48 protein-coding genes and 1 pseudogene (2 of these 49 running past the window's edge) are annotated in these 57671 nt (G+C 41.9%); 12 read left to right on the top strand and 37 right to left on the bottom strand.

All coding sequences use genetic code 11. From position 1 onward, the window contains the following. On the bottom strand, positions 1-1457 hold the 5' portion of the coding sequence (ggpS, locus tag B2107_RS01745) for a glucosylglycerol-phosphate synthase (protein ID WP_293952583.1). The gene continues 790 nt to the left of window position 1, outside the view; the window shows 1457 of its 2247 coding nt (coding positions 1-1457); it begins with the start codon at positions 1455-1457; its stop codon lies off the left edge, out of view. 1 nt (position 1458) lies between these two features. Beyond that, positions 1459-2493, bottom strand: a complete 1035-nt coding sequence (locus B2107_RS01740; protein ID WP_293952581.1) for an NAD(P)H-dependent glycerol-3-phosphate dehydrogenase — start codon at positions 2491-2493, stop codon at positions 1459-1461. A gap of 124 nt (positions 2494-2617) precedes the next feature. Here B2107_RS01740 and B2107_RS01735 point away from each other — a divergent pair, with 124 nt between their 5' ends. Then, complete coding sequence (locus B2107_RS01735; RefSeq protein WP_293952579.1) at positions 2618-3937, top strand: mechanosensitive ion channel family protein; 1320 nt, start codon at positions 2618-2620, stop codon at positions 3935-3937. Positions 3938-4000: 63 nt separating this feature from the next. On the opposite strand, the gene B2107_RS01730 is transcribed toward B2107_RS01735, so the two are convergent. From B2107_RS01730 to B2107_RS01715, 4 genes are all read right to left on the bottom strand, one after another. Next, positions 4001-6124 (bottom strand): cation:proton antiporter, encoded by a 2124-nt coding sequence (locus tag B2107_RS01730; protein ID WP_293952577.1) that lies wholly within the window; start codon positions 6122-6124, stop codon positions 4001-4003. Beyond that, positions 6121-6675 carry a hypothetical protein gene (locus B2107_RS01725; RefSeq protein WP_293952575.1) on the bottom strand — a complete coding sequence of 185 codons (555 nt, stop codon included), beginning with the start codon at positions 6673-6675 and terminating at the stop codon, positions 6121-6123. The genes B2107_RS01730 and B2107_RS01725 overlap by 4 nt, the downstream gene beginning before the upstream one ends. A gap of 132 nt (positions 6676-6807) precedes the next feature. Beyond that, complete coding sequence (locus B2107_RS01720; protein WP_293952573.1) at positions 6808-8811, bottom strand: BCCT family transporter; 2004 nt, start codon at positions 8809-8811, stop codon at positions 6808-6810. Between the two features lie 68 nt (positions 8812-8879). After that, the gene (locus B2107_RS01715; RefSeq protein ID WP_293952572.1) at positions 8880-9728 is read right to left on the bottom strand and encodes a mechanosensitive ion channel family protein; all 849 of its coding nucleotides are present in this window, start codon (positions 9726-9728) and stop codon (positions 8880-8882) included. A gap of 515 nt (positions 9729-10243) precedes the next feature. Here B2107_RS01715 and B2107_RS01710 point away from each other — a divergent pair. From B2107_RS01710 to B2107_RS01690, 6 genes and pseudogenes are all read left to right on the top strand, one after another. Further along, positions 10244-11701, top strand: coding sequence for an alanine/glycine:cation symporter family protein (locus tag B2107_RS01710; RefSeq protein ID WP_293952570.1), 1458 nt, complete (start codon positions 10244-10246; stop codon positions 11699-11701). Then, positions 11685-12857 carry a Na+/H+ antiporter NhaA gene (nhaA, locus tag B2107_RS01705; RefSeq protein ID WP_293952568.1) on the top strand — a complete coding sequence of 391 codons (1173 nt, stop codon included), beginning with the start codon at positions 11685-11687 and terminating at the stop codon, positions 12855-12857. The genes B2107_RS01710 and nhaA overlap by 17 nt, the downstream gene beginning before the upstream one ends. A 168-nt stretch (positions 12858-13025) precedes the next feature. Next, positions 13026-13688 (top strand): annotated as a pseudogene (msrA, locus tag B2107_RS21830) (peptide-methionine (S)-S-oxide reductase MsrA); the annotation flags it as partial. Between the two features lie 24 nt (positions 13689-13712). Further along, entirely contained in the window at positions 13713-14216 is a 504-nt protein-coding gene (gene msrB / locus B2107_RS21825; protein ID WP_349682260.1) for a peptide-methionine (R)-S-oxide reductase MsrB, read from the top strand. Positions 14217-14376: 160 nt separating this feature from the next. Beyond that, the gene (locus tag B2107_RS01695) at positions 14377-15102 is read left to right on the top strand and encodes a ferritin-like domain-containing protein (RefSeq protein ID WP_293952564.1); all 726 of its coding nucleotides are present in this window, start codon (positions 14377-14379) and stop codon (positions 15100-15102) included. Positions 15103-15123: 21 nt separating this feature from the next. Continuing rightward, the gene (locus tag B2107_RS01690) at positions 15124-15957 is read left to right on the top strand and encodes a ferritin-like domain-containing protein (protein ID WP_293952562.1); all 834 of its coding nucleotides are present in this window, start codon (positions 15124-15126) and stop codon (positions 15955-15957) included. 84 nt (positions 15958-16041) lie between these two features. Here the strand turns inward: B2107_RS01690 and B2107_RS01685 are convergent, their stop codons facing one another. Both B2107_RS01685 and B2107_RS01680 read right to left on the bottom strand, forming a co-directional pair. Next, positions 16042-17235 carry a DUF1501 domain-containing protein gene (locus B2107_RS01685; protein ID WP_293952560.1) on the bottom strand — a complete coding sequence of 398 codons (1194 nt, stop codon included), beginning with the start codon at positions 17233-17235 and terminating at the stop codon, positions 16042-16044. Between the two features lie 17 nt (positions 17236-17252). Continuing rightward, positions 17253-18629, bottom strand: a complete 1377-nt coding sequence (locus B2107_RS01680; protein WP_293952558.1) for a DUF1800 domain-containing protein — start codon at positions 18627-18629, stop codon at positions 17253-17255. Positions 18630-18853: 224 nt separating this feature from the next. Between B2107_RS01680 and B2107_RS01675 the strand changes: the two genes are divergently transcribed. Continuing rightward, the gene (locus tag B2107_RS01675) at positions 18854-19321 is read left to right on the top strand and encodes a DUF6265 family protein (protein ID WP_293952556.1); all 468 of its coding nucleotides are present in this window, start codon (positions 18854-18856) and stop codon (positions 19319-19321) included. A gap of 54 nt (positions 19322-19375) precedes the next feature. Here the strand turns inward: B2107_RS01675 and B2107_RS01670 are convergent, their stop codons facing one another. The 6 genes from B2107_RS01670 to B2107_RS01645 form a co-directional block, all read right to left on the bottom strand. Continuing rightward, on the bottom strand, positions 19376-20056 hold the full coding sequence (locus B2107_RS01670; RefSeq protein ID WP_293952554.1) for a CPBP family intramembrane glutamic endopeptidase: 681 nt from the start codon (positions 20054-20056) through the stop codon (positions 19376-19378). A gap of 68 nt (positions 20057-20124) precedes the next feature. Next, complete coding sequence (locus tag B2107_RS01665; RefSeq protein WP_293952552.1) at positions 20125-20706, bottom strand: Crp/Fnr family transcriptional regulator; 582 nt, start codon at positions 20704-20706, stop codon at positions 20125-20127. Further along, on the bottom strand, positions 20703-21332 hold the full coding sequence (locus tag B2107_RS01660; protein ID WP_293952550.1) for a histidine phosphatase family protein: 630 nt from the start codon (positions 21330-21332) through the stop codon (positions 20703-20705). Before B2107_RS01660 ends, B2107_RS01665 begins: the two co-directional genes overlap by 4 nt. A 108-nt stretch (positions 21333-21440) precedes the next feature. Next, a complete protein-coding gene (locus tag B2107_RS01655; protein WP_293952548.1) occupies positions 21441-22562 on the bottom strand; it encodes a glycoside hydrolase family 88/105 protein in 1122 nt (373 codons plus the stop codon). A 106-nt stretch (positions 22563-22668) separates the two neighbouring features. After that, positions 22669-24687, bottom strand: coding sequence for a RagB/SusD family nutrient uptake outer membrane protein (locus B2107_RS01650; RefSeq protein WP_293952546.1), 2019 nt, complete (start codon positions 24685-24687; stop codon positions 22669-22671). A 20-nt stretch (positions 24688-24707) separates the two neighbouring features. Further along, the gene (locus tag B2107_RS01645) at positions 24708-28043 is read right to left on the bottom strand and encodes a SusC/RagA family TonB-linked outer membrane protein (protein WP_293952544.1); all 3336 of its coding nucleotides are present in this window, start codon (positions 28041-28043) and stop codon (positions 24708-24710) included. Positions 28044-28466: 423 nt separating this feature from the next. Between B2107_RS01645 and B2107_RS01640 the strand changes: the two genes are divergently transcribed. The 3 genes from B2107_RS01640 to B2107_RS01630 are packed head-to-tail and all read left to right on the top strand — an operon-like array spanning position 28467 to position 32129. Then, entirely contained in the window at positions 28467-29438 is a 972-nt protein-coding gene (locus tag B2107_RS01640; protein ID WP_293952542.1) for a TolB family protein, read from the top strand. Between the two features lie 56 nt (positions 29439-29494). Beyond that, entirely contained in the window at positions 29495-31513 is a 2019-nt protein-coding gene (locus tag B2107_RS01635; protein ID WP_293952540.1) for a sensor histidine kinase, read from the top strand. Next, positions 31506-32129, top strand: a complete 624-nt coding sequence (locus B2107_RS01630) for a response regulator transcription factor (protein WP_293952538.1) — start codon at positions 31506-31508, stop codon at positions 32127-32129. Before B2107_RS01635 ends, B2107_RS01630 begins: the two co-directional genes overlap by 8 nt. Positions 32130-32161: 32 nt before the next feature. Here the strand turns inward: B2107_RS01630 and B2107_RS01625 are convergent, their stop codons facing one another. From B2107_RS01625 to B2107_RS01605, 5 genes are all read right to left on the bottom strand, one after another. Continuing rightward, positions 32162-32809 carry a hypothetical protein gene (locus B2107_RS01625; RefSeq protein ID WP_293952536.1) on the bottom strand — a complete coding sequence of 216 codons (648 nt, stop codon included), beginning with the start codon at positions 32807-32809 and terminating at the stop codon, positions 32162-32164. 190 nt (positions 32810-32999) lie between these two features. Next, positions 33000-33455: a DinB family protein gene (locus B2107_RS01620; protein WP_293952534.1), complete on the bottom strand. Its 456-nt coding sequence runs from the start codon at positions 33453-33455 to the stop codon at positions 33000-33002. Positions 33456-33501: 46 nt separating this feature from the next. After that, entirely contained in the window at positions 33502-34074 is a 573-nt protein-coding gene (locus B2107_RS01615; RefSeq protein ID WP_293952532.1) for an NAD(P)H-dependent oxidoreductase, read from the bottom strand. A 58-nt stretch (positions 34075-34132) separates the two neighbouring features. Then, positions 34133-35278 (bottom strand): hypothetical protein, encoded by a 1146-nt coding sequence (locus B2107_RS01610; RefSeq protein WP_293952530.1) that lies wholly within the window; start codon positions 35276-35278, stop codon positions 34133-34135. Positions 35279-35288: 10 nt separating this feature from the next. After that, positions 35289-36125, bottom strand: a complete 837-nt coding sequence (locus B2107_RS01605) for a TssN family type VI secretion system protein (protein WP_293952528.1) — start codon at positions 36123-36125, stop codon at positions 35289-35291. A 374-nt stretch (positions 36126-36499) separates the two neighbouring features. On the opposite strand from B2107_RS01605, the gene B2107_RS01600 reads away from it, so the two are divergent. Beyond that, positions 36500-37237: a hypothetical protein gene (locus B2107_RS01600; RefSeq protein WP_293952526.1), complete on the top strand. Its 738-nt coding sequence runs from the start codon at positions 36500-36502 to the stop codon at positions 37235-37237. Positions 37238-37304: 67 nt separating this feature from the next. Here the strand turns inward: B2107_RS01600 and B2107_RS01595 are convergent, their stop codons facing one another. The 18 genes from B2107_RS01595 to B2107_RS01510 all read right to left on the bottom strand — a co-directional run. After that, on the bottom strand, positions 37305-39164 hold the full coding sequence (locus tag B2107_RS01595) for a hypothetical protein (protein ID WP_293952524.1): 1860 nt from the start codon (positions 39162-39164) through the stop codon (positions 37305-37307). Between the two features lie 14 nt (positions 39165-39178). Further along, entirely contained in the window at positions 39179-39610 is a 432-nt protein-coding gene (locus B2107_RS01590) for a GPW/gp25 family protein (protein ID WP_293952523.1), read from the bottom strand. A 10-nt stretch (positions 39611-39620) separates the two neighbouring features. Then, positions 39621-41006 carry a DUF5458 family protein gene (locus B2107_RS01585; RefSeq protein WP_293880438.1) on the bottom strand — a complete coding sequence of 462 codons (1386 nt, stop codon included), beginning with the start codon at positions 41004-41006 and terminating at the stop codon, positions 39621-39623. A gap of 5 nt (positions 41007-41011) precedes the next feature. Beyond that, the gene (locus B2107_RS01580; RefSeq protein WP_293936189.1) at positions 41012-41458 is read right to left on the bottom strand and encodes a hypothetical protein; all 447 of its coding nucleotides are present in this window, start codon (positions 41456-41458) and stop codon (positions 41012-41014) included. Between the two features lie 121 nt (positions 41459-41579). Continuing rightward, the gene (locus B2107_RS01575) at positions 41580-44087 is read right to left on the bottom strand and encodes an ATP-dependent Clp protease ATP-binding subunit (protein WP_293952521.1); all 2508 of its coding nucleotides are present in this window, start codon (positions 44085-44087) and stop codon (positions 41580-41582) included. Next, complete coding sequence (gene tssR, locus B2107_RS01570; protein WP_293952519.1) at positions 44087-46480, bottom strand: type VI secretion system protein TssR domain-containing protein; 2394 nt, start codon at positions 46478-46480, stop codon at positions 44087-44089. The genes B2107_RS01575 and tssR overlap by 1 nt, the downstream gene beginning before the upstream one ends. Before the next feature lie 13 nt (positions 46481-46493). Then, positions 46494-47450, bottom strand: a complete 957-nt coding sequence (locus tag B2107_RS01565; RefSeq protein ID WP_293952517.1) for a PKD domain-containing protein — start codon at positions 47448-47450, stop codon at positions 46494-46496. A gap of 45 nt (positions 47451-47495) precedes the next feature. Next, a complete protein-coding gene (tssO, locus tag B2107_RS01560; protein WP_209579778.1) occupies positions 47496-47990 on the bottom strand; it encodes a type VI secretion system TssO in 495 nt (164 codons plus the stop codon). A gap of 3 nt (positions 47991-47993) precedes the next feature. Then, positions 47994-48521, bottom strand: coding sequence for a hypothetical protein (locus B2107_RS01555; protein ID WP_293880450.1), 528 nt, complete (start codon positions 48519-48521; stop codon positions 47994-47996). 479 nt (positions 48522-49000) lie between these two features. After that, the gene (locus tag B2107_RS01550; protein WP_293952515.1) at positions 49001-50029 is read right to left on the bottom strand and encodes a hypothetical protein; all 1029 of its coding nucleotides are present in this window, start codon (positions 50027-50029) and stop codon (positions 49001-49003) included. Between the two features lie 237 nt (positions 50030-50266). Beyond that, the gene (locus B2107_RS01545) at positions 50267-50530 is read right to left on the bottom strand and encodes a hypothetical protein (RefSeq protein WP_293952513.1); all 264 of its coding nucleotides are present in this window, start codon (positions 50528-50530) and stop codon (positions 50267-50269) included. A gap of 5 nt (positions 50531-50535) precedes the next feature. After that, positions 50536-51135, bottom strand: coding sequence for a hypothetical protein (locus B2107_RS01540; protein WP_293952511.1), 600 nt, complete (start codon positions 51133-51135; stop codon positions 50536-50538). Positions 51136-51186: 51 nt separating this feature from the next. Beyond that, entirely contained in the window at positions 51187-52218 is a 1032-nt protein-coding gene (locus B2107_RS01535) for a hypothetical protein (RefSeq protein WP_293952509.1), read from the bottom strand. 85 nt (positions 52219-52303) lie between these two features. Then, entirely contained in the window at positions 52304-52870 is a 567-nt protein-coding gene (locus B2107_RS01530) for a hypothetical protein (RefSeq protein WP_293952507.1), read from the bottom strand. 295 nt (positions 52871-53165) lie between these two features. Further along, positions 53166-54194: a hypothetical protein gene (locus B2107_RS01525; protein WP_293952505.1), complete on the bottom strand. Its 1029-nt coding sequence runs from the start codon at positions 54192-54194 to the stop codon at positions 53166-53168. Positions 54195-54220: 26 nt separating this feature from the next. Beyond that, on the bottom strand, positions 54221-54985 hold the full coding sequence (locus B2107_RS01520) for a hypothetical protein (RefSeq protein WP_293952503.1): 765 nt from the start codon (positions 54983-54985) through the stop codon (positions 54221-54223). 5 nt (positions 54986-54990) lie between these two features. Then, entirely contained in the window at positions 54991-55590 is a 600-nt protein-coding gene (locus B2107_RS01515; RefSeq protein ID WP_293952501.1) for a hypothetical protein, read from the bottom strand. Positions 55591-55596: 6 nt separating this feature from the next. Continuing rightward, on the bottom strand, positions 55597-57671 hold the 3' portion of the coding sequence (locus B2107_RS01510; RefSeq protein ID WP_293952499.1) for an OmpA family protein. Its footprint extends 712 nt past the window's final position; the window shows 2075 of its 2787 coding nt (coding positions 713-2787); its start codon lies off the right edge, out of view; the stop codon is at positions 55597-55599.

Below are 57671 nucleotides of genomic sequence, written 5' to 3'. Positions count from 1 at the left end.
TAAGTCAGAAACTGATTGGCAACATTGACCTTTTTGATCACCTTAAAAGGTGTATGGCTACGGATTACATCCACAAAATTCTCTACGTAACGCGGAATATGAAAACTAATAAAATCGCAAAGCAGCAGACTTCCGATAATTTCTTTGCGCCACGGAATAATATTAAAAATGTCAGCCGCCGGAAAAGCGGTATGATGAAAGAAACCAATTTTTAGATCGGGTCGCATGGCCTTTAAAAACGACGGTACCATCCATAGGTTATATTCATGAATCCATACGAGGGCCCCATCGTCGGCTTCTTTTGCTATACGTTCGGCAAAGTACTTGTTAATCATCAAGTAGTGGTCCCAATCTTCGTGGTTAAACTTTGCACGGTCCACAAAAGAAAAGATAGTTGGCCAAAAGGCCTCTTTTGAGAACACGCGGTAGAATTTATCAATGTCTTCTTTTGACAACGATATGGTGGATGCTACCAGGTTGGGATACCTGCTTTCATCTACCAACTGATTAGGAACCGGCTGACCATCCGGCTGCAAAACTTCCTCGCCGATCCAAAGACCAGAACGCCCCTTTTCAAATAAGCCCAATAATGAAGGAATAATTCCGTTTGGACTTTTCGGAGACACCCGTACGGTCTTGCCATTGATCGATTCCTTTTCAAAAGGCAGTCGATGATACACCATCACGAGCTGATCCGATTTTTTAGCTCTGCCTTTTTGAGGCACTATTTTCTGTTCAGTACGGATGAGTTGCTGGAAAGGGCGATACTTGCTCATATACTCTAATATCCCACCCGCTCCGGCGGCCTCGGCAGCGTAAGCTGTGTCCATTTGACCAACAGCTTCAAGCAAGCTGCCCTCCGACTTTCCTACGGCAACACCGCGAAAACCGATCTCAAACAAGGCGAGATCATTAAGGGTATCTCCAGCTACCATTACATCGTCCGCCTCGACATCCAAAAATTCAATCAGCTTTTTAAGCGTTGTACCTTTGTTCACACCCTTCGGAAGCAAGTCCAGATACTGATCAGCCGAAGTAATCATATCACACTCATACCTGTCGGCCACCTGCTTTACTAGATTGAGGTCAACCTCAGGTTCATAAAAAAAAGAGCTGCGCCGCTGTTGTGGTACATGTTGGTAACGCAATTGCGGAATCTCATCCAGCGCTGAACGGATCGCATAAGTCTGCGGCCATTTTTCCTCAATTTCGCTCTGTAAAGGCTCAATTGCTTCCAGGCTGTGGCCATTCACCACTGTAGCTCCCACATCAGCTATTATAAAATCTGGCACCGGAATAAGTGGATCGCTCAGCAAAGGCAATACAGACTCCAAGCCTCTCCCTGTCACAAAAACCAGCTGCATATCCGCACTCGCCTTTATCAATCGATATAACCTGAGGCGGTCTTCCATTTTACCTCCCAAAAAAGTTCCATCTAAATCTGTTGCTAATATCATATTATCTTATATTCCTTTCTAAAAGTTTAAATTCATCTTTTGCTGCCATATGGTTGTAAAGCACCCGGTAGGCAGTCTGTAATAGGGGCATATTGAGTTCGAGACTTGATACGGTATTCATTAGCCCCTTTGTCGCATAGTAACCTTCGGCAACCATACCCATCATCCCACGAGCCTCAAAAGCCGAAAATCCCTGGCCGAGATATTGACCAAACTTCCTGTTGCGGCTATGCCTGGAGTATCCCGTCACCAATAAGTCGCCCAAATAGGTCGAGTTACCAAGCCGAGCATTGGGTACGCCAACAGCTTGCAGCAACAATCCCAGTTCGTCGATTGCATTCGCAACCAGCACAGCCATAAAGTTGTCGCCATAGTGCAATCCTTCAGCCATACCGCAGACAATACCGACCACATTTTTATAAATGGCCGCGTACTCCACCCCGATCATATCAGCGCTATAGTGCACCTCCATATAGGGTGATGCAAAACCGTTCGAAATCGTTTGAATAACGCTTTCATTCGACCCACATAAGGTTATATAAGTTTTTTTGTTTCTTGCAATTTCTTCTGCGTGGCAAGGGCCCGCGATAATCGCCTGCTGTAAGTCGGTCAGTTCAAAATGCCGGGCAATGAATGCACTGGGAAGCAAATTCTCCGGCCCTACGGTTCCTTTTATTGCGGTAATCACAAATTTGCCGCTCATATCCTTTTGGGGGATTGCTTCGCAAACTTGATCCAGTTGCGCACTTGGAACAACAAACAGGATCACTTTCGAGCGCGCCACGATCATATCCAGCTGATCAGAAGCATAAATTTTTGTATTATCAAGTTTTAAAAAAGGTAGGTAGTCGGGATTGATAGCATCGTCATTGATTGAGCGTACCTGTTCGGAACGCCGCATATACCAGTTCACATGTATGCTATTTTCTGTTAGAATTTTAACCAGGGCCGTGGCCCAACTCCCACCACCAATCACACTAATCTCATTCAAATTATTGGGGGTTTTAAAGAGGCAAAAACAGCGATTTTTTGCCATCGGGTTATCTATTAATTGACAAAAGTAATGAAAAATTAATCAATAAGCAAAAAATACCAATTAAAAGCGTATTTTAACGTACAAAAACACGTGTTAATATTTTTTCTTAAATTTGTCTGTTCATATGAAAAATTCAACTATGCTAAATCTCAGTGAACAATCATCAACTTCAATCTATCAGTACATTTTCGATCTCTTTTCCAAATTGGGCTTACCCGCACAGCAGTCCCATATAGCAACCGCTGCAGGGCTCCTTTTGACCGCAGCATTACTCCTCTATGTGCTCGACTATATCATGCGCGGTGTATTTTTTACAGCGCTAAATAAAATTGCACTTCGAACTTCAACCAAATGGGATGATTACCTTTTGAGCAATAAGGTACATATTCGAGTGAGTCGTGCCATTCTCGTTTTGCTGGCGCGACAGTTGTTACCGATTGTTTTTCTGGGCTTTCCAGTGTTAACGGCTGCTTTGGTAAAATTTTTGGATTTAGTGGTGTTGCTGACTATCTATCATCTTATGAATAGCCTATTGAAAACCTGCCGTGATATCTTCCGCACTTCAAATGGTTTTAAAGATAAGCCCATTGACAGTTACCTGCAGGTGGTACAGATTTTTTTAATTTTTGTGATCGGAACACTCGCTGTCTCACTTCTAACAGGAAACTCACCATGGTCCTTTCTCGTGTCACTGGGCGCAGCTTCCGCAATTCTGATGTTGGTATTTAAAGATACAATTTTGGGATTTGTTGCCAGTATTCAAGTGTCGGCCAATGACTCCGTGCGTGTTGGTGACTGGATTGAAATGCCCAAATATGGTGTAGATGGTGACGTGTTACAGATTAATCTTAACAATGTCAAAATACAGAATTGGGACAAAACCATTGTCACTATACCGACCTATACGCTTCTCAGCGATTCATTCAAAAATTATCGCGGAATGCAAGAGACTGGTGGTCGTCGTATTAAGCGCGCACTGAATATTAAAATGTCATCAGTACGGTATCTTAGCGAGGAGGAAATAACAGCATTGAAAAATATCCGAATACTATCGCCTTACATTGATCAGCGCGAACGCGAGATTGCCGCATATAATAAGACATGGAATACAGACAATTCTTCGCCAGTTAACGGCCGAAGAATGACGAACATTGGTCTATTTCGGGCTTATGTCCTCGCATACGCAAAAAACAACCCTAATATCCACCAAGAATTGACGTTATTGGTACGTCAGCTGGCTCCGACTGAATATGGCATACCCTTGGAATTATATATGTTTACCAAGGGAACACAATGGGTATATTTTGAAGATACGATGGCCGATATTTTTGACCATCTGCTCGCAGCAATCAAACACTTTCACTTGCAAATCTTTGAACTGCCGGCGGCAGACGATTTGCGTTTACTAGTATCGAGAGAAGAACATGCTGAATCTAGCTTGTAACAACTAACAAATAGTGCCCAATTGTCTTCCTATAAAAACTATTGGGCACTTTTCAGTAAACCGTTATCGGAATACCCGCTGGATCAGTTTACCGATCTCAGCAAAGTCTTGGTGATTACTAATCGCGCGCTTTTCTGACACGTCATTGTTATTATCAGTAAAGGGATAAATCAGTAGATAATTGTTATCAATCTGATTTTCGTTAAGGTATTGGGTAATGGTATGAATTGGCGACTTATACGAAAAGCGGTTACGGTCGGCCATTAGCACGATTAACCCCTGATCAGCTGTTAGTCCGCCAATAACCTGATCGACTTCTTTCCAGTCGGATATGGTTACAAATGACGCTTCGACAGCCGACTTTTTGATGATCCGATGAAGAATTTCGATGATATCTGCTGTACTGTAAAATATAAGTGGGGCACTCGAATTGCGCGCAATATTCCATATTTTTGATAGCGCTTCAAAAAAGCCGGATTCCCGGTATGCCAATGGGGGGATAAGCACAACATACTCTTTTACAGTTGAAATTGGTTGAATAGCACGGTATAACATTAAATTGACATGCTCATTTTTTAAATAGCCATTATACAGATTATACATAAAAGACGTTGAAAAGCCCTTATCTTTATCCAAGCCAATAATCAGATCCGAAATGGATTTTTCTTTAATCACATTATTTATTCCGTCAACTACTCCGTTGTCATGTCGGGTAATAGCCTGTACCTGCACATCAGCCGATGCTCCCAGTTTCACTGCGGATTCAAGAATCCTTTCTGCATTTTTTACCGAAGATTCATTCTTATCCTCACTAATGATATTTAAAGCAAAGAGCTGATCTTCTTTTGATTTTGTACGGATCAGCAGTCCCAAATTGACCATTTTTTCTGTCATCTGTTCGGTATTGATCGGCAATAGAATATGAGCATCGGGCAGCTTATCCCCTGCTATGGTATCTTCGCGATCTGCCTCAGCAATGCGCTGCGCATTGGACATTGACACAAAAGATGAGATCGTACACGAAATCAGAATCAGTAAAATACTCCCGTTCAGAACATGTTCATTGAGTAAACGAATGGGTTCACCTTCTGTTGTTTGGCCGAGAATAATATTATAACCCACCATAACAGTGGCTAATGTTGCGGCAGCAGAAGCCGAGCTCATCCCAAATATAAGCATACCCTCTTCTTTATTAAGACGGAAGGTCTTTTGCGTTAGCATGGCGGCTATATATTTACCACCAATAGAGGCGACCAACATGGTAGCTGCTACCCCAAGGGTTTCCCAGCTCTTAAAAAATGCCGAAAAATCAATGAGCATACCCACGCTAATGAGGAAGAATGGAATGAAAATAGCATTTCCAACAAATTCAATCCGGTTCATCAATGACGACGTATGTGGAATCAGGCGATTTAACGCGAGACCAGCAAAAAAGGCACCAATTATGGATTCAATACCGGCCAGTTCCGCCAAAATCGAAGCCAGATAGATCATCACGACGACAAAGATATATTGGGATATTTTGTCCGGCACGTTTTTAAAAAACCAGCGGGCTATAATCGGGAATACCAACAAGACAACCAAGGCAAAAGCAATCATTGAAACACCTAATCGAATCCAAAAGACTGTACCCACTTCCCCCTGAGACACGCCTACAATCACAGCCAACACCAAAAGAGTCAGCACATCTGTAATCATAGTCCCGCCAACGGTAATGTTGACGGAAAGATTTTTTGCTATGCCCAAACTACTGATCATAGGATAAACAATCAACGTATGTGACGAAAATAATGCGGCAAATAAAATTGAAGTCGCTAACGAAAAATGCAATACATAATATCCTCCGATAAATCCGAGGATAAACGGCGCCAAAAAAGTATAGATTGAGAACGTGATACTTTTCCATTTATTCTTCTTAAAGTCACCCATATCTATCTCCAATCCAGCTAGAAACATAATGTAAAGCAGCCCTGTCGTTCCTGTTACCACAACACTGCTGTCTCGCGAGAGCATATTGAAGCCATAGGGACCAACAATCGCACCTGCTACCAGTAAACCTAGCAGATGTGGAACTTTTATTTTATTGAGTAGCAGCGGCACCAGCAGTATAATGAGCAACTCGATAAAAAACTTAAGTAAAGGGTCTTCAACCGGAAAAGTAATGTGGTGAATACTGGCTAGGATCATCTTTCAGTGGGTGTAAGTTCAATAGAAAAGTTTGCTTGACAGTCGCCTTTTGTGCCGATCGTCTGTGTTCCGCGCATGATCTTAGCACCAATCAGATCAAGGTTCATCTGAACCCTCGCCCTACTTTCGTCCATACTATCTTGTACTTGAACCAAGCTAATTCGATTATCCAATAAAGAACCTTTAAAAAGTCGCGTCGTTTTATTTTTGGTATAGGTCTTTACATAAATACCTGTAGCATCAGCCATAAATTCCCATTGCTCGTTCCTCTGGTCACCAATTACATAATTGTTGCAATTCGACGAACGGCAGACCAATCTGCTACTCCATTGTCCTGCGATCGAATCTGGCCAATGCTGCACTATTGTGTCGGGCCTAAGCCGCTTGGATTCTGCTGCGCGCAGGCTATCCCGCATGGCTAATAATGCATCGTATTCAGACTCTTTCCGCGCAAAATCATGTTCTTTTTTTAAAAGTTGTTCTTCACGATCTTGCAAATCGTTCCTTCCAGTCTGACCGCAGGATACGATGAGTACTAAAAGAAATATCATGTATACTATATTCTTCACTTTAATCTAAATTATCTATAAATAAATTCTACTACAATATCACGTTTATACAAACCGTGAATCGGAGATAACGTGCAACAACCTCAGGCGAAATCATCCGCTATGACTGTTACCTCATCGTAGATTTTTGTTCGCATTACTACTAATAAACATTTCATTTTTCTCCTCCGAAATGATTTCCAAAAAACGGTCGTAGTGCTTTAATACATCGCTGATCAATTCATTTCTTGTAAAGTACTGAATATCATACCCCTCACGGGCATCTCCAAAATACGATTTAGGAAAATACGTTTTTTTATCATCAAATTCTGGAAGATTCTCTTCTTCAACCACATAATCAGAAACCACTTTGACCTGGCTTTTTACGCCATAGATAAAATTGTTAATTACGTCATGCCGGATTTCAATTTGTATCCGCTTGGGCTGCGCTAACTCTTGAATCTTTGCTTCAATACCATTATACTTAAATTCTGCCTGCAAATCCTCAAAAGCGACCATCACGGTGTTCTTCATAAACTCTTCAACAGATTCGCGACTTTTAAATGAGACAATCTGTTGCAGGCGATCTTTCCAAAGTTCCCCCGACCACGGGACCGTACTGACCGAAAAATCACGTTCATAATAACTCCGATCAATGGTCAATGCTTTGACCAAACTGACACAAAAAAGCAGCATAATCAGCGAAAAAGGTAAAGCCGTGATAAGGGTCATGGTTTGCAATGCCTGCAATCCACCCGTATTTAACAACATAAGCGCCAAGATAGCCAACAGAGCCCCCCAAAATACCATTTGCCATTTTGGTGACTTTTCGGCATTCTTAGTAGAAATGCTATTCATCACCAGGATCCCCGAATCGGCTGAAGTCACAAAAAAGATAATGATAATCAGAATGACCAGATAGCTCACTATCTCGGAGAATGGTAAATAGTCCAAAAACCTAAACATCAAGGCATCAGGATTATCAGCCAACGCGCTCAATGCACCTTTGGCAAAGTGCATATCAAACCACATCGCACTATTACCAAAAACAGACATCCAGATAAAATTAAATATGGTTGGGATAATAAGTACTGCCGCAATAAATTCGCGAATGGTGCGCCCTTTGGATATTTTAGCAATAAATAACCCAACATAAGGAGACCATGATATCCACCAGGCCCAATAAAGAATCGTCCAATTGTAGAACCAGGGCAATGTAGCTTCGTCATACACATGCGTATCAAAAGTTAAACTAAAGAAATTGTTTACATAATTACCTATTCCTTCCGTAAAACTTCCGATAAGGTAAACAGTTGGCCCTAAGAAAAGTACAAACAATAACAAGATCACTACGGTAATTATATTAATGTTACTCAATATTTTTACCCCCTTATCAACACCGGATGTAGCTGATAAAATAGCTAATAGTGATAACACGGCAACAATAACAATCTGATAGGTAAAATTATTCTCAGGCAAAATCCCTAAAGTTTGCAAGCCTGCATTGACTTGGACCACGCCAAAACCCAGCGTCGTCGTAATGCCGAAGAACGTACTGCAGAGGGCAAATACATCAACAGCATTACCCCATTTTCCATTAATCTTATTTTTTAATAGTGGATAGAAACAACTCCGAAGGGACAGCGGCAGCCGATAGCGGTAAGCAAAATAAGACAGAGCCAGTCCCACAACGCCATAGATTGCCCAAGCATGTATACCCCAATGAAAAAATGTATACAGCTGGGCATTTTGAGCTCGATTGATATCATGATGGCCAGCAAATGCGTCTGTTGAAAAATGCTGCATCGGTTCAGCAACGCTGAAATACATCAACCCGATCCCCATACCGGCGGCAAACAACATAGAAATCCATGAAAAAAAAGTATACTCGGGTTTACTGTCGTTACTTCCTAACTTGATATTACCAAATTTGCTAAACATCAGGTAAAGGAGAAAAATAACAAATAGTGTCACAGCCCATACGTAAACCCAGTTGAGGTTAACAAAGATAAATTGCTTGGCAGTATCTAAAATACGTACAGAAAGGATCGGAAAAAATACCGACAATAGGCAAACGCCTATGATAAAGATCAAACTAGGAATAACAATTCCTTTATTAAATGTCGATTTTGACAACATCACTAAAATTAAATTTGTTTACAATGGAGTGCCAAGACAGTCGTCTTGACACCAATATATACGCTACATTAGGCATTGCTACGGATATGAATATCGCGTTGCGGAAAGGGAATCTCAATACCAGCCTGATCCAAAGCTTCTTTGCAGTTAATAATCAATTGCTCCTGCATCGTCCAGAAGTTTTCATTTGAAGTGGTTGCGCGCACAGATAGCGTGATTGCGCTATCTCCCAACTCATTGACCACAACCTGCGGCGCAGGGTCTTTGAACGCATACTCATTATTTTGAACAACCTCCAATAGTATCTGTTTAGCTTGTTTTAAGTCAGCACTGTAAGATACACCGATGTCAAACCACGTTCGGCGTGTACCCAAAACGGTGTAATTAGTAATACTACTGTTCGATAGCATGCCATTAGGAACGACAAGCTGCTGATTTTGCGGTGTATTTAATTTTGTATTGAAAATATCAATTTCAATCACAGTCCCTGAAACATTTGCGCTTGAGCTTATATAATCGCCCACACGAAAGGGCTTCAGCAGCAAAATCAATATTCCGCCCGCAAAATTAGATAAAGAACCCTGCAGCGCCAAACCGATAGCCAAACCCGCAGCACCAATAATAGCAACAAATGCTGAAGTTTGAACTCCCAGTTGTGTAACGACAACAATAAATAGTAATATATTTAAAATCCATCCAATTAAATTACTAAGAAAACGCTGCAAAGAAACGTCCATCTTCCGGCGTTCGAAAGCCTTGTCGATCATACGCTTCAACAAACGAATAATCCAAGATCCAATTAAATATATCAGTAACGCTGAGATCATGGCTGTAATAATACGTGGCGCCCAGGCAATTGCAGAAGCAACAAAGTTATTCCAATGTGCCTGTACGTCGTTCAATTCTAAATCATTCATAGTGCTTGTATTTAAAAAATGTAATACTGAATTTTCAATATAATCTAATATTGATTAAATACCAAAAAAGAAAGTGGATGTTATTTTTAACAACTAAGTAGCACGATTGTTTCTAAAAAAGTACTGCAGCCGGAGTTAATTTCAAATAAAATTGAATTTGTAGCCGATATCCCACAAAACAGCACCATAAAGTCGAACAATTTGTCCAACAAGAATTAAGCAACAGATGCTATACCGTCATTCATGAGAAAATGCAGCTCCAAAGCGAACTTAAAAAGCTCGAATTAGCTTTGTGGAAGAAATTCACCAGCCAGGTGATAGTAAATTATCCAACATACATTAGCAATGTTATAAAATTAAAGCATAAAAATAGTTGATATGAATAGGATAACACATATATATAAATAACACATATATACACTCACATAAAAAATAAACAAAATCTATTCAATATTTCAGATAGTCTTGACTCGTTTTACCTACTTTTAGCCGACCTAAGAGTTCAATTTTACAAGATGGAAGATTTGATCAATACAATTTATAATATTATTTGGAGTGATGCGCTTGTCTACCTGTGTCTGCTTACAGGTATATACTTTACGGTGCGCTTTCGCTGTCCTCAACTCATGCAGGTTCGTGAAATGATCCGTTTGCTTTTTAATGGCAGTAGTTCCGATAAGGGCATCTCCTCTTTTCAGGCTTTCTCTTTGGCTATTTCTGGACGTGTGGGCACTGGAAATATCGCAGGTGTGGCGACAGCAATTGCCATGGGTGGTCCAGGGGCTATTTTTTGGATGTGGGTAATTGCATTTTTAGGCAGTGCTTCAGCTATTGTAGAAGCGACCCTTGGCCAGATGTACAAAGAGGTAAACGATGGTGAGTATCGCGGTGGTCCGGCATTTTACATTCTTAAAGGACTCAAATCTAAAACTTTCGCATGGGCTTTTGCAATCGTCACTATCATAAGTACTGGTTTTTTACTACCCGGGGTGCAGAGCAATAGCATCAGTTCAGCAGTAGAATCCGCTTTCCACCTATCTCCCAGCGTGACGGGCTTGGCGATAGTTGGCCTACTTGCCATCATCATTATAGGTGGGGTAAAGCGTATCAGTACCGTCGCGGAATATGTTGTACCCTTTATGGCTGGCGCCTATATCCTTATGGCTTTGGTTATTATTGGGCTCAACTTTACAGAGATCCCTGCCGTTATTTCTTTGATCGTCAAATCTGCCTTAAACATGGAAGCCACATTTGGTGCTATAGCAGGAATGGCAATTTCCTGGGGGGTAAAACGAGGTATCTATAGCAATGAGGCCGGCCAGGGCACCGCCCCACACGCCGCCGCCGCCGCCGAAGTATCCCACCCCATCAAGCAAGGTCTCGTACAGGGATTTTCAGTATATGTTGATACCATGTTTGTGTGCACAGCAACAGCCTTAATGATCCTCTTTACCGGCCAATATAATGTCGAAAATCCAGCTGGTGGATTTATTGTACAGCACCTTCCGGCTACAGAAATGGGACCAGCTTTTACACAACAAGCAGTATCCCATCATTTCCCAACGATCGGAAATGCCTTTGTCGCATTAGCGCTTGCCTTCTTTGCGTTTACCACTATCATGGCTTACTATTACATCGCTGAAACCAACATTAGTTTTGTTAGTCAAAAAAAACGACATAAAACCTTACTCATCTGGATTTTGCGACTACTGATTTTAGTATCGACCTATGTAGGCTGCACCAGCACAGCTAAATCTGCCTGGACATTGGGCGATATTGGAGTCGGACTGATGGCCTGGCTTAATCTGATCGCCATACTTCTGCTGCATAAAAAAGTACTTACGCTCTACGCAGATTATTGCGAGCAGCAGAAAGACAAAATAGACCCAGTATTTGACAGCAGTAAATTTCAATTTCCCAATCTGGACTTATGGTCCAAAAAAAATAGACAACACGATGAGTCAATTGATTAACCTTACCGTATTCAAAAATTTTTTCAAATCAAGTAATGCCGGTGGTATTTTACTATTTGTTTGCGTAATTATATCACTTATTATAGCCAATACTTCCGCAGGGCCCACATTGCAATCTTTTTTGGACACTTCTGTCGGTTTCGATTCTGATAAAGTGCATTTAAAGTATAGCATTCTACTTTGGATAAATGATGGCCTCATGGCAATATTTTTTCTACTTGTTGGACTCGAGATCAAGCGCGAGATAGTAGAAGGCGAACTCTCCTCTCCTAAACAGGCATCACTACCGATACTTTGTGCTATTGGAGGAGCCATAGTTCCTGCGCTCATATTTATAGCATTCAACACAGGCCGTGCAACAGCCGGAGGTTGGGGTATTCCCATGGCAACCGATATCGCTTTTGCATTGGCTGTAATAAGTCTATTAGGGAACCGGATTCCTGCAAGTTTAAAAGTGTTTTTAGCCGCTTTGGCTATCGTTGACGATCTGATCGCTATTTTAGTAATTGCTTTTTTCTATTCGTCCGGCATTGAAACTACTTTTTTAATTTATGCGGGCATCGGTATGATTATCCTCTTTGTCATGAATCGCGTGAATGTGCAAAATCCTTATTTGTATCTGATCCCAGGCATATTCATCTGGTACTTCATCCATCATTCGGGTATACATGCAACGATAGCAGGTGTTATGGTCGCCATGACAATCCCAACAAATGATACAGACATTGAGTCTCCTTTAGAGCGTTTAGAACATGCTCTTGTGAAACCTGTAAATTTTATCATTATCCCCTTATTTGCATTTGCCAACACCAATATCACCATTGAAAGCGAGATGCTTACAGGACTTGTCGCACCTATGGGATTGGGTATTAGCCTAGGCTTACTGCTTGGTAAGCCCCTTGGAATTTTGATCATGACTTTTGTGTGTTCAAAACTAGGCATCAGTAGCCTCCCAGAAGGAAGCTCATTCAGACATATCTTTGGTGTGGGCTTATTGGCCGGAATTGGCTTTACAATGTCTATATTTATTTCGATCTTATCCTTCAGCGATCTGTTACATATTAATGAAGCGAAGCTCGCCATTCTGCTGACTTCCTTACTTGCCGGAACTTTAGGATATCTCGCGTTGTCAATATTTGGTCAGAGACAAAAATAAATATTTTTAAAAAATGGCCTACGATGATGCAGCTACGTTGTGACGCACGACGGGACTGGCTTACCTAGAAAAGGGAATTGATTGTCTTTTACAAGTAAAAACAATTCCAATTTAAAACTTTTCCTTAATCCTTTATGAAAATTCATAGTTAAACCTATCATAACAATAATGGAGTCGAGATCCTCAGTGTTTAAATTGATTAAAACCAAGTGGGTCTTTACATCGTATATTATCAAACAAGAACGGACAATCGCTATGAAAAAAGCATTTTTATTACTACTGCTAGGGTTAGGCTTATTTACGCTGAGCAAATTTGGGTTTTCACAGAAATCGGATCCACCGAAACAGATTGAGAAACAATTGGCGGCCCCTATAGCCGAGCATGATCAGGTTATTTATTTTGCCGGTGGATGCTTCTGGGGTACCGAGCATTTTTTTAAACAAGTGCGCGGCGTTACGGCCACGGAAGTAGGTTATGCCAATGGTAATTTAAAGAATCCTAGCTATGAACAGGTTTCTACCGGAAAGACAGGCTTTGCTGAAACCGTCAAAGTCACTTATGACCCACAAATCGTTGAACTTAAGCTTCTCGTGGATTTATTTTTAAAGACAATAGACCCCACCTCCCTCAATAAACAGGGAAACGATATCGGAACACAATACCGTACCGGTATTTACTATACCGATAAATCAGTTATTCCAGTTATTAAGAAGAGCCTAGCCGAACTGGACAAGCAATATCCGGCAAAAATAGTTGTCGAACTCGAGCCCTTACAGAATTACTACGATGCGGAGGCGTACCATCAAAAGTATCTAGACAAAAATCCTGGTGGCTACTGCCATATTGTTCCAGAGATGTTCGATCTGGCGCGCAAAGCCAACCCGGCCCCCAAGGATTCTACTGCGCCGAAAAGTTATCACAAAAAAGATAGAAGCACACTTAAAAAGCAACTTACACCACTTCAATACGATGTAACGCAGAATCAGGCAACTGAACGTGCCTTTGACAACGCATACAATGATGAGTTTAGAGATGGTATTTACGTGGATATTACCACTGGTGAACCACTATTTGTCTCGACAGATAAATTTGAATCAGGTTGTGGATGGCCCAGCTTTTCCAAACCGATCAATCCCGACTTAGTAGAAGAATTAGCTGATAACTCCCACGGTATGCGCCGCACAGAGGTACGCAGCAAAACCGGAGACGCTCATTTGGGCCATGTTTTTGACGATGGTCCATCGGACAAAGGCGGTTTACGCTATTGCATCAATAGTGCATCGCTCCAATTTATCCCCAAAGAAGAGATGAAAGCCAAGGGTTATGAGAAATATCTGCCCCTACTCGTCAAGAAGTAAAACGAAATACTCAACCGCTTATTAAAAAACTGGTGCAAGTCTGCATCAGTTTTTTTTTGAAAAAAATAAAAAAAAATTAGGATTTAGAAATCCAAGCGTTCCAAAAAGTCGTAAATGATTATAAGTACAGAAAAATATTATAAACTAAAAGACTTTTGTTATGGAAAAGATAACAACTCCCCACAACGATTCGCTATTGACTCCCAATGGTGATATAGACAAAAAGGATCTCCGCAGAAGAGATTTTTTAAAGTTTGCAGGCGCCAGTGCAGCATCGCTGGCCATCCTCGGTTTGTCGAGCTGTAAAAAAGACCATGATGACAACATGGATAACGGCGGAAAAGGCCTATATTTTGGTAGTGGCGATATCGCTATCCTCAACTATGCCTATGCGCTGGAGCAGCTCGAAGCTGCCTTCTACATTCAATTGGTCAATAATCCCTACTCAGGCATGACCGATATGGAAAAAGTCTTCTTTACCGATATCCGTGATCACGAGATTGCCCACCGTGAATTTTTTAAAGTTGCGCTGGGTGCCAAAGCAATCTCCAGCCTTGAATTAAATCTTTCAAGTATTAATTTTAGCAGCCGTGAAAATGTACTGGCAACTGCCAAAACATTTGAAGATCTCGGGGTATCCGCATATAATGGTGCTGGGTGGCTTATCAAAGACCCTAATTACCTGTTGTTAGCCGGAAAGATTGTGTCGGTAGAGGCACGCCATGCGGCTTGGGTAAGGGATATGATCGATAACGGCAGTTTCGCCAACCAGGAAGTTGTTGATTCCAACGGACTCGATGTGGCAAAAAGTCCCAGTGTCGTATTGAGCGCCGCCGCACCCTTTATCAAATCTAAAATTGATGTATCGGATCTACCCACTTATTAATTCACCTAAATACAGATTATCATGAATCTTTTAAATGTTTTTGACCAAATAAATGCTGTAGATCCTGAGTTCAGTGATCGTATCAGCCCACGTCGCGAAGCTATTAAAAATCTAGCTTCCATGAGTAAAAAAGTAACCTTAGCGGCGCTGCCTTTTTTTGTCAGTGAACTTTTCAAAAAGGCTTACGGTGCAACCGCCCCTACAGATGTCAATGGCGTCCTCAATTATGCACTCACGCTCGAATATTTGGAAGCCGAATATTATACGATGGGGGTTGCGAAATCTGGACTTATCCCTTCGGGTAAGCCTCTTGGTGCTATCACGACCATACGGGATCATGAAGTCGCCCATGTCAACTTTTTGAAACAGGTATTGGGTAGTAAGGCTGTATCGAAGCCAACATTTGATTTTACGGCTGGTGGCACTTTTGGAAATGTCTTTAGCGATTATGACACATTTTTAGCTGTTGCACAAGCGTTTGAAGATACCGGTGTACGCGCTTATAAAGGCCAAGCAGGCATCTTAGTTGGCAATCGGGTTGTCCTTACTGCAGCATTGCAGATTCACTCGGTTGAAGCTAGGCATGCATCACATATCCGTCAGATGCGTCGTGCACGCGGGGGTGGTGCAGCAAATCAAAAACCTTGGATCACTGGCGCAAACGATTCTGGTATCGGTACCGTTGTCGACGCTGTATACGCTGGTGAAGATAATGTAAAGCAGGCAGGTGTTGATATTACAGCACTCAGTAGTTCCATTGGAAAGATCTCCACAAATGCGGCTACACAATCTTTTGATGAACCATTATCTGCAGAAGCTGTACTTAACATTGCAGGTTTATTTATCAAAGCTTAATAAAAGTCAAGCTACCTGTTAAAACAGCCCTGGTCTGCTATTCAGATCAGGGTTTTTCATACTATGTTTCATACAGAGTAGATTTCATATAAAATCATAAATCCCATTTTTCCAGCCTAATATTTTGTCGGAATCCGCATCAAGCCAGCTTTTAAGTAAAGTAGCATACACCTTTCTAAAATCTTCGGCATACTGGAGATCACCCTCATTGAGTTGGGTCAGATCCGGCAAATCATTCAGTAATCCTTGCTTTTTTAATCCGCCCGAGAGCAGGAAAAGCTGATTGGCTGTACCGTGATCGGTACCATTGCTCGCGTTCTGTGCCACCCGCCGACCAAATTCAGAAAAGGTCATGAGCATAACATGCCGAAAAAGCCCATCTTGCTTTAAATCCGCTACAAAAGCTTCTACAGCATCATTGATCGTGCGAAATAGGCTCTCCTGCCGTTGATTTTGGTTGATATGCGTATCAAAACTACCGATCTGCAAATAATAAACCTGCGTATTGATATCCGATTTAATGAGCGAAGACACCGTCTTCAGATCCTTTCCAAGCTCCGAGTCAGGATACGCTGCTGCAGTCTTTCTGGCTTTACTCTGTTCAAAGATATAATCGGCATTGTTGAGGGTATCCCCCAGCGTCTGGTACAGATAAGCAACTGTTTCGTCTTCATGCTGATGCCGATGTTCCCGATACAGCTTTTTAAAATACGCTTCACGACTGGTCTGATACAGCTTTTTGGGATCTTTAAATGCGAATGCTTTTTGTCGCCTTCCTTTGAGCGCGAGGCTAAGCATATCATTCACCTCCAAAGCTTGCGTAGGATGGTCGCAGTCGTAACAGGCCTGATCAAGATAGCGCCCTATCCAGCCACTCTCCAAGTATTCATCACTTCGGCTCGCACTATGCCAGATATCCATACTACGAAAATGCGATTTGTTCGGATCGGGATAACCGACATTATTAAGCACAGCCAGCTCTCCGCGATCAAAAAGTGCTTTAAAAAATGGCAACGCTGGATGAATACCCGCTTCATCCGTGAGCCGCAGCGCATTATTGATGGCAATCGTTTGCCGTTCGCGAAAGTAAATATCATTACGGATCGGAATGATCGTATTAAGCCCGTCGTTTCCTCCGCTGAGCTGCAATATCACCAATACCTTATTCCGATTTTCCAGCGCAGTGGACGAAGATAGGGCTTTTAAGAAATTAGGCAACAGTAGCGATGCCGACGCGAGTGCCCCCGCTTTGAGAAATTGCCTGCGTTTAAGGATCATAGTAGTCGTTCTAACGGTTAACAAAGCTGATATTCGGGAATGCTCATGGCTTCAATAATCGCCAATCGAATGTTTTTACTGTCATATTCATCCCGCAATGCTTTTTCAAAGGATATCTGCCCCTGCAACAAAATACGAAAAGGGTCTCTCCCCCCAAAAGTAACTTCTACAGTGGACCAGTCAATGGAAATTTTTGGATTCTTATAGGCTTTTGCCAGCGCCCTTGATTGTTTCAGCCCCATGTCGAGGTCATCGTCATTATGGACATCTAGGTCGAGCGGCCGCAATCCGCTCCATATCTGCGGCAGCTGCATGCGGAGTAACAAGGTAGAGCTGTCTATCCATGCTTTTCCCGATGGCCACCCCGACACGTTCGGCGGATACAAAAGCATCTGTCCTAATAATTTCTGATAAATAATAAGGTTTTCTGGGTACGCGATCTCCATAGGTAACATGCGCATAATACCAGCCATAAGTTCTATAGGTGCCTTTACTTTGTTGCCGATATGTTTGGAATCGTAAAACCAGTCCGCCGTAAAAATGCTGTTGACCAGTTGCTTGATATCATATCCCGAATGATAGAAATTACGGCTCAGTAAAGAGACAATTTCCTCATCCACCTGTTCGTTGACCAAAAACCGGTATAGCTTTCGCGTAATAAACCGTGCTGTAACTGGCTGCTCCAATATACTATCCAAAATATCATTTCCATCAAAATTTGCCGTCTTTCCTAAAAATGTTTTACTTCCGATGTCATGAAATTTTCTGCGCTCCAAGAATTGACCATCCTTATCGTAAGACCAACCTGTAAAGGCGCGCGCAGCCTCTCTAACATCCAATTCAGTATAATTACCTCGTCCCATTGTAAAGAGCTCCATCACTTCCCGCGCGAAGTTTTCGTTCGGATGCCCCTTTTTGTTTTGCTGGTTGTTGAGGAAGCTAAGCATAGCTGGGGCTTTAGAAACGGCAAATAGCAGGTCGCGAAAATTTCCTAGCGCATGCTTTCTGATTTCATTAAGGAGGTGAGCACTAAAATTAGCATTGATAACCCTACTCGCAAAATGACCATGCCAAAAAAAAGCCATTTTCTCCCTGAGCTGGTCCTCACCATGCACCATTGCCTCAAGAAAATTAAGATTGATTTCAATATTACGCTTCCGGTTGAGCTGCTGTACCAGCTTTTTATCTGAAGCATTCAATTGAGATTGAGTCGTATAGTCAACCGCCCGCTGCTCCGAACTGAAACTGATCGGGTGGAATGGACGCGCCTGCGCATATACATTCCATATTGCTTTGGGAGATTGCTGTTCAAAATCCGTAATCTGCTGAAGGCTCATTCCAAATCCCGCTCGATTGGCCAGATGCTTATTTTTTATAAAATCAGAAATCATCATGCTTCCATTTATACCTAAATAACGAATTATCTATAGCTTTTAGCATAAAATAGCAGAGATTTAACAAACATTAAGCTAAATTAACAGTTTAATTATCAACTACTTTCAGGACTGCTAATTTTTTATTAAATTTAATGTGATATGGGCATACGGTCATTCAACTTGGCATTTCATACATATTTTACGATCGACTAGTCGACAAACCTTTAAAAACCGAATATCACATGTTAAAATTAACCAGGGTATGGGTATTATTATCGTTTCTTCCGCTGTTCATACAGTGCGTGGGAAGTCAAAGTGAGCCGTCCGAAAATTTCGATTGGCTTGTAGGAGAATGGCAGCGCACCAACGAAGCCAAAGATAAAAAGACCTTTGAATATTGGAAGAAACTGACCGATTCTGAATATGTAGGCTTTGCATTTACATTGCAAAACATGGATACCATTCATCAGGAAACCATGCAGTTGCTAAAATCTGATGGTAACTGGAATTTAAGGGTTAAAACGCCTGATGAGAAAGATTTTATCGCATTTACCATGACCATGATGAAAGATGGCCTGTTCGAATGCAATAATGACTCGCTTCCCTTCCCAAAAAAGATTTCTTACTGGCGGGACGGTGAGAAATTGAAAGCAAATGTCGCAGGCGACAGCCTACAGATTCCTTTCGATTTTAGCAAGATTTCCAAATAAGAAGCGCTAAAGTCCTTTACAGTCAACGCCAACTGAAACATATCAGTTGGCGTTCTACACTGATGTCGCCAGTTTCATCTTTTTTCGGAGCACCAAAGCAATCACCCAAACAAGTAGAAGGATACCCAACATTGCGCCACTTTTAGAATTTATACTGGGAAAGAAATTATTAAGGGAATGAAATGCACTAACAGCAACAAGTGACCCCGTTGCATCGGCGACTTTACCTATTCCCCAGCTTCCCAACACCAAAATGGCGAAAAATGAGAACTGAACCGGCGTAAAATCAAAATTGAGATGCCATAAAAACCATAGTAATGACAGCAGCACTATGTTGTAGATAGGCTTTAATGCTTTAAACTCCTGATAGAGAAAGCCCCGCCATCCAATTTCTTCCAGCAGACCGTAGATAAGCACAGTAAAAACAGTTAAATATGGAATAGTACCTTTTAAAAAATAAGACATCGTGCTGATCAAAACTACCGGAAATATCCAATATAACGTAATCGGAAAAAGGAGACTCTTATAGTTTCCTTTGAGTGATAGTATGGGCTTTATCTTGAAAGTCACAAACACAATCCCAGCTCCAAGCGCAGGCCCCATTCCCGTTAGGATAGATTTTAAATACGGATTGTCGATGGCATGTAGTAATTCAGTTTTGTTGGTCAAATAGCGGCATGCGATGGCAATAATATAATAAACAATAACGGCCCAATAATTGATTTTTCTTTTCATCCTGTTTGTATAGCTTTTTTGCAATGCCCAAAAATAACTGCATTGAAACAAAAAACACTTGACGAAAGTTAAGAAATCTTTTTTCTAATTCTGCTCAGGCTCTCCGGTGCTATACCCAGATAAGAAGCGATAATTTTAAGCGGTGTACGCTGAAAGATATAGGGTCGTTCTGTAATCAGTTTCTGGTATCGTTCGGTGGGCGACAAAGTCAGCAAATTAATTTGCTCAGATTGCTTAGCTGTAAACATGATATCCGAAATCGCTTTCCCGATAAGAAGTGATCGGTCGGACTTTGCATAGAGCTCCTGTAAATTCTGATGGCTTACCGACCAAAGTTCTGTATCTTCGAGGCATTCCGTTTTGATGACAGTCGGTCTCTGTGAAATAAAAGAAAGGTAATCGCTGAATAGCTGGTTTTCATAATATAGATTGATACAGATGTCTTTATGCTGATAAGGCACAAAATGTCCTACCGAACCTGAAACTAGGATGTTGATAAACTTTTCGGTCTTATCGTATGCCTTCACGATTTCATTTTTCGCAAAACTCCGACGTTGCACCACTTTTGCAAATTCAACCCAAAATTTAATGTCGACGGAATAATAAGTATCAAATACCGCTTTGATGTTTTCAGGAGATGGCCCCTTCATATCGCTTTGTTTTTATAATACGAAGTATCGCTCATCATCCTAATCACCCTTTTTCCGGCTGCTGTATGGTAAAGAAAGGAAACCCCTCCACTTACACCGTATAAATCCATTGTTTGAAGACTTTCCACCGGCAATCCAAGCCACATGACATTGAAGATACTTAAGCTATCTCCGTGCGAAACAAGGATGATATTCTCTTCATTACCAGATATTATCGTTTCATAAAAGGGAATCATCCTTTGCCAGACGTCAAATCTGGATTCTGCATCACTAAAACATTTGTCGTAGATTGATCGTTCTTCCGCCTCGATATTGTCTTTAAGCCATTGAACCGATTGCCCCACCGCTCGTCCAAGGTAACGTTCTTTTAGCGCGGTTGCCGATTGGGGAACGACATTAAATTGTTTTCCAATGATATCGGCGGTCTGTGATGTTCTGCTGAGCGGTGAGGTATACACAGAAAACTTCGTATCCAGAAATTCCGACTTTAAATTAGCAGCGATATTTTCCGCTTGTTGGATCCCTTTTTCCGTCAATGGCCAATCATTCCAAGAACCAATCATGCCGTTCGTATGATGCACGGATTCCGGATGTTGTATCGTGATGATATTTTTCTTTTGAAACATACGTATATGAGTAGACATTTAAGAAAAGCTGACGGCAACCAAGTTGCCGTCAGCTTACACTTTATGCTGTCCACAATGGATAGCGTGTGGTTCAAAAATACCGAAACTTTAGTATAACGACAAATTGTCGTTGGTTTCCAGTAGCGCATTGATACACCACATATAGGCCGCCTGCCCATGATAATCGCCAGTATGTCTAGGACGATCGTAATAATACTGTTTATCGTTCTTTTTGTTGGTACCCACGCAGATTTCCGATACAGCTCCTTGCCCGTCAACATATTTTACAAGCGCCAGCCAAGCTCTTCGGGCAACGGGACCATATTGCTTTTCCTTTAGCCATCCATGCTTTACCCCGGTTATGATCGCATAAGCAAACATTGCCGAGCCCGAAGTTTCTGCCCAACAGTCAGCTTCATCAATCAGCTGATTCCACATGCCACTTTTGCGCTGCTCTTTTTTCAAGCTCTCCATCATGGTAAGATAGCCCTTCAAAATACGGGGCCGGTCAGCATGGTCTTTCGGAAGCATGCGCAGCAATTCGGTCATACCCGCGGCCATCCAGCCATTACCACGTCCCCAATAGTAAGGAACATCAGGTGCATGGTAAAACAATCCGTTGGGGCGTTGTAATTTATCTAAATAAAGCACCATTTCTTTCGCCGCGCGATCGAGATATTTTGACTCACCCGTTGCTTTAAAGGCAGCCGTCTGTACAATCGTAATCATGTACATATCGTCAATCCACATCCGGGTCTGCCAGGAGTATCCCTGCTGAGCCCAGTTTTTAGCCTCCTGCCCCGCATTTTCTGGTACCTGCCATTGCGTGTCCGCGTAGGGCAAGCCCAAGTCGAGATAACTTCCCTCCTTAGTCAGTTGGTAGAGACGCAAAGGCAGACTTCCAAACATATTTAAGTCTACATGATTTTTCGGTGGCAGCAACTGTGGCTCGCTCGATACGAGTTTGGAAAATCGATCTTTCATTGCTTGCATCAACTTTGCATCATTTGTTACATGCGCATAGTTAATTGCACCGGTCCAATAAAAGGTCTCCGGATAGCTGATCCATTTACCGGCATGTAGCATATGTTTGCCCGCGATAAAACGATGCGCGATGCGATGTCCGACCTCCATTGGATCTGCCTCGGCCGGAAAATTTACCAGATTCGACTGTGCGATTAGCAGTTGAACTGGAAGGATCAATAAAAATAAAAGGGTCTTCTTTATCATATGAATGAGTTTTATGTACATATAAAATGATGTTAATTATCAAATAAGTATTAAAAAATTCCCAACTTATTGCGCTAATGCACAAACGTCTTGGGCCCTCTGGGTGCTATTCCACTTTAGATTCATCCGCAACAGCATCCTCCCATTGATCCCATACTGGCGTAGCCGGATTGTAACCATCGTAGCCATAGTTTTGCTTTAACTGTCCTTTAATATTCGAAGTGATCGCTACATTGGGGATTGGCCAATACATATTCTTTTTATCCATGGTATAGTTAATATCACTTAGGCCTGTTGCATTGACATGAATGATGCCTTTGTTGTATAAGCTATAATGCACAATGCGTTGATACCAGTAGCTACCGCCACTGGCATCTGTGCCACTTTGTTTATCAAAATTATCCAGATTATATACATTTCCCCATTCATCCGGTTTACCGCTACGTGCCAGGCAAAGCGATACCCGTTTCAATTCCACATTACGCCATTCCTCCCAGTAGAGCTCGCGAGCCCTTTCATTCATAATATCTCCAATGGTCACTGGCCCATCATAGAGCTGCCTACATTTTGCCCGCTTACGTATGGCATTTAAGTCATCTTTAATAGTTCCATCAGACGGATTGATATAATACTTGGCTTCGGCGCGCAAGAGATAGGCTTCTGCCAGGCGATAGAGGTACCAATCTGCAATGCTACCGTTGGTAGCCCCCCGCGAACCGTCCGAACCGCTGATATTGGCCTCGCTTACTGGGTCATCCAGAAAAAATTTATAATGGGGCACATCGTACCAGCGACGGATGGTATCGCTACAAAGGAGTTTCCCTGTCGCTGGATCGTTAAGTAAAAGTGGTTTACCAAAATCTTTGGAAGCTTTATTGTTGATCTTGTAATCTTCCATGCGTACCCAGTTTCCTACCTTCGAACTGTGGCGCAGGTCGCCCTCATCTTGCTTTCCGTTGACCGCCCATACCCCCTGGGACTGGAAAGAAGTGGGTCGAAAAGTTCCAATACCGCGACCAAAGGCCCGCATGTAATCATATTTTGCATTGTAATCCCCACTGTTGCGTTTGATATTCAGCAAAGCCTGTTTCCCATCGGTCGTTTGTATCCGCGAGTCGAAGACAAAGGGATATAAGATCCGCATGGTGAGCATTTTCACAAAAGACTCCGCATCGGCACCCCGGTTGGGCATTCCCATGATCACCTCGCGGTTGCTCGCGATCAATTTATTTTCAGGGCGGTGCATATCCCAGATCACATTACGCGTAATAGGCCAGGTCTGCCCTTCCCCGCCATCATTAAATGTACCGAAGCTTTCAGTCATCAAAGCATAGCCCGACTGGTCAATCAGGATATCGGTTTGCTCTCTGGCCTTTTGGTACTCCCCTATGGCCAGATAACATTTTGCCAGCAACATGCGGCAGGCCCCTTTGTTGATCATACCGATCAGGCTCATATTTTTCTGATCCGGTACCCATTGGACAGCAAATTCCATGTCCTTGGTTATCATCTGCAAAATGGCATCGCGCTTGGTACTTCGGTAATTCTGTTTGGGCACATCGATGATTGTCGTCACCAAAGGAACATCGCCATACTCAAACACCAATGCCATATAGCGGAAAGCCCTATGGAAATAAGCCCGTCCTTTATAAGCATTCCGATCTTGCTCGCTCAGGGTCTGAACCTGATCCACGTACTTGATAATGGTATTGGCATAACTGATCCCTTTATACGTTTCCTGCCATAGATACCATAGGCTGTTAGATCGGTCGAGATTCTGTAAGCTGGAGTTGTCACTGGTCGGTGTCAGCATATTGGCCACATCCGCCATCATGCTGCGTTTGTCCGTATTGCTGGCCACCATTAGTTCAGAAAAGATGTACTCTGTACCCAGGGTCAGCATCTCGTTATGATCTGTGGCCCAATACCCCTTAAGATGGCGGTCGCAGATAGCCATTGCTGAAAGTAAACCTGACTCGGTATTAAACGTTTCATTTGGTAAATAAATTGACAGCGGGTCGGGCTGCAAAAATTCTTTCGAGCAGCTGCTTATCGCTAGTGTACTGGCAAGCAAAAAGGCTATACCCTTGCCCAGGTTTCTGGATTTGTTTCGTATATTGTTCATGTACATCACAATTAATCAGGTTATAAAGATAAATTCACACCGAAGGTAAATACCCTTGAGGCCCAGGATCCTGTCTCTGGATCGCCGTATTCCCAGTCATTCGTCCAGGTTGCCACATTCCGCACCGTACCATACAGCTTCACCCGGTTGAGGTTATATTTGGAGGTCAGATGTCTTGGCAATGTATAGCCTACCGAGATGTTGTCGAGCCGGATAAACGAGCGGTCGTATAGCTGCGCTGCACTCTCTGCACCGATCGGTCCCTTAGCCTCAATACGGCCATAGCGATCGGTCGGATTGTCCGGTGTCCAATATTCCTTTGCGGGTAGATTAGCCAGTCCATAAGCCATACGTCCGCCGTCATCATCGTTATTCAGGTAATTGCCCGACAAACTTTTGTGCCCCATCGCCGAATAGATATTAAAAGAAAAACTAAGGTCATTCCACAGGATAAACTCGTTGCGCATCGACCAACGGAAACGTGGGTCCGTCTGCCCTAAAAAAACCTTGTCATTATTATTATATACAGGTTTTGTGATATCGCCGTTCACAACATCATCTGCGGTATACACATTGGCTACTTTGGGATCACCAGGCGCCTGCCCATATTTAGCCGCCTCGGCCGCCTCATTGGCCTGCCAGATCCCCGTCACCTGATAATTCCAGATGGCACCAATGGGCTGTCCGATAAACCAATTGTTCGAAATTTCATCCATTTCCTTACGGCCGGTCACATTTCCATTGGCGTCCAGCACATCTTGGTAGTTCTTGTAAAGATGCACGATCTGATTTTTATTGTAGGCAAAACTGAAGGAGGTCGACCATTGTAATTTTTCTTTCTTCAGGTTGACGGTGTTTAAGGTCAGTTCAATTCCTTTGTTGTCCACCTGCCCCAGGTTGGTGGTGATACTTCCAAATCCCGTAAAATTGGGTAGCTTTTGCTCCATGATCATGTCGTGGGTTTGCATCAGGTAGTATTCCAGTGTTCCTGAGATGCGATTTTTTAAAAATCCGAAGTCCAGACCAAAATTCCAGGCTGTGGTCTTTTCCCACTGCAGGTTTGGATTGGCCAGCCGATCCACCATCAGGTAGCGGTATTGAACCAGTTCACCGGCCGAGTTGAGGTAGCCATGCATCTTGCCACTGCCCGAATACAGGTTGGCCAACGCTAGATTCGGATCGGCCAGTTGCCGGTTTCCATTTTTACCGTATGAAACGCGCAACTTACCGTAATCCATTACATTCCCCCAGTCAAAGAATTTTTCTTTGGTAAAGTTCCAGGCTAAGGCTACAGAAGGAAAAGTCGCATAGGGGTTGGAAGTACCGAAAGCTGAATAACCATCCCGTCGGATAGACGTCGTGAGCATATAGCGGTCATCGTAGGCATAAAATAAACGGGCCAATAAGGCATCCGCTGTCTGATGGGTATCGTAGCTATCAAAGCTGCTGTTTTCCTTTGATCCATTTTTGGTGTTGTGAAAGCCCAGCGCATCCGAAGGCAAAATATTGCGCGCTTCAATGCGATCTTTCCAGGACTGCTGTTCTTCTGCTTCTTGCACCAAAGTTACCATCAGGCGATGCTTATCCACAAAAGTCTGTTCCCAGCTGATGGTGTTATTGAGCGACCAGTCGAAGCGCTTGGTCTGCTCGCGGTTTGCACCACGATCGGCCGGATTAGAACCCGGTAGTTCGGCCGACATAAAGTAACGGTCATGGAAATACTGCAAGCGCGGCGAGGCATTAAATGAATACGTGATATTAAAGGGCAGTTTAATTTTAGCGTTGAAAATAGAGTTAAAAACCGTATATCCTTTATCCAGCTCCAGGTATTTCTTCTGAAAATCATAATTGTACCCCCGCTGGCTGAACTGTTCGCTAAGCGGATATTGCAGCGGATTGCCGTTGACATCTGCATAATCTGCGTACGGGGTGTTGCGTAGGATTTGATCCATATCGATATCAATATTCCCGTCCGAGCGGTCCTGGAAATTTACGTTTGCACCCAGCTCCAGCCAGTCGGTCACCTTTGCATTGATTTTCATATTGGCCCGCACAGCCTTGTAAGTATCGCTCACGACAGTGCCCTCATTTTTGAGGTAGCCCATAGACAGGTAATAGTTCACCCGGTCGCTTGCTCCGCTGATGCTAGCATTGTAATCCTGGTTAAAGCCAGTACGAAAGGTATGATCGGCCCAGTCGACCGTTTTTCCATCCAGAAAGTTCTGCAGGGCATTTCCTTGCAGCCCCAAACGGCGGCCCCAGATGCTCCGGTCAGACTCGCCACTTTCATTGGTCGATTGTGCTCGCCAGGCATCGAGCGATAACGAGCCCGGCAGCTGCTCCGGATTGAGATAAAAGCCATAAGGCACCGTCAGGTTACCCTTAGCATCCCGGGTCTGATAAGCCTCATATAATCCCGTCGTGGGATTAACGCCGTAGGTATTTTTGGTATACCAGTCCTCACGGTGCTGCAAATAGGCCGCTGGGCTGAATCTTTTGCGGTATTCACTCAACTGTGTTGCACCAGCATTCATCGTCATATTGATCGTCGGTTTGCCCTGCTTCCCTTTTTTCGTGCTGATGATAATTACGCCACTGGCCGCTTTTGAGCCGTAGATAGCTGCAGCGGAAGCGTCCTTCAATACATCAATCTGCTCAATGTCATCAGGATTGATTTCAGAAAGTTCACCATAGAAAATCATCCCATCAAGCACCAGCAAGGGGTTGTTGTGTCCGCTGTTACTATCGTATACCGACCGTTTACCCCTTACCTCTATAGAACCGCCCCCTTTGGCCGAAGCATCATAGCCAATATTCAGTCCTGCCGAGCCACGCAAAATATCCTGTACAGTTTTGGGGTTTTCATTAGCAATGCGATCCGGATGGATTTGTGTCACCGAGCCCGTAAGGTCTTTTTTGCGCATGGTACCGTAGCCCACCACCACCACTTCATCCAACTCGCCGGTTGTAGATGTTAGCTCCACATTGACGACGTTAGTTGCTGTTAGGTTGACCTCCTTGCTCTTGTATCCCAATAATGTAAATACTAACGTTTTGCTTGCGACAGGTATGGTAATGGTATAGGTTCCATCCGCCTTTGAAGCGGTGCTTACGTTGCTACCAGCCACATTGACAGTCACGGCAGCTAGCGGCTGGCCGGTATCATCTGTAATTTTACCTGTAATCTCACGATTTTGGATAGCCTTGTCCAAGGCCTTTAAAACGGGTACATTGGCCCTTACTATCGCAGCAGGACTCGATAAAGCGACAAGACACCACAGGCAGGAACAGGGTAGCCATTTGCTGGTGGCAAAACCATAAAACAGATTTTGTTTTAGTTTACAATTGTTTCTCATAAAGAAATACTCACTTTAGATGAATCAGTAATTTTATAATTGGCTTCCTTGATTCAAGGAATCTTAATTGTAAAAGTGAAGATTAGGAATTAGAAAAACAGGACGATATTGTATCAAAAAATTGCGACTTTGTCTCAATAACGAACATTTCGGTCAAAAAAGTGCCTAGCGGGACACCTCCGACCTTTAGCGATCCGTTCCAACACATCATACTTTGAAGTTATCAACATTTAACTACAACGTTTTCGTTCTTTAACTATAACGTTTTCGTATTTTTCGTATGACAAAATGCTTCTCCAAAATCGATGATGATGCGCCTGCACTAAATAAGTTGACGCGTATTTTAAATAAAACCCTAGTTTTCGTGGATTGATTTAAAATGATCAACCGTGTAATTTTGGATTATACCAAAAGAAAAGAACGATGAAAAAGTTATTTTGCATAGCCGTACAGCTATTTACTTTATTGATTGTCAGCTCTTGCTCAAAGGACAGTGTGGAAAATGGTAACGGATCGAGCACTTACCCCGCTGCATTGAAGGGAACGATTTATTACGACTGGGCGACTGAAGGGGTGCTGAAGATGAGCTTACCCGACGGCGTCGGTGGATCTTTTATACCAGACGACTCAAAGCTGAATAATTTCGATATTTCACGCGATGGAAAATGGAAATTAACCGCTGTAAATGCCAGCACATTAGGCCAGTACGATGTAAAGTTTACGATCAGTGCTATGAACAGCGGAAACATCGTCGAAGAATTTATTTATAACAGCCCTGCTGGAAACTCCTACTGCAAAGGCTACCTATCCCCCGACAACAGCTTAATCCTGGTTACGTCAAATGACTTTCAGGACGGGGTGACCATTTTAAAGCGAAACGGCGAATTTGTCGCACGTATTGTAGACATTAATGGTGAACGGCTGGGTATTAACGCATCCTTGCTATGGCTACCAGGAAATAACATTGTCTTGACACATGGAAAGTATATCATAAAGATTGCTCCCCCTTATAACTCAGGAGCCTTGGTGAAGGAAATGAACTATCAGGACTGGGGCAAGCTGACGGTCAACCAAGCGGGAACACAATTTGCACTCAACATCGGCAACCATATCTACACCATGGATGTAGACGGAAATAACCTCAAGCAGGTCACTTCAAGCAATTTTAAAGAATCGATGCCAGCATTCTCACCGGATGGAAAATACCTATTAATTGGTACCAATTATCGGTCTACGGGAACACTTGGATACCTATGGGACTTAAAAATTATTCCGAATGATGGTAAGCAGCACGATGTTGGTTTAGAAACCAATAGTGCTTCCGAAGTCCTTCCTGTCATCTGGAAAGGAAAAGACAGAATTGAAAGCGCTGATGGACAGATGATTTGGCGGTAATAAGAATTATTTTGTATTTTGAGAAATCAATATTTTGTTTCCCGTGCATGCATAAAATGTTACTATTTATCGCAGTGCTCTGTGCACTACCACGCTTCAATGCCCTTGGCCAGCAAAAGAATCAACTTGAGCACTATAGCGATAGCCTATATCAACAACTGCTGCATGTGGACGATCAGGAGCGCAAGGCCCAAGCCCTGTATGAATTGAGCTTTTTCTGGTGTGATTACGATAGTATCCAAGCGCTCAAGTACATCGCAGAAGCCGAACAGGTATTAGGCCCCATGCAAAAATCCAGCTACTATAGGGGACTATCCTATTTCTACCGCGCTTCGGTCTACTTTGACTCAGCCCCTTTACTGGCGAAACAGCTTTATTTACGGGCTGAAGATCAGCTTAAAAAAATCGATCAGAAAAATAACGTTTCCGCGCAGAAGCACCGTGCTCGGCTTTGGGGAAGTTATGGCGCATTACTTCAGCGCGAGGGAAAGTCGGATGAATATGTACATGTGCTGCTCAATAAAGTGATACCGATAGCGGAACAGCTTCAAGACAATATCCTGCTGGGCAATAATTACCAGAATGTTGCGATGTTGCTGATGAATCTCCAGGCATATGGCAAAGCCGAACAATACTATGAGAAGGCTTTTCATCTGCTACAGGCCAGAAAAGATTCCGATGAACAGCTTTTCACATTGTATGTCAATGCTGCCCGCAATGCATTGTTTCGTCAGGATGCTATAACAGCAAAAAAACGACTCGATAAGGCTGAGCAAATAAGTCGCCGTATTCCCAATTCATCCTATATACCCATTTACCACACCGTGACAGGAAGCTATTGGGCGGCAGAAAAGAACATGTCCAAGGCTAATATCCATTTTGAACATGGACTTGCTGCTGCCAAAAGACAGCAAAATAAGGATATGACGGCATCCATTATTTTTGATCAATTCAGTGCGTTACAAAAAGCGGGACAATATCATGCTGCCTTGGACAAGCTATTGGCCGTACTTCCTTACGTGCAAAACAAAGAGTCCCTCAGAAACAAGCAAATGGTATATGATAACCTCGCGACCACAGCCGTCAAATTGGAACGATGGCGAGAAGCTACCCACTGGTACGAAGCGCACAAAAAACTGTCCGATACCCTTTATCAGGATAAGGGTAATGCGCGAATCATGGAACTGGAAAAAATATATCAGACGGCAGAAAAAGAAAAGGAACTATTACGTATAAAAACAGAGAACCAAGGGCATCAGATTGCCCTTCAAAGGACACGCATGTGGGTCGGTGTTCTTGCTTTCGCTATGCTTATTTTATCCTTTTTTTCGTTCACTTGGTACACCGCATTTCGCAACAAGAAAAAATTGTCCACTCAAAAAGAGATGCTCTTAGAGAAGGAAATCAAAAACCGCAAGCAACAAGAAAAATTGAATCTTTATAATGCGATGCTACAGGGACAGGAACGAGAGCGAAGTCGCATCGCACGGGATCTGCACGACGGATTGGGCGGAATACTGGCAAGTACCAAATTAAAACTTTCGGCGGTTGCGGCAAATGCCAATCCTCATCAAGAAGCCGGAAAAACGATGGATCTACATCTAATTATTGAACAGCTGGATCATTCCGTTGACGAACTCCGGCGGATAGCACGCAATATGATGCCAGAGTCGTTGCTATATATGGGTCTTGAAGTAGCCCTCAGGGATCTTTGCAACGCCATGTCACATCCCAAACTTCAGGTCGATTTTCAGGCTTCAAACCTACAAGAACACTACCCGCAAGATTTTCTGATTGCGGCGTACCGCATTTTGCAGGAATTACTGACCAATGCCATAAAGCATAGCGGAGCTTCGCAGGTGTGGGTACAATGTAGTCAGGTGGCGGATAAGTTCCATATGAACGTAGAGGACAACGGCAAGGGTTTTGATCCCCAGCATACAACAATGACCAAGGAAGGGATTGGTATTTCCAACATTCGCAACCGGGTCGACATCTTAAATGGACAATTAGAGATTGATGCAGCAGTAGGAAACGGCGCATCATTCCATATTCAACTTAATATACATGGATAAGGTTATTTCAGTTATTATCGTAGACGATCATCCACTCGTACTGAATGGATTTGAATTTATTTTAAAGAACAGCGCAGACATCGTTTTACTGGGCACATTTACCTCCTCGGCTGATGCTTTAGCTTTTCTTCAAACCCAACCTGTCGATATCGCTTTGGTCGACATCAACATGCCCGGCATGAATGGTATCGATACCACTTCGATCATAAAAAAGGATTATCCCAATACCCATGTTATTGCGATCAGCAACCTCAATGAAGGCAGCATCGCCCTTCGTATGCTGCAGGCGGGCGCCCTGGGGTATCTTCTCAAAAATGTATCTGCCGAAGACTTAATTCAAGGTATACATTCCGTTCATCAGGGTGAACAGGTGCTCAGCCGAGAAATGAACTTCATATTAAAAGGTAATCAGCAAGATTCTGTTCCAAAGATTACAGAAAGAGAGCGCGAGGTACTCAAATGGATGGCGCAAGGTTATACCACACCCAAAATTGGCGAATTGATGTTTATCAGCCCATTGACTGTCGAAAGTCACCGTCGAAATCTGCTACAAAAATTTTCCGTCAGCAATTCGGCCTCCTTAATCCACAAGGCTACTGAAATGAAGTTTATCTAATAAGCAACGCGCTGTCGTGGACAGCGCAACCATCAGTGGCACACCGGCACATAAATCAGGTTTACACCGCCTTCATAGACATTGAATACCGGCCGTGATTCCCATACAATGGTGCAGCCTTGTTGCCCATTGCCCCCCTGTTGGTCGCCCGATCTAAGAAGCTCAAAATGTGTATTTAAGATAGATTCTGCAGGTACACCGCCACCGGATTTAAGATATTTAATTTTGACGTCCAGCATCAGCTTGTCGTCAAAAAGTCTTCCCTTCCACGTGATCTCCTTAGCACTGGCGGTCAGCGATCCATTGACTTCTCCGTTGTCGGCGACGGATAACTCACCCGATTCAGCGGTAAACCGCCACGAGCGCCCGGTTTGCCTCCCTGGAATAGCAAAAGAAAATCCCTCTTGGCCCGACAGTTCCATAAAAAGTACCAAGGTGGAACTATCGCCTTTTATTCTATCTATGCTGAAAGAACCTTTTCCTTTCACCGGTGCTAAGCGATCGTATCCATGCAAATACATGGTTGACTCAGTACTGCCCAGATAGGCCTGTCTATTCATACGTTCATTGAACGTCTGCTGATACGAACCAGAATCTTGGGATTTACCACAGGCCATCGTTGTAAACAATAGCGGAAGGACTAACGCTTTTGCGCTGTATTTCATATTTAAATATTTCATAAAACTTTCGTTTTCGTTCTTTGTACACTGTCGTGCGAAGAAAAATTCTGTGCCTTACTCCGCCCTATTACAAAATTAACCGTTAGGCCATTTCAGGACAATCCACGAAAACCATGAAAATTAAATTAGGAATACTGGCACACCAATATTCAGCTTGGCTTGCAAATGCATTTTGAAACTTGGGACTTCGTTAGGTAAACTTTTTAATGCTCATCATATAGCCCATGTGGAGCCCTTCATGGAAATTATTCCATTCGAAGGCATCGTATATTGAAGCGACGTGGAAGCCCGTCCCCGTGGTACGGGAGTTATAGTGAAGAAATAGATTGTTGTTAAAATCCAGGATAGTCGGCTCAATTTGTTCAACAAGCAAACTTTTAAGCAGATCCGCTTCCTGTTGGGATACTGGTACTGTTGGTTTTGTACCCGACTGATACTTCAGAAAAATTTCTTCTGGAATATGCCCTTTTACATTCGATCCGATATAAATTAATTTATGCTGTGTGGCAATGATGTGCCCGATGTTCCAGATCAGGTTGTTGCCGAAGCCGACGGGAATGCGATTGAGCTCTTCTAAGGAATAGTGCTCAAAAAATTTGAAGTATGCCATACGGCTCGTTTTCCAGGCATTAAAGAGTGACTCCATGTTGTAAAGCAATTTGTAGTACACTTAAAGAATGATTGTTACACATTTATACGAGATCAATACGGCCAAAACGTGCGAGTTTATCTGCCCATTTCGCACTGTAGGCGTTGTTCAACTGATGCAGTTCACCCATGGCGGATGTCCGCACAGGCGAGATATGACAGCGTTCGAAGACATCCTTCTTCACGCTCATAAAGTTTGTCTTTTTGTAAAGATTATATTCAGCAAAGAGATCTTGATCCAATATACTTACTATTCGGGCAGATTTACCATAGAAATTGTTATCAATGCGGTTAACATCAAGACCGCTTTGATAGGGCAAGAACAGGCGATCAAAGAAGCCTTTGATTTTCGAGGGGATATATGAACGGTAAACGGGACAGAACAACACGACATGTTTGGCCCAATGGAGACGACGCAAAGCAAACTGCAGATCGGCTTCCAAAGCGGTCGAATACAATGAAGGAAGTTTAATATTGTAATTAAAGAGCAGATCTGCAATCCGCAGATCATGCACAATGCCGTCCGCCTGCTTTACACCCGTTCGATAAGCATCCATCAAAAAGTCAGTAGACGCTGTTTTAAAAAGATCCCCATTGATTAATAAAACGTTCTTCATCTTTTGCTAACATAAGCAAAAAAAATGAATCGCAAATCGATCTCCCCCAATAAATCTGTTAATCCAGTAAAGACCAGGTTCGCTTCGTCTGAACCTCCTGCACAACCTTTTGCTCAGCAACGACTATATTTTCACGTCGTTGACCGATATATTCCAGCGTCGCCAATTTACCCCATAAGGAAACCATGACCTGCATAAAATCAGCCACACATTCCATCGCTTCTGCAATTTCCAGATGATCGTAACGCAATTCAATAAGGTTTGATAAGCGTTCCTCAAAATTTCCGGGTGTCACATCTTTCCACTCATAGAAATATTTCAGCATTTCCTCCCGTTCAGCAGATTCGATCAGCCGCACAGCATTAAAAAATACATGCGCAAAATCCGAAAAATATTTTAAAAGATAAATGGGTGGCTTTTGCGGAAGGATAGATCGGTATTCAAAAAATGAAGTGGCCATATACGCTAAAATACGCTCCGTAATAAAGCGAATATTAAGCCCCAGCTCGGTGATTTTAGGTTTATTCACCGTTTTATCCATGATGCGGTAGGCGGCTGACTGAAACTCATTCAATGCTCGGTAAAAGCGGTTGTGAAAATCCATCAATTGCGGATGGCTTTCGATATAAACGCAAGGCATAATGTATTGCGAAACCAATAAGGTCTCCTGTCCGTCGTTCACAAGCTTGCCAATAGGCATAAAAGAACCACTCACCTGCCCGTGCTGTACAGCAGACTTCGCCACGATGTCGATTGTGTATTCTTTTTTTACAAAAGGGTAACGAAGGGGCGATTCCTCAGGATCAGGTTCGCCAAAAGCCGATTTTCTAAAGGGATGTACATATAAAACTACATAATGCTCGCCGACAGCAATTTTCGACACATCCATAAAGGCACTAAAATTCGCCTCAACGGCACCTTGCTGATAGGCAATATTGATTCGGCTTCCATCGCTGGTGACCGCATTGCAAAAACGAACTTCTACCTCCAGATAATTCGTATTTTTCTTCAGCAGCGAAATATCAAACGAACGATCATACCCAGCAAAGGCCGGCAACAATCCAAAATTTGCATGATGGATCCCCACCGATATGCCGTCGCGGACGAGATCTTGGGTATAGAGATCCGTGTGAACAAAATCACCACTGGAGAGTTTCATCCCATCCACCCAATTGATACCTTCGTAATTTAATGGTTTTTGCATAAGCTTAATGTTATCCTATCGTTTCTGAAACACGCTTGGCGTGAATAGTCATTTTTTCTGTAATCTGATTGCCTGAAATGTCTGCATTTGGGTCTATATATACATTTCTTCTAAAAATAGACCTTTTCACAACAAATATCCATCGCTGGTATTCCCCCTGATCGTCCACGTAGCGTACTGGGGCGCTCGGAAATTTGGCATTATAATCTTCAATAAATTTTTGGAACCATAGTCCGAAGTTCATCTTTTCTGGCGCTTTCACCTTCACGCGCAACGGCTCCACATCCTTGCTGTCCTTATAGAGTTCCAGTTCCAATACCAATAGCTTATCAAAATCAAGGTGATCCAGACTGATTTCTTCAGGAAACCGTGGGTATTCCCATACCCGATGAATTTCCATAGGGATAGATAATAGCGCAATGTAGGTCCACCAAAAAAACATAGGAACCATGAAGATGGTAATACTGGTGGCTGCCCACCAGCCCAGTCGGAATGGACTCATCCAATCGAAAAACAGTTTATATATATATATACCCAGCAACAGCATGACCAGCATGACAAAAAACACAAATACCTTTTTGTTCTCCAACGTGTTCAGATCCCATTTACTCAGCAGATATACCCAAAGCACACCTATTCCCAACGCATATATCATGGTCATAAAATAGCCCCAGGGCATATAGCCAAAGCCCAAAAACCCGAAAAAACCGGGCAATGCCAGAGCCAGTCCTCCCAATAGGATCGAAATAATTAACCTCTTATTGCTAAGGAGAGAATTTTTCTTATTCCAGACCGACAATACAATTGTCGAAATAAATACCAATAAAGGCGCAAGTATGTACCTCAAAAAAACTGTTTGTACTTCCATTTCAGCTGTTGCAGTATTCACAAACTAATATACTATCTTTAAATAAACAATTTATAATTAAAATCCCCCGACAGAGTGAAAACAATCTACTGGGTTAAAACAATCTATTGGGCTTATATGTTCAAGGAAAAATGATTTCTATGAAAAAAAAGGACGGTTTATTTACCAGCAATAGCATGACATCAGATATCAAGGCCAGCCAAAAGGCGGCGGATCTCATTCAGTACGGCGTAGATCCAGATCATATTATTTTCACTTGTGACGGTTCTAGCCGTCGCCCCTTCTCGACAGAAATTCAATCTGTCAGCCCTTATATTTCCGAGACGAGCAATGAAGAATTTGTACGCATCCATATGAACCGTGAAGGCTTTTACGATATGCTACCCGAAGGCCTCTTTCATACCCTGCATGCTGGCAGCGAAATTCTTGACGAAGATGTTATGATCCAGGATGTTCGAAACAAGCGTCGCCAAGAGCAAAATGCACGTCAGTTTTTCGCTCCATTTGAAAACGAACTGTTCTATTTACGGACGCAACTGGATCAATATGAAAGCCGGCTTGATATGCAAACTACGTATCAGGATATGAGCAACCTACTGCTGTCCAATTTCCCCGAACTACACCGCCTGAGCCCACGCCAGCGTGTGATCTGGATGCATTTTATTCCTGAAATCCACAACCATAAAAACGATATGGCTTATGCCCAACAGCTGTTGCGCAACCTGCTCAACATGCCCATTGAAATCCATCGCGCAACACATGACCGCAAAATCGACTGGCAAGAAATCGGGCTTCCACCCAGTACATTGGGCTATTGCCAGCTCGGAGTCGACAGTTTGACCAGTATGAACTTTGAGCGCAATGAGAGCTATCTTAACATCACAATAGGGCCGTCTTATCCCCAACTTTTAAAGAACTATCTGCCCAACGCCAAAGACGAATATATCATTCATCTGGTGTTGGACCACCTTTTCCCAGCTCATTTAAACCGACACTTGCGCTATGACCTCCTTCCAGAAGTAAAACATAGCTACTTAAGCGATGAACAGGGCAACAATCCCACTGTATTGGGGCATACCTCATACCTGTAGTCAATATAACTGTAGTCTACTTAGTTGTAGTCTACGAGACAGTCGATCCTACTCGCTATACAACAACTTATAGCGTCTTTAGTAGCAGACGATAGTGCACTTCCATGCTGCTACGCACCTGTAGCTTACTCATCACCTGTTCCAATAACTCATTCCATTCCGACGTTTCCAAATCAAAGCTTCCATCGGGCTCCACGTAGATATCAGTGGTTTTCTGAAACCCTTTTCTTGGATCAGCATCCATCATTACTCCAGACTTAATTTCAATACGTTTAACCACCTGTCCCAGTTCCAGCTTAATGAAATTGATAATGTCGTTTTTACTAACGATGCGATCTCCGGTGGTCACATTGTATTTAAAGGCCTGCAAACTATCCCTTCGGTTGAGACGTGAACGTCCCCCTCTACTGTTGGTAAGAAATACAAGCTGTTCGTAATTTTTTACTGCGCCCAGCTGGATCTGCAAAGGTGTACCAACAGCAATGCCATTGGCTAGCTCTGCTTGGGTCATCCACATCTTTGTAAAAAGGAGGTCGCCATCATTTTTTGGATTCATTACAATATACTGCTTGAAATCATTTTGCCGGAGATGCAAGGCCTTTCCCTTCTGCTGTATCATCGCTAAGTTTTTATCCAGCTCACGCAATATAGCATTCAAGAAATCAGCATTATAAGATGCAAAAGCAGCTTTCTCATCCCGTATCAATTCAAACAGGTAGTCGAGCAAATCTTTGGCAGTACGATTATCAAGCCTTTCCACTCCGCCCTGCCGCACGGTGTAAAACCCTGCTTCGGCGTGCACACCGGATCTGTTGTAAGGCACTTCACTATATTTTTCCCCCTCCTGATCCAACACCTCTTCCACCGTCAGTAGCTGTTCAAGCTGCGCGGTTTCAATAGCAACAATGTTTTTAAGGGCTTTCACCCGATGTTTGCCTTCGACCAAGCGCTTATTGACAACGGGAAATGCGTTTATCTGTACATGGAGTTCATCAAGCAGCTGCACCGGCATAGACGTCGGCATGTCAATACGAATCCAATCCAGATCCTCCTCGAGTCGATCCGTCATCTGCTGTTCAAAATGCGCTGAAATTTCCCCAGGTAGCGAACTCGTTTTGTCAAAACAAGCCGCATCCGGCTCATCGTCCAAAGTAAGAAAATGCTGCTGATAATAGCCCTCTATGTCTTGGCTTAAGTTAAAGAGGTAATTTTTTCGGTCAAACAGTTCATCCACTAAGCGATCCGACCGTTTTAAAAATCTATTTTGATGGTGTTTTATGGGAATCCCATTCAGGTGCCATTTTCCAAGGTTTAGCACTTTGTAGATCTCCCGGTTGACCTGATAATTGCCCCAGTCGAAATAGAAATTTAAACCCGCAAAGGCTTTCCTACGGTCGTACTCCAAACATTTTATACCCAGAAAGACGGAATGCCCTGTATTGATGTGCAGCGATTTTCCTAGCGAACGTTTCACATTGGGCTGTATTTCAAACAGCTGCCGGGGGGTCGCCATATAACGGATCTTTCCATGAAATAGATTCACTTCTTCCAAACTGGAAAAATTCATTTCCACCATTTTTTCCTCTTTTGAAACGCCCACAGAAGCAATTTTCTTCTTCATGTTCATATGCAGATAAGGACTTATACGCACCTCAGCCTCACTAGGTTGGTACAGCAAGATCGCATGAGCTGGTAGTGGCGCCACCAGATAGTCCGGTGCCAAGAGACGACCGATCTTATCAAATATCCGGTTCTCAAAATCGCGCACATCATTCGACACCTGAAAGATCTCACTGCTCAGCACTTCCATCAATAAAAGAACCACTGGATCAAAGTCAAAGACCTTTTGGATTCCCCAAAGCTCCTGGGCCTTCTTTATTATCCTATTGCGAATCTCTTCCTTACTCGAGTAAAAAATATCGTTCATCTGCTCTTTGCTCACTACTTAGCTAATGGACTTAAAAATAACGAAGTACTGAAAGCGTATCGCTCTCCAGTCTCCACCATCCTACCCTCCACATATATCATTACCTTCTTTTTGATCTCAGCAACCTTCCGCTTGGGAAAGAATGTTTCCACTTCAGAGATATTCACCTTGACCGCCACCTGCGCGATGCGCCATTCATAACGCGTAATGGATTCGAGCAGTGATTTTCGAAACTTTTCTTCCCATAGACTCTCGCTGACGATCAATTCAAAGTCAAGGTCCCAAATGGCACAGCCAAAATCGGCGTTAAAGCGATGCTCTCCCTTCCGGGTAAATATGATCAGCTCCAGATAGTTTGAAATGGATTTACCCAGATCAGACTCTTTCAACCGCTGATTCTCCACTGGGAGGTTTAACTGTAAGGGTTTATCCAGGTAAAATTCCATAGAAACTTATTTACTGCTGATTGTACTCACTGGCCCATGTTGTGCTTTCATCTTCCCCTTTGTAGCCGTCCAATTTGACCATAAAACTTTTGGCAGGAAAGAATGGCGTAATATGGATATCTAAGTGAATTTTATCTTTTTGTTGATCATCGCGTTCAAATCGCATGATTTTGAAACGCTCAATCAGTCTATCTGGGCCTTGAATACTGTCCAAAAACTTAACAATCTGCGCACGCAAATCTTTTTCCGTCTTGGTCGTCCAGTTCTCAAACGCTCTGCGGTTCAGAAAATCAAAGAGGACTTTGGTCACATAGTCAAATACACGCACCACAGAGTAAGTCTGCAAGCCAATATTATCACCATTAAACAACGTTTTGGCCGAGAATGCCATCACCTTCCCATATTCATTTACCATTGGCACCAATCCAATACGTTCGAGATGCGAAATTTCACTTTTCTTAAGGTCAAACTTTACGCCATCAACCTCATTGATTGTACCGTGTTTCTTACCAGCTGTCACCTGAGACATCAACGTATAATACATTTTTCCCGCCAGGGCGGCAGAACCCGGTACAGTCAGATCTTCTTCCTCGCCTACAGTGGTATTTTTCTCCCGTCCAATCAACCAGTTGGTTGTCATAATGACGTTGGATTTATAAGCTTCCGCGCTGGTGTAATTACCAGATGTGAAGAGGTCAATCACATCATCCGGCTGTTCGAGATCCGCAAAATCGGTGACGAGCATCGCTTTATTCGCATTGGCAATTTTTGCCCAACGATCCAACACCTTATTGGATCCCAAATAGCCCGGTAATACCAATAGCGAATAGTTGTCACGCAGGTCTAGCCTATCATAATTCTGTTTAAACTCTTCAGACACATATTCGATAAAACGGGGGTTGTCCAGGTCTGTCAGCTGGTCCATACTGGCATTCATGAGAACCACATTGTCTACTTTATCAGCTTCTGTGTTCTTATAGAACAAGTGGACAGAGCGATAAGCCTGCTCCAGCTCACGAGTTGCTTCCAAAGCCGTTCCTAGATTGCGGTTTAATGTCTCTTCGGCTACCTTCAGCTTTTCAGCGCTTTTATCTACCATAGAAGCAACGGAATCCGAATTTTCCAACAGATCTACCCAAAGTTCCATCTTCTTCTTAAGTTGTTCACGTTCCTTCTTTTTTTGGTCATCGCTCAAAAAAATCTGCTTGCGTGCCTTACGTTCAGGATTTAAATTTTGGATACCATCCACCGATGCTTCCAATAAATCAAAGCCCCCCACGCGCACCAGCTTATCTAAACTTTCCTGCAAGCTTTCGGTAGCAGCACGGTCCTTTACCTCTTTATATCCGGCAGCGCTACCCGCTTGTGCCGCTTTTTCTTCTTGTGTATTTGCCATAGGTCCTATTTATTAGCTTCTAATTCAGCGATAAAATTTTTCAGCACATTGATGAATGCAGCCTTTGTTTCGGCATTTTCGATGGCAGACTTCAACGTTTTATTCGATTTCAACTGTTTAATCACACTTGCAGAAAGATCTTTTTGAACACTTAAATTAGACAAAAAATCACTTTGCATCGTTAAATTCTTTGCTGAAAAATCGCCCAAATTCTGAAATTTAAGCTCTTCATGAACGCTGCTACCATCTTCATCCTCAAAGGATACCCCCACACTTGGCTTGAAATGCGCAAATACATCCTCCACTTTCTTAAGTCCTTCTACTTTCTCTGGACGCAAAGGTTCATTATCGGTCAATTTCTGAATAAACATCGTTTTATTGAACGAGATGTCCACAATGGATTCCGAAGTCTCAACTTTCCTTTCGTTTCCACCAATTTCGTACTCAAACATATATCTAAAAATTAAGTTTATACTCTAATTAATTTGTCCTAATTCTATTTACAATATACTAAAATATTAGCATAATACCTTCAGCAATTGCGCTAGTACACTGTATTAAAACAACATACCGCTATTTCTGTTTTATTTCCCATGTGAGAATCTCCTGACTTGCATCCCAGCCTACCGTCAATATGTCCCCCTTATTTAGTTCGCCTGCAATAAGCATTTTCGAAATCGGGCGCCGCAGTTCATTACGAATGCCAGCAGCAAGCTGCCTGGCACCGTATTTTGGTGTAAAGCCCTTCATCGCAATAGCTTGTTTGGCTTCGGCAGTTACAACCAGATCAACCCCTTGCTTATCGAGCAGCTGAATGAGTTGTTGCAGTTGAATATCAAAGATCTTAACAATATGATCTGTAGATATTGGCGCGAAGGGCACAATTTCAGCAATACGTGCCAAAAACTCTGGCCTAAAATTGGCGGTCATGATTTCCATCAGCTGATTATGCGTTGGAAAGCCCTTACCCGCATCGATTTGTCCAGCAATCCACTCACTCCCAATGTTAGAGGTAAATAAAATCAGGGAATTGCTAAAGTCACCAGCTTTTCCTAATCGGTCGTGCATCATGCCTTCGTCCAGGATCTGTAAGAATGTATCAAATACCGAAGGATGTGCTTTTTCGATTTCGTCAAAAAGTAAAACTGAATAAGGCTGCTGTCTGATTTTGTTGACCAGTAGTCCACCCTCCTCATATCCCACATATCCCGGCGGAGCTCCATAGAGCAATGCCGCACTATGTTCCTCCTTAAATTCCGACATATCAAAGCGGATCATTGCTTTCTCATCATTGAACAGAAACTCCGCTATGGATTTTGCTAGTTCCGTTTTCCCTGTACCTGTAGGGCCCAAAAGAAAGAAAGAGCCAATGGGCTGGCCTTTTTTATTCAAACCACTTCTCGACTCAAGTATGGCCTCCGACACTGCTTTGATCGCCTGATCTTGTCCTACCACACGCTTCTGCAGATAACTTTCAATCTGCAACAGCTTTTCTTTTTCTCCAGCCTGTAGTTTTCCCATCGGAATTCCAGTTTTATGCGCCATCACCGCAACAATATCCTGCTTGGTGAGTGTATCGGACAACTGTTCCGCATGCATTTTCAACTGTGGTATAATGTGTACAAGAAAGTCGGCATAGTGTTGAGCAGATTCCAGGTCTTCATAACGTTCCTCTTCATTTAACATTCCCAAGAGAATGGGGCTCAACCTATTAAACAGCGCTTCAGTAAGCCACTTATATGCACCAAACTGCTCCCGCTCGCTCTTCTGTTGCAGTTCAGCTCTGAGATGCTGAAATTCGTCGTCTATCTGCTCAAGGATGCTGAGCGAACCACTTTGCGCAAGCTTTAGTGCCGCCATACTACGGTCCATAAGATCAAATGCCGAATCAGGCAGATGGCGATCCTTTAAGTATCTTTTTGCCAGCGACACTGTTACGGGAAGTGCGGCGCTGTCTACCTTCAATTTATGGTGCTGTTCATACCTATCCAATACCTTTTCAAGCATTTTAATAGCCTTCTCCACCGTTGGCTCGGCAATTTGCAGCAATTCAAAACGTCTACTGAAGGCCTGTTCAGGCTCAATAATCTTTCGATACTCTTCTAGCGTGGTGGCACCGATTACGGTAATCTCACCACGGGCCAATTCAGGTTTCAGCAAATTTCCCGCTCCAGAACCAATGGGCCCCTTGCTATCCAAAAGCGTATGTATTTCATCAATAAATAAGATCGCCTTATCGAATCGCTTAATTTCTGCGATAATTTTCTTCAACCGGTCTTCTATCTCACCTTTGTAACTTGCCCCTGCGATGAGAGCTCCGAGGTCAAGCTCAAAAAGTTGTGCTGCCTTGAGCTGTTCAGGCACATGTCCACTCACGATATCGATGGCAAAGCCGTCCACAAGCGCTGTTTTACCCACGCCTGCTTCGCCAGCAATAATTACGTTGGGTTTGTTGCGGCGGCAGAGGATTTCGAGCATCATGCGAATCTCCCGATCGCGACCTACTATCGGATCGGATTTTCCTTCACGCACGAGCTGCAGACGATCAATACAGTACTGATGCAAGGCATTATGCAAGCCGCTTGGCTCGCCGCTCTGGGTGCTACTGCTTTCAGCAGCACCCGATATCGCCTGTGACAGCTGATTTTGATCAATATAAAGATCATAGATCTCCTTTTCTTTGATCGGAAAAGATTTCAACTGATTGACGTCAAAAGCAATACCCGCTTTTGAGATGGCAGTCAATACACATATGGGTGTGATAAGATCGAGTCCCAGTTTAATGCGTACCAGGTCGGCTTCGTCCAGCAGCCGCACCACAGCTTCATTCCCTCTAATTTCCTCGGCAGGTGGCACGTTGCTGGATCGCTCCAGTTCGTCCATACGCACTTCGGCCCATTCGGAGATGTATTGGTCGTCTTTGTCAATCGATTGTACAAATTGTCTCAAGCCGACATCTTTGTGCATTAAAGCTTTTAACAGATGCGCTGGGCCGAACTGGTTTTGATGGTATTCTTCCGCCAAGGCCTGTGCAATATGAATTGCCAATTTTACAGATTCACTAAAATTACTAATCGTCATTAATTTGCCGTTTGAATGGTGTTCATATTAAAAAAGCTTCCACGTACCCGGTAATATTGCTCGCCGTTGGAGAAGAATTTACCTTGATTTTGAGCATAAGTGCGCGTCATGGCCATCACCTTCTGTAAATAGACGATATACTCTTCGAATGAAGGTAGCGACATCTCTTTCTTATTTTTTAATGCTTCCACTTTCATGTCGGTAAATGTATTGTGGAGCAACGGGATTCCCAACATGACGGAGAAGTACTTTCCTAATGTCCATTTGTCTACATCACGGGCAGAATACATCGGCCATTTTTTCTTATATTCGTCGATATAGTTATCATATAGTTTTTTACGGAAAGAATTGTCATCCTTCACTAAGTTATCTCCACTCATAACCGACAGCATACTGCTGAATTCGTTGAACTCGCCTGCGTTCAGGATCAAATCAAAATCGAGCCCTTTGGTAAGCTGATATTGTAAATCCGGACTGAATTTCAGGGTAGACGCAAATTTGAATGCATTGTGCGGCATCCCTTCACCGACATCCCTATTGAATTTTCCTCCTAATAATTTGGCCACGGTCGGATTAACATTCACATTTTCAATACCTGTCAGTCTAAAAGCACTATCTAAGCTATGGATATGCGAGCGTATATCCTGCCGGGTTTCGTCCATAAAACGATAGAATGCTACATTGAAACTTTTATTATTTAATGCCGAACCCCTTGTCGGAAACACCACGCCACCCTGAATAAGGCTATTTTTCGGAAAATCAAGGTAGTAGGAAATCGAATCTGTCAAGTTAAAATCATAAGATTGATTACCGAAAGCTTCTCCACGTACCAATTGAAATTTTCGCCTTTCAGCCGCATAATAGGCTTCACTGGAGACCAGCTTTCGAGATTGAACAATAAAATCGTTAAATGTTGTTGGTGTACTATTGTAAGCTTGTAAGATCACCATTCGACCCTCTACATCGGCTACACGACGTGCTATTGAAGACAGTTGACTGTTGTTTGCCCCCCCTAAATTGCCGGTAGCACCTACAATCACGAAAAGATTTGTTTGTTGCGCCACATCCTTAACCAAGTTGGTGGCCTGTGCTATACCCTCAAAAAGGGGCTGCTCCGCATTTCCACGATCACATTCACTGCTTATTTTTGATTGGTCGCGTAAAAATCCTACCAGCTTACGAAAATCATCGGTGAGCTCCAACGAGGCGCTTCGTCCACCACATGACGATGGGTTGCGGAACACCACACTTCCGTATTTTACATTTTGCTTATTAAAGACCTGTTCGACACTATTTTCAAACCCCTGAATGGTATTCGTAAGACTGGCAAAATGGTTACGCATCGCGTTTCCACCATCGATTACAAAAATAATATTGACTTTCGACCTGTTTTTGATCAGGTTGATCAATCCAGGATAAGTCAGTTCAGCCCCGTTAATGGTGAGTACCTTGTTATTCGATTTATTGAACACATCAACCGCATAATGCGTAGCGATGCCCGAATCATCAACGGTACGTACAGGCAAACCGAGCATGGTGATATTCGCTGTATCTATCAGTGGGTCGACCTTATAAGGCTCAAATCCATCGATACGATTCTTATTGATCTTTGCCACCACGGTATCGGCCTGCGGTGATTCAAATGTATAGGGCGCAAAATACAGGCGATGACCCCAATTTTGTACGACCGATGCTGATACCCAGCCTTTGATATATTTTCCTGCCTCACGCGGCACAAACTGATCCGCCGACCCAATTAAAAACTGCTTGCCGTCATCAGATTTCTTGAAGATATACACGTAATTATGCAGGGCAACTTTAGATTTCCCATTTTTAAGATCAGGTCCGTCAAAAACAAAAATAGAATCTTTTTTATCGAAATAATACTGTCCATTCAGTAAAGGCTCTACGTCATTGATAATGGTGAGTGCTTTATTGGGAAATCGGGTTGCTACATCGACAAAAGAACGCTGCCAAAGCAATAACTTATCCTTTGCTATCCAACCCACACTTTCCACACGTTTTTTATCTTTCAGCTTAAGACCGCGTACCATATTATCGCTAAACCGCAGCAGTTTAAGGTAGCCGTCCTTTTCTTCCGACACATAAAATGGCTGCATAAACGAAAGTTTTTCCATCATGAGCGTACCACCCGGCGAAGTGCTGGTATGATTGTCGTTTCTATCCGAAAAAACAATCCAAGGGAGGTTAGATTTATCGAAAGATTCTTTGGTCGATGTCGAAGCATTAGGTTCGAGGTATGGAATAGGCAGTCCCACCACAGATCCGCCGAAGGAGGTCGCAGACTGCGCGAGGAGGTCATTTGCGCTAAGGGCACTCCACAGCAGGCCCAGGCATAAGGTACAAAACCGAAAAGAGTTAACTAAGTTCATACAGCGCTTGGCTTTATTTTGATTGTTTAACTTTAATTAAAGTAGGACATTCTTTTGTGGCGTTTGGCGTCGAAGCGCTTTCCACCGTGACTTCATTGATGGTAACTCCTTTTGAAAAAGTGAGTCCCATCAGATACGCGTAAATATCCATCTGCTTTTTCTGCCCATCCATTTCGACATTCACTTTCACTTTTTCGTCCCCACAGAGGTATTTCGATAAGATGTAACTATATTTTGAATTAAAATCGGCTCCATTGGCGATATCCTGAATTTTTTCTTTTAGATCGTTAAGAGCATCCTGCGCTCCTTTGCCCGGGGTCACCAGCTGATTAATGTCTGCTGCTGGGTCAACAATACGGATGTTGTGTGTAGCAAATTTCGAACTTTTATCCGAGCGCAGCCGCACCTGATAAACACCAGGTTTCGTATAGGTATACAAAGCCGATTTACCGATTGCATCCACCTTTCCGGTTTCACCAAACCACCATTCGAATATTTCACCAGGTCCATTCGCTTCCAAACGGATCTCTTCAAGCACAATGCCGTTTGTAGAACCACTAATAAACAATGTGGTATCCTGTGCTATCGAATGCACCACACTGTCTTTTACCGAAACGAAAAACTGTTCACGCAAATTTTCATTAACGGTGAGTCTGACCACATAAGACCCAACCTTATTAAAGCGGTAAGTACCTTGCTGTTTTGTCGACTTATCGCCGTTCCCAAATTCCCAGACCCACTTTTTAGCGCCATTGGTGTTGTCGGCATAAATCAGATCTTCATTTAGGTAAATTTCAGTTTTATTAATTTTGGCGCTAATCTTCTCTTCCGATCGCGTATAGACCTTGAAGAAATAAATCAACCCTGCTAAAAGAGCGACGACCAAAAAGATAATGATAAACAAGTAAATACGAGGGTTGCTCTTTGAGACATTCCTTTCGTCGCCCTCTTCAATAAAATTCCTATCCATTTAGTTACAATTGATTAATTAAAAAATGACTTTCAAAATTTGCAATTAGCGTGAATTCATCATATTGATCGTTTGCTGCAATTGTTTCCGGTTCACAATGCAGTCGTCGAGATTTTTGGAAATGCGCTCGATATCATTGAGATTACCTTTCAACTCCCGCCTATCGACGTAATAATTCTCGTAAAACAATGCCCCTTGTGCAAAAATACTATATCGACTATCGAAGCTATTTTGTGCGTACAAAGCATTAATGTCCGAGAAGGTCTTTTTAATATCATTTTCAATAAAAACGGCCTGTACGGTCGGATCAAATCTTTTGATCTGCGCCGAAGCGCTATCAACATATTTTAAAGCCAAATTAGCTGATTCCTCAAACTTTTGATCGTCACGTATACGGAGGGCAAGATCTTCTTTAGAGATGGCAAATCGCGGACCGTCGCTGTAAAATAAAACGTACCCCAATAATGTCATTGCCAATACAAACGCGGCCAGCAGCAGCAAAAAATGTTCACGTCGTTCGACTAAGCTTAGTTTAATCATACCTTATCTTCCTACTATAGAACCTTGGTTTACAACTTTGTTAATCTGATTATTCATGGTAATACAACTTTGAAGCTGCATTCGTTTGCTTTCAATGACGTTTTTAGTGGAAAATAAAGAATCCTGTAGGCGCGATACCAATAGGATATCTTTATTCAATCTGCGATAAAGCTTTAGGCTTGCTCTGCTGCTATCCACTTTCAGGCCATCGATGACTCTTCCGATATGTCCCGATCCTTTTGCGATTTCATTTTGGAGCACCCGCTTTCGTGCTACGGCAGACATATCGGCATCACCTTGACCAATATCTCTGAAATATTGATTGATCTGCGCAAATTGTCTATTGATATCCGTGCGGGCGTTCATTAAATTTTCCACTTCTTCATATTGCTCTTTTAAGATCACATATTCTTTTTCAGAAGCTTTTAAATAGAGGAATAAGCTGGATAATGCTATCAGCAGTAGGAAGGTGAATGAAATGATAAATTTGCGGTATGCCGCATTTATCTCTTTTTGGTTTATAGGCTTCATGAATCACAATTTATTCTAAAATCATATTAATTCACAATTTAGATAATTACTAAAACTATACGAGGATAAGATAATCTTAATGATAATACCATCTTTTCCAAAGGAATATTCAAACTAGCACGATAGTTAAATTACACCTGATCATAAAAAGCAAAAAACAGGCCACAAATCTTTAAACTATTGGGTTTAATCAGATTATCGTGACAGCGCTAGGGTTTACTTTCGTTTCATCAAGCGTGTCGCTGTACGGATTCTATATGAGCTAATGAAAAAAATTCGCAATAAAACACTCATTTTCAACAATCTATTTATAATAAGATTTTACATTTGCTATCAGCTATGTTTATAACTCTTTGACAGGCAATTCCTCTTAATTCAATATTAAGTTTATATTAATTAGATAACGTATTAACTGCCTTACTAGTTTTCATTGCCTCTTTAGTAAAGTGTTTTAAAAGGGTTACGCCTACCTATTTTCTTTACCAAATTTCAAATGTATCTTTTCCTTTCGGGATGTATAAATACAAGCTCAAAAAACGCGCAAAGGTACCACCTGTATTTCCTTTATACTTACCCCAAATCGCAGAACCACCCCGGAGGCGTAAGTCCAATGAACTATGCTCCAGGCAAACGAGCTTCCCATCTCCATAAAGTTTTAAGGTAAAATCCCTTATAGGCTCGACTTTAAAAGTAGGATTGTCAAAATAAAACATATCTTCATTCCCACCTTCACGGACATCATTTTCATCCTGATATAAGCTTACAATCTGCCTCACATCACTATTAAAAACTAGTGCGCTATAGACATCTTTATTTTTATTTGCTATCAAATCCCTAAAATAGTTATAAGCTTCAAGTGTTTTCTCTTCAAGCACATCTTTCGGTAATTTGCTTAAATCCGTTGCGTTAGCTAGCGCAGGGACTTCATACGGTACTGAAGCATCGAAAGTAACTGTATACTCATAGTATGGTAAACCTGCTCCTATAAATGTTTTACCATCTTCTTTTTTTAAATTAGCATGGTCTAGTAACTGAACTTGGTGATCAAAACCAGCAACTGTATCCCTATTATCTCTCGAGAAAAGTGTCAAATTAAATCGGGTAAACGGTGTCAATTGTTGAAACCCTTCGCCATGTTCACGTTCCGTCTGCGGGTAGAGACGATAAGTTATTTTCTGTTTTCCGGATTTAGCTATATAATTATTCAAAGTTATGGGCGACATAATACCACCATCCTGAAAATATTGAAATGCTGGGATATCATTCACAAGGATCTCGAAAAAACACTGCTCGTGATCGATGTAAATGTAGTATAAAGGCTGTATCGGAAAATGCTTGATCATCTTTTCTTTGACGGACAGGGCATTACCCACCGAAACAGTCGTCGGATTTGATTCTGTAATTGGTGGGTGGGCAATTTTCTCACCAGTACCGACACAAGATATTTCCAGCATGATGGTAAGCAACATAGAAAAACTGAAATTAGTGCTATAATAATTTTTACCCATAATTTTAAACTACCAAAAATTGACGACTAAAAAATACTCAACGTTTTATTCGTATTTTCACAGAGCCAGAGGTCAATGATAAGTTCTTCCTATGTTTTTTTATTTTCCAAAACCATGGCGGAGTTACCATCTAGACGTACCAAACCGCACAAGCGACCATTAGCAGCTATTTCCAAGATACAATTTTGATCCAGTTCCATCATCTTAAATCCAGCTTCAATATCAGCTTTGATTGAATCAATTCCAATTTGCGGTATTGACGTCAACAGCCTTTACCTGATAATGAAAATTCGCCTGTAGATGGAGCGTTTGCTCACCATCTAATGGTAACGCCCTTATTTCAAGCTGCCGTTCTCCGCTTCCAAATCTCCCACCATTTAGCGGTATTTCAGATGCAACAATACCGTCAATATTCAACATAAAAACCGCAAAATTATTAACCTTATTTTGAAATTCGCACATCGTCGCTCCAAAATCCAGGTTGTAATATGATTTTTGCATACCTTCTAATCTTTAGGATATAAGCCATCTATCTGTTGCCAAATCGTAGGGATTGAACTGTCTTTTGAGTCGTCCAGACGAGTCCCTTTCTTCACATACAGGAAATTTGAATTCAGGAAATCTTTACCATTACCATCAACAGAATGATTCGGATAGTAAAACAACCAGGCATTCAGTGACTTTAAGTCCCACAGATAAACGTCACCTGCAGAATCTTTTCTTTGTTCAAATTCAGGATAATTTTTTTTAAGAGAGGCAATCAATTCCTGAATCTCATCCTGTCTTACTGTTGTATACCTGAAGCCTAAGTATTTCTTGGACGTCCGACTGTCTACATATATTTGTATTCTATTAAAATCTGCTACTGGCCCATTTGGATATTTATAGGTTGAAAGATCTATGTCTGCAATTTTAAAACCATCCAATTGATCTGTTTTATAGGTATAAATCCCATAATTCGGATCTTGAAACTGTTCTAATTTATGTTCGCCGATCAATACAGTTATAGGTTGATCAAAATGCATGGACAATAAATCATTTCTGTTTTGAGAATTACATGATGTAACACCAATAACACATAATAGCATTAATAAATTTATTTTCATAGTTGCATTATTGTGATTCATTATCATAACCATTATGCCTACCTATTTTCTTTACCAAATTTCAAATGTATCTTTTCCTTTCGGTAGGTAAAGTAATATCCGCAGAAAGCGCACACGTACCCCACCCTCTTCCGCATTATATTTTCCCCAGATGGAAGACCTTCCCTGAAGTCTTGTATCCATTGAAGTATGCTCCAAACATACAAGCTTTCCATTTCCATAGATTTTCATCGCATAATCCGCTAATGGCTCGATCTTAAAAGATGGAGTATTAAAATAAAATAAATCATCATTACCATTTTCTTTCAAATGCTCGGATGTATAGTACTCTGACTGTAATTGCCGCATATCACTATTGAACACCAGTGAAAAGTACTGATCCTTGTTTTTATCGCTTATTAATTTTCCCAAATAGCGGTAGGCCTCCACTGTCTTCTTTTCCAATAGTTCTTTATCCATAGATTTTAAGTCAACAGCTGTTTCGAGCGATGGCGATTGTTCGTAGGGTACGTTGGCATCAAATTCTAAGGTGTATTCGTAAAATGGTAAACCTGCTCCAATAAAAGTTTTGCCGTCATCCTTTTTTAGATTGGGCTGTTCCAATATTTTCATCCTTTTATCAAAACTCGTCAAGGTATCTGCGTTATCCCGAGAATAAAGTGTTAAATTAAATCGGGTATAAGGTGTTAAAGTCTTAAATCCTTCCCCATTTTCGCGTGACGTCTGTGGATAAAGGCGATAAGTGATTTTCTGCTTGCCCGATTTAGCGATATAATTGTTTAAAATTACAGGAGACATAATCCCACCATCTTGAAAATAACGAAATGCCGGAATATCATTGACTAATATCTCGAAAAAACACTGCTCATGATCCATGTAAACATAGTATAAAGGTTCTTTTGGAAAATGTTTAATCAATTTTTCTTTTACGGACAGGGCATTATCAGCCGTAATCACCGTTGGATTGGATTCGCCAATAGGTGGTAGACTCAGTTTATTATCAGTATGGTTACAAGATATACCAAGCATGATTATTACCAATAGGTAAACACCTACTTGAACCTTGTACAAATTTTTACCCATAATTTTTTTTATACTCTTATTTACTATAACACCACAACTTACGAAAGCTCAAATTAGTTTAGTATTTGCTATCGCTACATTTGCATTAATAATGGTTATTATACCAATCAAAGGATCGCACACTTATAAATTGTTTTGCAAATTTTTCATCTGGATCTAAAATAGTCAGTTCCGTCACTTTCGCTCCACCGTCGCTGTGCTGTAAAACAAAATAACTTTTTTTATTGTCGCTCTTTTCCCAAACCATAAAGTTTTGCTTGGGATAATTAGCGCTAGAGATTGCGTTTCCATTTTCGTCAACCCCCATTCCATTGTCCTTGTCTGTATTCTGTTCAAAACTTGGTTTACCGAAACTACGATTTAATGCTACCAATAAAGATTTCCCAATCTTTTCATCACTAATTTTGACTTCAACGAATTTCAAGACAGCAGAGCCTTTTTCAAAATGAAAAATTATTTCAGTTGGATGTTCTGACGAACTCAAAATTACATTATCGAATGTGAAAACAGCATTTGCATTGTACCCAACCGCTTGTAACCCACTCATGGTTTCATATTTCTTCCCATTTGATTTCAGCGTGGATCCATCTGAATTTTTAATATCTTCAAACGGCTCTAACAATTTTATATCAATTAGATCTACTACTTTCAAATCTGTTCTTTCGGGTATACTAACGTTAGTTTTATTCGTGGTGTCTAGAACTCCATTCGATTGGTTGCTCGAAGGTTTACACGATAACGTTAGCACTAACACGAGAAATAATACACCTATAAACTTTAGTTGTTTCATCGTTTATTATTATAATTTTCCATCACTTATCCTTTTTTTAGGACCGTGATTAAAGACTCTGCAGTCGAAAATTTTTAGATATTTATAGGTCGAAAAGATTACATCACCTAATTTTAATCCTTCCCTTAACATATCCATTACGTCTACCTATTTTTCTTTACCAAATTTCAAAGGAGTCTTTTCCTTTAGGGATGTATAAATACAGGCTTAAAAAACGCGCAAAGGTACCACCTGTATCTCCTTTATACTTACCCCAAATAGCAGAACCACCCCGGAGGCGTAAGTCCAATGAACTATGCTCTAGGCAAACGAGCTTCCCATCTCCATAAAGTTTTAAGGTAAAATCCTTTATAGGCTCGACTTTAAAAGTAGGATTGTCAAAATAAAACATATCTTCATTCCCACCTTCACGGACATCATTTTCATCCTGATATAAGCTTACAATCTGCCTCACATCACTATTAAAAACTAGTGCGCTATAGACATCTTTATTTTTATTTGCTATCAAATCCCTAAAATAGTTATAAGCTTCAAGTGTTTTCTCTTCAAGCACATCTTTCGGTAATTTGCTTAAATCCGTTGCGTTAGCTAGCGCAGGGACTTCATACGGTACTGAAGCATCGAAAGTAACTGTATACTCATAGTATGGTAAACCTGCTCCTATAAATGTTTTACCATCTTCTTTTTTTAAATTAGCATGGTCTAGTAACTGAACTTGATGATCGAAACCAGCAACTGTATCCATATTATCTCTCGAGAAAAGTGTCAAATTAAATCGGGTAAACGGTGTCAATTGTTGAAACCCTTCGCCATGTTCACGTTCCTTCTGCGGGTAAAGACGATAAGTTATTTTCTGTTTTCCGGATTTAGCTATATAATTATTCAAAGTTATGGGCGACATAATACCACCATCCTTAAAATATTGAAATGCTGGGATATCATTCACAAGGATCTCGAAAAAACACTGCTCGTGATCGATGTAAATGTAGTATAAAGGCTGTTTAGGAAAATGCTTGATCATCTTTTCTTTGACGGACAGGGCATTACCCACCGAAACAGTCGTCGGATTTGATTCGGTAATTGGTGGGTGGGTAATTTTCTCACCACTACTGACACAAGATATTTCCAGCATGATGGTAAGCAACATAGAAAAACTGAAATTAGTGCTATAATAATTTTTACCCATAATTTTAAACTACCAGCAATTGACGACTAAAAAATACTCAACGTTTTATTCGTATTTTCACATAGCCAGAGGTCAATAATAAGTTCTTCCTGTGTTTTTTTATTTTCCAAAACCATGGCGGAGTTACTATCTAGACGTACCAAACGACACAAGCGACCATTAGCAGCTATTTCCAATATACAATTTTGATCCAGTTCCATCATCTTAAATCCAGCTTCAATATCAGCTTTGATTGAATCAATGCGGGCTTCAACCTCTCCCTTAGAAAGATATAGGGTCAAAGCATTCCTCTCTTCAGTAAGCTCAATAGCAGCAAACAATTTGTTATAATCTCCACTTCTTCCTGCTCGCACAATATCATTGTACTTATCGAAAACCCGATCTCTAAGATTATTTTCATCTATCTCTTTAAGATCAGCCCAGTTGTGTACTGTATAAGGCACATCAGCATAAAATACGCTCCTGCTGAACAGGAAAGATTGACTCTTTGGATCTGGTCCAACCTGTTTCTTATCAAAACTTTTTATCAAATTCCAATTTGCGGTATTGACGTCAACAGCTTTTACATGATAATGAAAATTCGCCTGTGGATGAAGCATTTTCTCGCCATCTAATGGTAATGCCCTTACTTCAAGCTGCTGTTCGCCGCTTCCAAATATTCCACCATTTAGCGGTATTTCAGATGCAACATTACCGTCAATATTCAACATAAAAACCTCAAAATTATTTACCTTAATTTGAAATTTGCACATCGTCGCTCCAAAATCCAGGTTGTAATATGGTTTTTGCATACCTTCTAATCTTTAGGATATAAGCCATCTATCTGTTGCCAAATCGTAGGGATTGAACTGTCTTTTGAGTCATCCAGGCGAGTTCCTTTCTTCACATACAGGAAATTAGAATTTAGGAAATCTTTACCATTACTATCAACAGAATGATTCGGATAGTAAAATAGCCAGGCATTCAGTGACTTTAAGTCCCACAGATAAACGTCCCCTGCAGAATCTTTTCTTTGTTCAAATTCAGGATAATTTTTTTTAAGAGAGGCAATCAATTCCTGAATCTCATCCTGTTTTACTGTCGTATATCTGAAGCCTAAGTACTTCTTGGACGTTCGACTGTCAACATATATTTGTATTCTATTAAAATCTGCTACTGGACCATTTGGATACTTGTAGGTTGAAAGATCTATATCTGCAATTTTAAAACCATCCAATTGATCTGTTTTATAGGTATAAATCCCATAATTCGGATCTTGGAACTGTTCTAATTTATGTGCACCGATCAATTCAGTTATAGGTTGATCAAAATGCATGGACAATAAATCATTTCTATTCTGAGAGTTACACGAAGTCGCTCCAATTAGGGTTACTAACATCAATAAATATGTCTTCATAATTTTTTAATTTGTAATCAACGGAATATTTGCATCAACATCAAAGGTACTTTCAATTTTTTCTATTACATCAAATTTCGGGATGACATTATCATAGTTACCTTCTGCTAACACAATTTTCTTTTCTTTCGTCATTTCCATTTTGGTTTGATCTTTTTTGATCTTTTTTGCTAAAGACAGTGAAACAGCAACGACGTATTTGGCATTTAAACCATCAAATCCCAAAATCGGACGATAATATAAGCCTTTATCATTATAATTTAATTTATGCCCAAAAGTAATAGATCCCTCTGCCGCGGCCGAAGCTTCGAAATATCCTTCCACCCTAACAACGACCAAAGCCAACTCTCCTTTCACTTTAATCCCAACTTTCAACTCGACGTTCAATTTACCTTTTGCAGATGTATCGACTTTAGAATCGGATGGTTTCCCTACAGTATTAAAAGCGAAAGTACTATCGACCAAAATAGAACTAGTAATGACAAGATCCATATAAATGTCCACATTTGCCTTGAAACCTAGATCGTCAGTTCCCACATCGGCACCCGTCATCAACTGATCCTTAATACGTTGATATAACTTTAATACGCCAGGTGCTGCAGAACCAGCTGTAAGTACCCCTGCTGCCGTCCAGATCGCTGCACCAAGTAAATCTATGGTGATTTCCAGTGCTATCAATGGATCCGCTTTTAAGGTCAAGGAAAGTTGTGTGCCAATCTCATCGACATTTGCACTATTCTTAACCTTCTTCAAATACCATTCCCCTTCCAGGCTTAGATTAGGAGGTTTCACTGCTATTGCTACCGGCACACCCGGAATACTTGTTTTAACCGCACCCTTTGTCTTTTCAGTAATCGCTTTGGCTAAATCGCCCATGGATGAAAAAATATCATAAAGCTTCTTAAATTTCCCCTCATAGGATGCTTTCAGCTCCATTTTTGAACCATAGTTTTCACCCGATTTATTCCACTGCGCTAATAAACCAAAACCAAACGAAGCCTCTTTTTGTTTCCATCTTTTCTCAGCGCCAATTTTACCGGCTTTGCTTTGATACTCTTTATGCTGCTGGGGGGTAGCATGCTGCCATTTCACACTGAGATCATTAGTTAGATTGAGAAAGAAGTTCAGTTTCCATTTAATATCAGGATATACCCTAATTTTAACGGGAGGATTATTCTCCACTGAAAAATATCGACACGAATGAAAATGAACAATATAGTCGTTTGCCGAACTAAAGGACTGCGTATTGGTAAGACAATATCTTGGCCAAATGTAGTTTAGCGGAACAGGATTGGTTTCTGACAAGCGCGATATTGCAGGGATGCTGCCCCCTTTCCCACTCGGAATATTGGGATTTGAAAATTTAATTTCTTTTTTATGCGCCGGTTTACTAAAACAAGCCTTTGTATCGAAATTGACAGGCTCAACTGTAATCGTCGTTGGCTTGCTTCCCAAAATAGTCTCATAAACTATTGTATCAGCGTTATGTCCGTAATATTCAAAGGAAATGTCCACCCGCCGATTGTTGATATAATCTTGTTCATCTTTGTATTTGATGTTGTCGCGACCTTGTTTGTCATCCGTAGGCTTAAGTTCACCGTGCCCCACGACAGTTTTAATCCGGCTAGCTTCCAGTTTACCCTTAAGAAAAAATTCTTTGACAGTCTTTGACCTGTTCTCGGAAAGCACCTGATTGTCAATCTGCTTACCGATAACACAGGCATAACCATCCAAACGAATAGAAGATCCATTGTGCTCCAGTATAAACTGAAGAATGGTGTTCATCTTCTTCAGGCTTTCGGGGGTCAACGCTGTTTTTCCTATTTCAAAATAGATAGACTGCACCACCCGTTCTCTTGGATTGGTTTTATTGGCAACCCCACCACCGTGATCAAATACAGTGATTGCCGATTTCCCAGCTTCAGTGATTTTGATCTGTTCAAATTTACACGGTTCAAACCTTGCCGCGTTCTTATCTGGTTCATAAATCGTTACAGGCACTCTATTTTGCGGAGTTTCAATAACCTGAGAAACCTCTTCATTCTTGATCCTTAGGAATCGGGCGTGTGCTGTATCGCCAT

The sequence above is a fragment of the Sphingobacterium sp. UBA7855 genome, from assembly GCA_002500745.1.
Lineage (GTDB): Bacteria > Bacteroidota > Bacteroidia > Sphingobacteriales > Sphingobacteriaceae > Sphingobacterium.
Note: the sequence above shows the minus strand (reverse complement) of the source record. Positions and strands in the feature narration are given on the sequence as shown.

Excerpts from the sequence above, each read along its gene's own strand:
- B2107_RS01650 (WP_293952546.1), bottom strand. The coding sequence starts at position 24,687 with ATGAACAATATACGAAACAAATCCAGAAACCTGGGCAAGGGTATAGCC.
- B2107_RS01625 (WP_293952536.1), bottom strand. The coding sequence starts at position 32,809 with ATGAAATATTTAAATATGAAATACAGCGCAAAAGCGTTAGTCCTTCCG.
- B2107_RS01740 (WP_293952581.1), bottom strand. The coding sequence starts at position 2,493 with ATGGCAAAAAATCGCTGTTTTTGCCTCTTTAAAACCCCCAATAATTTG.
- B2107_RS01585 (WP_293880438.1), bottom strand. The coding sequence starts at position 41,006 with ATGGCAAATACACAAGAAGAAAAAGCGGCACAAGCGGGTAGCGCTGCC.
- B2107_RS01655 (WP_293952548.1), bottom strand. The coding sequence starts at position 22,562 with ATGATAAAGAAGACCCTTTTATTTTTATTGATCCTTCCAGTTCAACTG.
- B2107_RS01710 (WP_293952570.1), top strand. The coding sequence starts at position 10,244 with ATGGAAGATTTGATCAATACAATTTATAATATTATTTGGAGTGATGCG.
- B2107_RS01670 (WP_293952554.1), bottom strand. The coding sequence starts at position 20,056 with ATGAAAAGAAAAATCAATTATTGGGCCGTTATTGTTTATTATATTATT.
- B2107_RS01545 (WP_293952513.1), bottom strand. The coding sequence starts at position 50,530 with ATGCAAAAATCATATTACAACCTGGATTTTGGAGCGACGATGTGCGAA.
- tssR (WP_293952519.1), bottom strand. The coding sequence starts at position 46,480 with ATGAACTTAGTTAACTCTTTTCGGTTTTGTACCTTATGCCTGGGCCTG.
- B2107_RS01675 (WP_293952556.1), top strand. The coding sequence starts at position 18,854 with ATGTTAAAATTAACCAGGGTATGGGTATTATTATCGTTTCTTCCGCTG.
- tssO (WP_209579778.1), bottom strand. The coding sequence starts at position 47,990 with ATGATTAAACTAAGCTTAGTCGAACGACGTGAACATTTTTTGCTGCTG.
- msrB (WP_349682260.1), top strand. The coding sequence starts at position 13,713 with ATGTTCGATCTGGCGCGCAAAGCCAACCCGGCCCCCAAGGATTCTACT.
- B2107_RS01640 (WP_293952542.1), top strand. The coding sequence starts at position 28,467 with ATGAAAAAGTTATTTTGCATAGCCGTACAGCTATTTACTTTATTGATT.
- B2107_RS01725 (WP_293952575.1), bottom strand. The coding sequence starts at position 6,675 with ATGATATTTCTTTTAGTACTCATCGTATCCTGCGGTCAGACTGGAAGG.
- B2107_RS01525 (WP_293952505.1), bottom strand. The coding sequence starts at position 54,194 with ATGGGTAAAAATTATTATAGCACTAATTTCAGTTTTTCTATGTTGCTT.
- B2107_RS01595 (WP_293952524.1), bottom strand. The coding sequence starts at position 39,164 with ATGAACGATATTTTTTACTCGAGTAAGGAAGAGATTCGCAATAGGATA.
- B2107_RS01540 (WP_293952511.1), bottom strand. The coding sequence starts at position 51,135 with ATGAAAATAAATTTATTAATGCTATTATGTGTTATTGGTGTTACATCA.
- B2107_RS01730 (WP_293952577.1), bottom strand. The coding sequence starts at position 6,124 with ATGATCCTAGCCAGTATTCACCACATTACTTTTCCGGTTGAAGACCCT.
- B2107_RS01680 (WP_293952558.1), bottom strand. The coding sequence starts at position 18,629 with ATGATGATTTCTGATTTTATAAAAAATAAGCATCTGGCCAATCGAGCG.
- B2107_RS01715 (WP_293952572.1), bottom strand. The coding sequence starts at position 9,728 with ATGAATGATTTAGAATTGAACGACGTACAGGCACATTGGAATAACTTT.
- B2107_RS01555 (WP_293880450.1), bottom strand. The coding sequence starts at position 48,521 with ATGAAGCCTATAAACCAAAAAGAGATAAATGCGGCATACCGCAAATTT.
- B2107_RS01515 (WP_293952501.1), bottom strand. The coding sequence starts at position 55,590 with ATGAAGACATATTTATTGATGTTAGTAACCCTAATTGGAGCGACTTCG.
- B2107_RS01645 (WP_293952544.1), bottom strand. The coding sequence starts at position 28,043 with ATGAGAAACAATTGTAAACTAAAACAAAATCTGTTTTATGGTTTTGCC.
- B2107_RS01580 (WP_293936189.1), bottom strand. The coding sequence starts at position 41,458 with ATGTTTGAGTACGAAATTGGTGGAAACGAAAGGAAAGTTGAGACTTCG.
- B2107_RS01665 (WP_293952552.1), bottom strand. The coding sequence starts at position 20,706 with ATGAAGGGGCCATCTCCTGAAAACATCAAAGCGGTATTTGATACTTAT.
- B2107_RS01575 (WP_293952521.1), bottom strand. The coding sequence starts at position 44,087 with ATGACGATTAGTAATTTTAGTGAATCTGTAAAATTGGCAATTCATATT.
- B2107_RS01635 (WP_293952540.1), top strand. The coding sequence starts at position 29,495 with ATGTTACTATTTATCGCAGTGCTCTGTGCACTACCACGCTTCAATGCC.
- B2107_RS01600 (WP_293952526.1), top strand. The coding sequence starts at position 36,500 with ATGAACCGTGAAGGCTTTTACGATATGCTACCCGAAGGCCTCTTTCAT.
- B2107_RS01685 (WP_293952560.1), bottom strand. The coding sequence starts at position 17,235 with ATGATCCTTAAACGCAGGCAATTTCTCAAAGCGGGGGCACTCGCGTCG.
- nhaA (WP_293952568.1), top strand. The coding sequence starts at position 11,685 with ATGAGTCAATTGATTAACCTTACCGTATTCAAAAATTTTTTCAAATCA.
- B2107_RS01565 (WP_293952517.1), bottom strand. The coding sequence starts at position 47,450 with ATGGATAGGAATTTTATTGAAGAGGGCGACGAAAGGAATGTCTCAAAG.
- B2107_RS01520 (WP_293952503.1), bottom strand. The coding sequence starts at position 54,985 with ATGCAAAAACCATATTACAACCTGGATTTTGGAGCGACGATGTGCAAA.
- B2107_RS01590 (WP_293952523.1), bottom strand. The coding sequence starts at position 39,610 with ATGGAATTTTACCTGGATAAACCCTTACAGTTAAACCTCCCAGTGGAG.
- B2107_RS01550 (WP_293952515.1), bottom strand. The coding sequence starts at position 50,029 with ATGGGTAAAAATTATTATAGCACTAATTTCAGTTTTTCTATGTTGCTT.
- B2107_RS01690 (WP_293952562.1), top strand. The coding sequence starts at position 15,124 with ATGAATCTTTTAAATGTTTTTGACCAAATAAATGCTGTAGATCCTGAG.
- B2107_RS01620 (WP_293952534.1), bottom strand. The coding sequence starts at position 33,455 with ATGGAGTCACTCTTTAATGCCTGGAAAACGAGCCGTATGGCATACTTC.
- B2107_RS01695 (WP_293952564.1), top strand. The coding sequence starts at position 14,377 with ATGGAAAAGATAACAACTCCCCACAACGATTCGCTATTGACTCCCAAT.
- B2107_RS01535 (WP_293952509.1), bottom strand. The coding sequence starts at position 52,218 with ATGGGTAAAAATTTGTACAAGGTTCAAGTAGGTGTTTACCTATTGGTA.
- B2107_RS01615 (WP_293952532.1), bottom strand. The coding sequence starts at position 34,074 with ATGAAGAACGTTTTATTAATCAATGGGGATCTTTTTAAAACAGCGTCT.
- B2107_RS01735 (WP_293952579.1), top strand. The coding sequence starts at position 2,618 with ATGAAAAATTCAACTATGCTAAATCTCAGTGAACAATCATCAACTTCA.
- B2107_RS01660 (WP_293952550.1), bottom strand. The coding sequence starts at position 21,332 with ATGTTTCAAAAGAAAAATATCATCACGATACAACATCCGGAATCCGTG.
- B2107_RS01630 (WP_293952538.1), top strand. The coding sequence starts at position 31,506 with ATGGATAAGGTTATTTCAGTTATTATCGTAGACGATCATCCACTCGTA.
- B2107_RS01720 (WP_293952573.1), bottom strand. The coding sequence starts at position 8,811 with ATGTTGTCAAAATCGACATTTAATAAAGGAATTGTTATTCCTAGTTTG.
- B2107_RS01610 (WP_293952530.1), bottom strand. The coding sequence starts at position 35,278 with ATGCAAAAACCATTAAATTACGAAGGTATCAATTGGGTGGATGGGATG.